Consider the following 57,671-nt stretch of genomic DNA (forward strand, 5'->3'; position numbering starts at 1 on the left):
CGCGACGCCAACCGGCGGCGTCGCGATAGGCAATATCGAGGCCGGTAACGTCGAGAATGGGCGGGGCGGCGGCAAAGGCCAAAGAGTTCATGATGTCCTCCGCAGCGATTGGCTGATGCGATTGGCGGCGAGCACGACGAGAATGACGGCGAGACCAGGGAAAGCGGTGAGCCACCAGGCCGAGGTCAGGTATTTGCGGCCTTCGGAAATGAGCAGGCCCCATTCTGGAATGGGCGGCGGCGCGCCATAGCCGAGGAAGCCAAGCGTGGAAATGGCGAGAATGGCGGTGCCGAATTGCAACGCTGCATAGGAGATGATGGTGCCCAGGGAATTGGGCAGGACATGGCGCCACAGCACTGCGGAGAAGCGCCCGCCGCTGCCGAAGGCGGCCTCGACATAATCGGCGCGGCGCACGCGGATGACTTCGGAACGCATCAGGCGGGCAAAGCTGGCGACGGTGGTGACTCCGACAGCGGCGGCGACATTGATGGTGCCGAAGCCCAGAAGGATGATGATCGAGAGTTGCAGCAATAGGCCGGGAATGGAGAGCATGACATCGACCAGGCGCATGATGATGTCATCGACCTTGCCGCCGATGGCGCCGGCGAAGAGGCCCAGCGCGGTGCCGCCGAACAGGCCGACCGCCACCGCAACAATGGCGCCGGAAAGGGAATTGACCGAGCCATAGATGATGCGCGCCAGCACATCGCGGCCGATCTCGTCTGTGCCGAGCCAATGGGCGGCGTCGGGCGCCTTCAGCTGGTTGCCGGCAATGCCGATCGTGCCGCTATGGGGGGTGAACAGGCCCGGCGCCACGGCCCAGGCCGCGACGATGGCGATGACCGCCCAGGCCAGAACCAGCGTCAGATCGATATGGCGGAGGCCGCGCAGACTGATGCGGCCCGGCCGGGCGACGAAGAGGTCGAGGCTGCTCATGCTGTCGCTCCGATCGAACGTTTGAGGCGCGGGTCGATCAAGGGGGCGGCGAGATCGACCAGGAGATTGATGACGACGAAGCCGAAGGCGGCCAGGATGACGATGGCCTGCAACACGGCGGTATCCTGATTGCTGACGGCCTGTTCGGTGACGCGGCCAATGCCATTGATGCCGAAGACGGTTTCGGTGACGACGGCGCCGGCCAGCAATTCGCCGAACAGCACGCCGGCAATGGTCAGCACCGGCAGCAATGCATTGCGCAGGACGTGGCGCCACAGCACCCAGAGGCGGCTGGCGCCCTTGGCGCGGGCGACGGCAACAAAGGGCTGGGTCTGCACTTCATCGAGGCTGCGAATGAGGATTTGGGCCAGCGGCGCGGCGATGGGGATGGCCAGCGTTGCCACGGGCAGGAGCAGCGCCTGGAACTCGGACGGGTTGATCACCGGGACCAGCCGGAAGCGGAACGAGAATATCTGGATGAGCATGATGCCCAGCCAGAAGACCGGCACGGAGACCAGCAAAGCCGGCAGCGAAACCAGCAGATTGCGCAGCCAGGCGAAGGGCGCGAGCGTGGCGGCAAAAGCAATGGTGCCGGCAAGCAGGACGGCGAAAACCAGCCCCAGGCTGGCGAGGCGCAAAGTGGGCGGCAGATTGGTGGCGAGCAGGGTATTGACCGGCACGCCGGCCTGAATGGAATAGCCGAAACTGCCCTGCAGGAAATTCCACAGCGTATTACCATATTGCGCCCAGATCGGCGCGTCGGCGCCATAGAGCACGCGAATTTCGGCGATCTGTTCGGCCGAGAGGCCCATTTCGGGGTTCTGGTATTTGATGAGGAGCGCGTCGCCCGGCAGCGCCTGCAACAGCAGGAAAGACGCCGTGAAGGCCAACAGTAAAACCACTGCGGCCTGTCCGATCCGGTTCAGCAGATTTCGCGTCATCAGCCTATCCCTTTGAGGTGAGATGCCGCCCCCGGCGGAGGAGAGCCCGGGGGCGGCGACGCTGGCTAGCGAGGAGCGAGCCAGGTGTTGTAGAAGCTGGGACGCGCCACGGCGTCAAAGCTGATGCCATGCACGTAAGGCGCGCCGGCAAAGACCTGTGGTTCTTCAAAGAACGGGATCACATAGGCCTGATCGAGCAGGTAGGTCTGCGCCTCGCCGGCCAATTCGAGCCGCTTGGCATTGTCGGGCTCGGAGGCGATGGCCAGCAGCAGCTTGTTGAGATCTTCATCGACAAATTGCGCGTTGGGATTGAGCCCACCCTTTTGCAGCAGGGCATCGCGATTGGTCGGGTAGAAATTGGACTTGATCACGTCCGGATCGGCGCGGCCGACCATCGCCGAACGCAGGGGCGTTTTCAGCGGATCGAGCTGGTCGGTGGTGGCGCTGCCGGCGTCGCCCGCCAACACGTTGAGCTTGACGCCGACCTGCGCCCATTGCTGGCTGACCAGTTGGAAGGTGGCGCGGTTCTGCGGCTGGGGCAGCGATTCATAGACGCTGAGCTCAAGCTTGACGCCATCCTTTTCGCGGATGCCATCGGCGCCCACCACCCAGCCAGCTTCGTCGAGCAGCGCCTTGGCCTTTTCGGGATCATAAGCGAGCTTGGCGGCGAGATCGACATAGCCCAAGGCGGTCGAGGCGATGACCGAAGTGGCCTTGGGATAGTGCGAGGAGAACAGCGTCGAGACGATTTCGTCGGTATTGGTGGCGGCGGTCAGCGCCTGGCGGACGCGGATATCGGCGACCAGCGGATTGTCGGGGCGGAACACGGCATTGTTGTTGACGCCGCGCGTTGGCGCCGAATGGATTACATAGCCCTGGGCTTCGACCTGAGGCTCGTCATAGGCCTGAATCTGGCGGATGAAATCGGCCTGGCCGGCGAGCAGCGCGCCGATGCGGACGCTGTCTTCGGGGGTGATGATATATTGGATGGCGTCGAGATAGGCGCGGCCCTGATGCTCGAAGCTCTTGGGGGCCCAGGCATAGTCTTCGCGGGCCTTGAGATTGAGGCTTTGGCCGAGGGTTTCGCTTTCGACCACGAAGGCGCCCGAGCCGACGATCTTGGTGGCGTCGCCCAATTCGTTGAAGGGCAGATCGAGCGTGGCGGGAGACACGAGGCCCGAGCCGATTACTGAGGTGCCCTGCAGGAACCCGGGAGCCGGCGCCTTGAAGACGAATTTTACCATCAGCGGGTCGATAACTTCGCTGTGGTCGTAATTGGTGATGACTTCGGAAACCGGGTAGCCCAGCTCCTTATTGCCCAGGCCGAACGTGTCGAAATTCTTGGCGACGGCGGCAGCGTCGAGCGGGGTGCCGTCGGAGAAGGTGACGCCGGGACGCAGCTTGAAGGTGTATTCGGTGGCGTCGGCATTGATCTCCCAGCTTTCGGCAAGCCAGGGTTCGTTCTTGAGGGTTTCGGGGTTCTGCCAGGTCAGCTTGTCGGTGATCTGGTTGAGAATGCCGCTATTGGGGTAAAAACCGCCCGCCGGCGGGTAAAGATTGGTGTGGGCCTGCTGCTCGAGATAGACCAGCGTGCCGCCCTGCACCGGGGTTTCCTGGGCATGCAGCGCCATGCTCGAGACGCCGACCAACAGCAGGGCCGAAAGAGCTGCGCCAGCAAAACGCCTCGCGCTCGGAAGAGAAATTCGTGACACAGCAGGTTCCTTTCAACCAGTGGAGGGCTCGCCTCCCGCTCTGTCCAAAATGCTATTCCGATCCGGCTCGAACTCAATAATGTCTATTAAATTGGTAGGCTATATTGAGAAGGAAGACGGCAAAGGCGATGCGCCGCTCGGGGCGCTGTTAGAAATTCTTCGTCGTGTGGAAAGAATGAGCCGTCCCCAGGGGTCGGCTTGGGCATGGGAGCCTCGGTCCGCCTCCCTCCCCCTTGAGGGGAGGGATTGAGGATGGGGGTGCTGAGGTTTCAAACCAATATCGAGCGTTGGGAGACCGCAGCACCCCCACCCCTAACCCCTCCCCTCAAGGGGGAGGGGGATAGCATTGGGGCCCTCCAGCCGCTGATCACTTCCAGCGAGGCTTGCCGTCCATCATGCCGCTGGTGGTCGCGGCTTCGATGGCCGCCAGCTCGTCGGGGGAGAAATCGAGCTGTTGCAGGGCTCCCAGATTGTCGTGCAGCTGGGCCAGTGTCCGCACGCCGATCAGGGCGGAGGTCATCTCCTTGCGGCGGAGGACCCAGGCGAGCGCGAGCTGCGGCAGGCTCTGGCCACGGGCCTTGGCGATGGCGGCGAGTTTGCCGACGGCATCGAGCGTTTCCGGGCGGATATTGGCCGCCTTGAGGAACGGATTGTTGCTGGTGCCGCGGGCGCCATCGGTGTCGCCGGTATTGTATTTGCCCGACAGAATGCCTTGTGCGAGGGGCGAAAAGGCGATCATGCCGATGCCCAGTTCACCGCAGGCATCGATGGTGTGGTCGTTCTCGATCCAGCGGTTGAGCATGGAATAGCTGGGCTGGTGCAGGATGCAGGGAACGCCCAGCGACTTGAGGATGGCGTGAGCCTGGCGCGTTTCCTCGACCGGATAGTTGGAAATGCCGACATAGAGCGCCTTGCCTTGGGCCACGATATGGGCGAGCGCGCCCATGGTTTCCTCGAGCGGGGTATTGGGATCGAAGCGGTGGGAATAGAAGATATCGAGGTAGTCGAGGCCCAGGCGTTTCAGGCTCTGGTCGCAGCTGGCGATCAGGTTTTTGCGGCTGCCCCATTCGCCATAGGGGCCTTCCCACATATTGTAGCCGGCCTTGGACGAGACGATGATTTCATCGCGATAGGGGCGGAAATCGCGGGCCATGACGAGGCCGAACAGCTCCTCGGCGGAGCCGGGAGGAGGGCCGTAATTGTTGGCGAGATCGAAATGGGTAATGCCGGCATCGAAGGCGGCGCCCAGGATTTCGAAGGCGGAGGGGTAGTCGCGGGTGCCACCGAAATTCTGCCACAGGCCCAGGCTGATGACAGGGAGCTTGAGCCCCGAGCGGCCGGCATGGCGATATTGCATGGTTTCGTAACGGCCGGAAGCGGCGCTGTAGGTCATGGAATGTCCAGTCAGAAGTGAAGTTCAGCTCAGCGGCGGGCGCCGGTGGCCATGTCGAAAACGTGGATGAGCGCGGGCGCCACCGACGCCGTGAAGTCCATGCCGGGGCTGACATCGATCCCGCCATCGACGATAACGGTCAAGTCCTGCCCGGCCATATCCACCACCAGATGCGTTTGCGCCCCGGTGCGCTCCACCAGGCGGATTTTGCCGTGCAGGGGATTGTTGGCGTCGCCGGGGACGAAGTTTTCCGGGCGCAGGCCGAGGGTTACGCGTTCGCCGGTGGTTACGGCGACGGTGGGATCGAGCTTGAGCACGTCGCCGGAGGGCAGTTTGGCCGCAGAACCATCGACGATGTCGGCGGTGACGAAGTTCATCGAGGGCGAGCCGATGAAGCCGGCGACGAAGAGATTGGCCGGGGTGCGGTAGAGGTCCATCGGTGCGCCGGCCTGTTCGATGCGACCCTTGTTGAGCACGACGACGGTGTCGGCCAGGGTCATGGCTTCGACCTGGTCGTGCGTCACATAGATCGAAGTGCGCTTGATCTTGGCGTGCAGGCCCTTGATCTCGGTACGCATCTGCACACGCAGCTTGGCATCGAGATTGGACAGCGGTTCGTCGAACAGGAACACCGCCGGGTCGCGCACCACGGCGCGGCCCATGGCGACGCGCTGGCGCTGGCCGCCGGAGAGGTGGGCGGGGCGGCGGTTGAGCAGGTCAGTGAGTTCGAGCAGGCGTGCGGCATCGGCGACGCGCCTGTCGCGTTCGGCGGCGGGGACGCCGGCGATCTTGAGGTTGAACGCCATGTTCTGGGCCACGGTCATATGCGGGTAGAGCGCGTAGGACTGGAACACCATGGCGATGTTGCGGTCGCGGGGGCTGAGGTGATCCACCGGCCGGTCGCCGAACAGGATTTCGCCGTCGGTCAACTCTTCAAGGCCGGCGATCATGCGGAGCAAAGTGGATTTGCCGCAACCGGACGGGCCGACCAGGGCGACGAAAGCGCCATCGGCAATGGTGAGGTCCAACCCATGGATAACCGGGACATTGCCGAAGCTCTTTTTGAGGCCGTTCAGCGTGACCGAAGCCATTATGCGGCCCTCGAAGACGGCGCGCCCATCGAGACGATGTCGATCGGCAGGTCGAGACTCCTAACGTAGTCGATCAGTGCCAGCAGCGGCAGTTGGTCGTGGCGGCCAAGGCTGTCATAGACGGAGCGGCAGGTGGTGGCGATGTCGACGCCGGCGTTCTGGCTGACGAAATATTTGGCCGAGGCGGGATATTTCGAATTGATCGAGTGCTCGGCAATGGCCAGCAATTGCTGGATCTTGAGGGCGGTGGCGCGATCCTTGTCGAAATTGATCGATACCCATTGCACCAGCTCGGGGTAGAGATTGGCGGCGTAGCTGGAAAAGCCGTGCCCGCCGGCCTCGAGCGTATCGATCAGCGTGCCCATCTGGGTGTTGAAGAATTTGAGGCCCGAGCCCTTGGTGGCGGCGAGCTTGAGCTTCATCAGATCGAGATTGTGGCAGGTGTCCTTGTGGAACAGCACGCGGCCGGTGCTGGCGGCCCAGCCCAGATCGTCGGGGGCAACACCGCGCTTATAGGGGCGCGGGCATTCGTAAAAGCCCAGTGGAATGTTGCCGGTTTGAGCCAGCACCTGTTCGACGCGGCCACGCCAGACGGCGTTGGTTTCGCCTTCATCGGCAATCAGACAGGGCAGCAGCACCACGGCGGTTACGCCAGTATCGGCAATGGCCTTGACGGCGTCGGCCTGTTCGGACGGCGCCGAGCCCGCCACGGCGGAAGCGATGACCGGCACGCGGCCATCGGCGCGCCTGACCACGCGGGTTGCCAGTTCGACCCGCTCCTCGGGGTTCATCTGGTAGATTTCGCTCGACAGGCAGACGGTGAAAATGCCGGCGACCTTGGCGGTCGCGTAATAGTCGACCAGTGCATCGACGCCCGCCCAATCGATGGAGCGATCGATATTGAAGGGGGTGAGCATGACCGGCCAGGCGCCGTTGGGGATGAGGTCTTTGGAATTGGACATGGCAGTTTTCCTTATGCGTCAGCCCTTGACGGAGCCGGAGATGAGATCGAGCCGCCAATAGCGCTGCAACAGCAGGAACAGGGCGACGAGTGGAAGAATGGAGAGGAAGGCGCCGGTGATGATGAAGGTGTACATCCCCGGCTGTTCGGTGCCGGCATTGAGCATGGTGTAGAGGCCCACGGTCAACGGGAAGAGGCGCTCATCGGACAGCATCAGGAAGGGCAACAGGAAGTTGTTCCAGATGCCGATGAACTGCAGCAGGAAGACGGTGATGAGGCCGGGGATCATCGGGGCGAGGCCAATGGAGAAGAAGATGCGGCCTTCGCTGGCGCCATCGACGCGCCCGGCTTCGAGCAATTCGTCATGCACGACGGCATTGGCGTAGATGCGGCAGAGATAGATGCCGAGCGGGGAGAGGATGGAGGGGATCAGCACGGCCCAATAGGTTCCGGCCAGCCCGATCCTGCTCATCAGCAGATATTGCGGCACGGCCAGCACGACGCCGGGGATCAGCACCGCGCCAAGCAGGAAGGCGAAGACCACATTCTTGCCGGCGAAATTGTATTTGGCGAGGCCATAGCCCGCCGCCGCCGAAACGATGGTGGAGAGCGAGGCGCCACCCACGGCAAAGAGCAGCGAATTGAAGGTCCACAGCCAATACCGCCCGCCGCGATAATTGGAGAGGCCAACGATGTTGTCGATGAAGCCCCCGCTAAAGCCCGGCATGAAGGAGGGCAGCGCGAAGAGCTCGCCGGGATATTTACTGGTGGCGGCCACCAGCCAATAGAGCGGCATGAGGCAATAGAGCGCCCCGATGAACAGGATAATGGTAGGCAGCCAGGCGATGCGGCGGTGATGGCTGCGCGCCCGCTGGCGGGCGGTGGTGATATCCATGGTCATGCCATGCCTCCGGCGCTGCGGCGGCGCGTTATCCAGAACAGGACGACGGACGACACGATGGTGATCAGGGCGATGAGCATGGCCGAGGCCGCCCCGCCATAGACGTTCTGCGCGACGAAGGTGTCGCGGTAGACCAGCATCATCGGCACCCAGGTGGAGGAGAGGGCATCGGTCAGCGGGGCCAGAGTGGTGGGCTCTGAGAAAGTCTGGATGGTGCCGATCAGCGAGAACAGGCCGGTCAGCACCAGTGCCGGCAGCAGCAGCGGCAATTTGATGTCGCGGGCAATCTGCCACTCATTGCAGCCATCGACACGAGCGGCGTCGTAAAGCTCGGAGCCAATGCCGCGCAGGGCGGTGTAGAGGATGACCATGTTGAAGCCGACACCACCCCAGATATTGATATTGGCGATGGACCAGAACACGCTGTCGCGGGTGAAGAAATTGGGTTGCGGCAGGCCCAGATTGGCCGCCAATTCGCGGAACGGGCTGACGCCGGGCAGATACATGAAGCCCCACATCAGCGAGGCGATAACGCCCGGCACGGCGAAGGGCAGGAAGATGGAAATGCGCGAAAACCGCGCCAGCCGCACGCGTGGCGTATCGAGCAGCAGGGCAAACAGCAGCGCCAGGCCCAGCGTGATGGGAATGGTGATGACGCCCAGCCAGAGCATGCGGCCGAAGCCGGCCCAGAGTTCGGGATTGAACGCGGCCGTCACGTAATTGGCGAAGCCGACAAAGGTTTCCTCGCGCCGCCCCAGCCCGCCGCCGGCCACCTTGATGCCCCGCAGACTCTGCAGGATGGAATAGACGAAGGGCGCGACGATCATGGTCAGCGACAGGATGATGGCCGGGCCGACAAACAGCCAGGGTGCCAGCGGATGGACGGCGCGATAGCGCCGCTTGGCATGGGTTTTCGGTGTCGTCATGAATTGAACTTCCGGCAAACCGCCCGGAGGAGCGGAGCGCCGAAGCGCCCCGCCCTTTCCGGGAGGAAAGGTTGGATCAGTGAGCCGCTTCGACCACGTTGTAGCCCTGGTTCTTCATGTCATCGAAGGTGACTTTCTGGACCACGTCGAGCACGTCAGCGAAGCTGGACTTGTTCTGCACGGCCTCGCCCATGGCGTTGACATAGGCGTCGAACGCAATGCCGCGATTGGGGCCCCAGGAAACGGTTGGGGTTGCCGCATCGATCTCGCCAGCCAATTGGTAGAAGTTCTTTTCATCGGGGATGAAGGCAGGCGCTTCCTGCAGCTGGGGCAGCTTGCGGGCTTCAAGATTGGCCGGCCAGATGTTCATCAGGCGAACATAGGCAGCCAGCGCCTCTTCATTATTGGTGATCCAGATGGCGAATTTCTTGGCCTCTTCGGGATGCTTGGTCAGCGCGGAGACGGCCGTGGCGCTGCCGCCGGTGACGCCGCCGGAATATTGGGCGCCGACGCCTTCGCTCCAGCGCGGCAGGGGAATGGCGGCCCAATCACCCAGCGTATCGGGCGCCAGGTTCTGGATCAGCGGCGGCGCCCAGACGGCGCTGATAATGCCGATAATGCTGCCATTGGCGATGGCGGCACCCCATTCGGGGCTGAAAGCCTGCATGCCGGATACGGCATCGCTAGTGACCAGATCCTGCCAGAAGGAGGCGACTTTCTTGGCTTCGGGGCCGTTGATATCCACGGTCCACTGATCGCCCTCGAGCGACCACCATTTAGCGCCGACCTGGTGGGTGAGAGCGGCCATGGTGCCGGCATCGCCGGTGGAGAACTGGGTGAGATACTTAGTCGGGTCGGCGGCGCGCACGGCCTTGGCTGCTGCGCCGAATTCTTCCCAGGTCTTGGGCGGCTCGATATTGAGCTCGGCCAGCAGGTCCTTGCGGTAGAAGAAATACATGGGCGAAGTGCCCTGCGGGGTGGCCCAGGTGGTGCCATCGAAGGTGACGAGATTCCAGGCGACCGGGGCGATCTGATCTTTCAGCGGCGCCATTTCGGGCGTGATGTCGGCCACCAGCCCATTGACGATCAGCGCCGGCAGATCGCCATAGGTGACATTGGTCACATCGGGCGGATTGCCCGCGGTGTGGGCGGCCGACAGCTTCTGGACGATTTCATTGGCGCCGGCGGCACGGCTGACCGTGACGTGAATGTCCGGGTTCTGCTCGTTCCAGATGGCGATGACTTCGTCGATATGGGGCGCCCAGTTCCAATAGGTCAGCTCGACCTTGTCCTGGGACAGGGCCGGAGTGGCGAGCAGCACAGCGCCAAAGCTGGCGGCAAGCAGGTTTCGCGCGGCGCGGACGCCGGTTGGAAGTGTCATGTATCTCTCCTCCGAAGCAGCCACCATGGAGCGGCTCTCGTATCGTATTCGGTGCAGACCGGAACGGCGCAGGCATCTGGCGCGGCGAGGTTATCCCCCTGCCCGGCTCAGCTTTTTGTTTGCGCTCGTTTCAGGCTGTCCCTAACCTAGAGCAGCAGAATGAAGCCGTCTCTTTGGATGGGAATAAGCAATTGTGGAATGGTAAGACGCAGCAGAAAAGGGCGTGGACGCAGCTCACTCATGAGCTGGAACGGGTGCCTACGAGCCTGGTTGCCGCCGCCAACACCTCCTGCGATATGCCGTTTCCGCATTGGCATGCACAGGTCGAAATCAACTTCATCTATTCGGGCGCGATGACCTATCGCATGGCCAGCCACACGGTGGATCTGGTGGGGGGCGATCTCTGCATTTTCTGGGGCGGGCAGCCGCATCAGGCCATCCATTTCGAGCCGGGGACCGAGCTTATCGCCATCCACCTGCCGCTGGTGCATTTCTTCCGCCTGCGGCTGGCGGCGGACCTGATGCATCGGCTGACGCGAGGCGCCACGGTGGTAACGCGGCAAGAGGGACATGCCGATGAGGAGACGTTCCGCCGGCTGACGCTCTACATGCGCGGCGACGATCCGATGCGGCGCGAGCATGCGATCGACGAATTGCTGATGCGGATCAACCGCATCAATTTCGAGCCCTATCGGGTGGTCGATGCGGAGGGTGGCGGGGCCAGCGCGGGGGAACCGCTCGATCCGCATTCCTTCCGCAATGTCATCGATATCTGCGCCTATATTACCGAGAATTTCCGCGACGATATCGGCTCGGCCGATGTGGCTTCGTTCGTCGAAATCCATCCCAAATACGCGATGAGCGTGTTCAAGAAATCCACCGGGATGACGCTGAACGAATATATCACCCTGCTGCGCCTGAGCTATGCGCAGTCGCTGCTGATGGAGGATGATCTCACCATCCTCGACGTGGCGATGGAGAGCGGATTTGGTTCGCTCAGCGCCTTCAGCCAATCGTTCCGCAAGGTCACCGGCCAATCCGCGTCGGACTTCCGGCGCGAGCGGACGCTGGGGAGTTCGCTGGTCGCCTAGCTGAAAAAGCCGAAGATCAGCGGGGCGAGGAAGGCTGTGGCCAGGCCGTTTAGGGCCATGGCGAGGCCGGCAAAGGTGCCGGCGACGGAATTGACCTGGAAAGCCCTTGCGGTGCCGATGCCGTGGGAGGTCAGGCCGGCGGCGAAGCCTCTTGCGGCGTAGTCTTTGATCTTTAGGGCGTTCATCAGCGGGGTGACGATTACGGCGCCCAATATGCCGGTGGCGATGACGAGGACGGCGGTGAGCGCTGGTTCGCCCCCGATCTGGCCGGCAATACCCACCGCAATGCCCGCAGTGACCGATTTGGGGACCAGCGCCAGGACAATGGCGGGGGCGGCGCCGAGCAGGATGGCGATGCCGGTGGCGGAGAGCATGGCGAAGGGGGCGCCGATGGCGAGGGAGGCGAGGATCGGCAGGGCTTTGGCTTTGACCAATTGGCGGCTGCGATAGAGTGGCACGGCCAGCGCAACGGTTGCGGGGCCCAGGATGAAGTGGATGAATTGGGCGCCGTCGAAATAGGTGTCGTAGGTGGTGCCGGTCAGGCGCAGGACCAGGACGACCACGACGATGGTGATCAGCACCGGATTGACCACGGGGTGGTAGCCGCTGCGCTTGGCGACCCATTGGGCGGCGAGGAAGGTGCCGATGGTGAGGGTGAGCCAGAGCAAGGGACTAGCGGCGAGATAGACCCAGAGGTCGAAGTTTGGATTGGTCATGGCTGGGTCTCCTTGGCCGGCAGCAGGCGGCTGACGAAGCGGAAGACGGCAACGGTGACGATCAGGGTCAGCACGGTCGAGACGACAAGTGCCGCGACGAGGGCCAGGCCATTGTCGAAGACCAATTGGTAATTCTGGGAAATGCCGACGCCGGCGGGGATGAAGACCAGGCCCAGATTGGCGAGGAGGCCATCGGCGGATTTGGCGACCGGGCCGGTTTCGGCGGATGCGGCGCCCTGGCGCCAGCCCTGGATGGCGAGCAGGGCGAGGAGCAGGACGATGCCGATGACTGGGCCCGGAATGGGCAGGCCCATGCCGCGCGCGATGATTTCGCCGGCGAGTTGGCAGGCCAGCAGGATGAATAGTCCGAAGAGCATGGGCGACTCCCTTTCAGGTGCCGAAAGCTAGCACGGAGGCCCGGGCTTGGAGAGCTACTGCAGCAGGTTCTTGGCGAAGGTGCCGCGGGACATGATGGCGGACATGTGGGCGCCGTCGCCTTGGAGCAGCCCGATATCGCTGAGGGGGTTGCCGTTGATGACCAGCAGATCGGCGGAGGCGCCGGGGGCGATGATGCCGGCTTCGCCTTCGAGGCGGCAGAGTTTTGCGCCGATAATGGTGGCGGAGCGGATGATTTCGGCCGGGGTGAGCACCTTGGCGAGGATTTCGAATTCCATGCCGTGATATTTTCGGAGCTGGCCCAACAGGTCGGAGCCGAAGGCCATGGGCAGGCCGGCGTCGCGCATGACTTCAAGCGAGCGCAGGCCGCCGCTGCGGACCACCTCGATCTTGGCGAATTCGGCGGCGCCGAGGCCCAGGGCTTCGCCTTCCAGCGCCAGCGCGTCATAGGCCACCAATGTGGGCACGGCGATGCAGCCTTTTTCGGCGGCGAGCTTGGCGGTTTCGGGTTCGATCAGGTTGCAATGTTCGAGCGAATGCACGCCCAGCTCAACGCAGCGGCGGATGGCCTTGTCGGTATAGACATGGGCCGAGACATAGAGCCCGGCATTGTCGGCTTCTTCCACCATGGCGAGGATTTCCTCGCGGGAATATTGGATGGAATGGATGGGGTCATTGGGGGAAGAGACGCCGCCATTGGCCATGACCTTGATGAAACTGGCCCCCTCCTTGATCATGGTGCGGCAGGCGGCGCGGACATTGTCGATGCCGTCGACGATGAGGCCCATCGAGCCCAGCCGGTCCGAGAAAATGCCGGGCCGGTCATCGGTGCGGGGGCGGAGATCGGCGTGGCCGCCAGTGATGGTCAGGCCCTTGCCGCAGATGACGAGGCGCGGTCCGGGGATCAGGCCCTCATTGACCGCGCGGACTAGGCCGTAATCGGCGCCGCCCAGATCGCGCAGGGTGGTGAAGCCGCGGCGCAGGGCTTCGTTCATCACGCGGGCCGCGCGGAGGGCGGCGAGCGAAGATGGGGCAGTCATATTGGCCCAAAGGTCGAGCGTTTCGGCCACGACATGGACGTGGCAATCGATCAGGCCAGGCATGATGGTGCGGCCGCCCAGGGGGATTTCCACGGTGTTGGCGGGGGTGGTGAGGCCCGTGCCGACGGCGGCGATGCGGTCGCCGGTCACCAGCACGTCGAGGCCGTCGCGCAGCACGCCCTGCTCCGCATCAAGGACGCGGCCGCCGGTGAAGAGATAGTTCTGGGTCATGGTCGGTCCTGTTAGCGGTGGTGGCAGGCGACGAAACGGCCTTCGTCGCGGGCAGTCAATTCGGGATCGACTGTCTTGCACACATCCGTCGCCAGCGGGCAGCGGGTGTGGAAGGCGCAGCCGGAGGGTTTGCGGGTGGCGCTAGGGATATCGTCATTGGTGGCGCTGAATTGGTGGCGCTTGCGCGGATCGTGCGAGGGCGCCGAGCGCATCAATAGCTCGGTATAGGGATGGGTCGGGTTGGCGAAGATTTTGGTTTTGGGTGCGATCTCGACAATGCGGCCCAGATACATGACCGCGACGCGGTGGGAGATGTATTCTACCACGCCCAGATCGTGCGAGACGGCCAGGTAGGACACGCCCAGATCGCGCTGCAAATCGCTCAAGAGGTTGAGGATTTGCGCCTGGACCGAGACGTCGAGCGCCGAGACGGGTTCGTCGCAGACGATGACATCGGGATTGAGCGCGAGGGCGCGAGCAATGCCGATGCGCTGGCGCTGGCCGCCGGAGAATTGGTGGGCGAAATTGTCGGCCTGATCGGGGCGCAGGCCGACGCGCTGCATCAGTTCGGCAACGCGGTCGGTGCGTTCGGCCTTGGTGCCGACATTGTGGATATCGAGCGGAGCACGGATGATGTCGCGGACGCGCTGGCGCGGATTGAGGGACGAGAACGGGTCCTGAAACACGATCTGCATGCGGCGGCGATAGGATTTGAGCGCGGCGCGATCGAAGCTGCGGATTTCCTGGCCGTCGAAATTGACCTGCCCGCCGGTCGGTTTGACGAGGCCCATCAGGGCAAGTCCGGTGGTGGATTTGCCGCAGCCGCTTTCGCCCACAAGGCTGAGCGTTTCGCCGCGCGCCAGGGTGAAGCTGACGCCATCGACGGCTTTGACCGCGCCGACCTGGCGCTGCAAGACGCCGGCCCTGATGGGGAAATGGACTTGCAGATTATCGACGCTGAGCAAGGGGGTTTGATCAGGCTGCATCGTCGTGCTCCCAGCAGGCGGCCCAGTGACCGGGGCGTTTTTCTTCGAATGGCGGGCGCTCGGTGAGGCAGCGCGCCGAGGCATTGGGGCAGCGCGGGGCAAAGGCGCAGCCCTTGGGCAGGTCCCAAAGGGGCGGCACCGTGCCGGAAATATCGGCCAGGCGGTCGCCGGCTTCGCTGGAGGCGCCGGCACGCGGCACGGCGCCCATCAACCCAATTGTGTAGGGGTGGAAGGGGCGGTCGAAGAGATCGTAGATGCTGGCTTCTTCGACCTTGCGGCCGGCATACATGACGATGACCCGGTCGGCGACTTCGGACACCACGCCCAGATCGTGGGTGATGAGGATTTGCGCGGTGCCGAGGCGCTTTTGCAGGTCCGAGATCAGACCCAGAATTTGCGCCTGAATGGTCACGTCGAGCGCGGTGGTCGGTTCGTCGGCAATGATGATCTTGGGGTCGCAGGACAGGGCCAAAGCGATCATGGCGCGCTGGCGCATGCCGCCGGACAGCTCATGCGGATATTGGCCCGCCCGGCGTTCGGGATCGGGCATCTGCACCAGTTGCAGGGCTTCGATGGCGCGGGCGCGGGCCTGTTTGTGGCTGCATTTGCGGTGCTGGCGCACCGCTTCGGCAATCTGCTCGCCGATCTTGAGCACGGGATTGAGCGCGGTCAGCGGCTCCTGGAAGATCATGGCGATCTGCTCGCCGCGGAAATCCTCGACCTGGCGCTGGGTCATGGCGAGGAAATCCTTGCCATCGATCAAAATCTTGCCGGAAGCGACCTGGGCCGCCTCCGGCAATAGCCGCAGCAGCGAGAGGGCAGTCATCGACTTGCCGCAGCCACTTTCCCCCACGATGCACAGGGTTTCCCCTGCCCGCACCGAAAGGTTCATGTCGGAAACGACAGCGAATGATCCATTGGCGCCACGGATCTCGATGTCGAGATCGGTGACTTGGAGGACCGGCGCCGGGGAAGCGTGTGGGAGGACACTCATCGTTGTCGTTTCCTTCTTGTGAGCATCGCAGAAGCACCGCGATGCCGAACTTTGATCAGTCGGTGGCGCCTTCGAGATTGCCCACCATGAAGCCGTAATCGCCACTCTGGACGAGGTTGCGCGTGAGGTGCTGCATGATCATCACGCCGTTGGCGAACGGGGTGGGGATCTCTTCGAGCACTTCGAAATTATAGGGGCTGACGACGCGGCCCAGCAGCTGGCCGGCCTTGATGACCTCGCCATTGGCGGGGCAAAGGGGCTCGAGCCAACCGCCCTGGCTGGGGCGGATGCCGGCCAGTTCGGTGACGACGATCTGCTTGGGATTTTCCCATGGCGTGCCGGGAATGACGCCCTTGGTACGCAGCATGTTGAGCACGCCATCGACGGTACGCTTGATATAGGGCGTCTGATCGAGAATACCGCCGCCCAGCTCGATGACCGAGACCGGGATATTGCGCTTGTCGAGGGTGACCGATTTGGTGGTGCCGCCGAAGACGGTGCCCTGCTTGTTCTCGACCGGGCGGTAGAGCAGCTTGGAGCCGAAGGCGCGGGAAAGCTGCTCGTCGTTCCAGATATAGACATAGTCGACGGTGGGGCGATCGGTGCCGCTATGCAGGTCGATATGCATGTCGATGACGTTGAAATAATGCTCGGTCAGGGCATGGGCGAGCTGCTGGCTATAGGTGCCCTTGGGGCTGCCGGGGAATTGGCGATTGAGATCGACCTTGTCGATGGTGGCAAAGCGCTCATTGACCGCGAAAGCCGACGGGTTGGCAACCGGCAGCAGCAGGATACGGCCCTTGAGGGGGGTGTCCTTGAGGATGCGGTAGAGTTCGAGAATTGCCTGTGAGCCGGTATTCTCATTGCCATGGATCGAGGCCGAGATGCCGATGGTGGGGCCATCTTCTTCGCCCACCAATTCGTGCACGAACAATACGGCATCGCTGCCATCGGCATTGGTGGTGAACTTGGGACGAAGCTGGTTGATGGACTTTACCATTCGATTATTCCTTTAGTTACTTAGACTTGCAGCTATTTGGCTTTGGCCCCGCCACGCGACAGCTGGCGAGGATCGAGAACGTCCCTGAGCCCATCGCCCAGGAGGTTGAAACCGAGCACGGTGACCATGATGGTCGCGCCCGAAATGATGGAGAGCCACGGCGCGTCACGCATGAATTTGGTGCCGTAGGAGAGCGTCCAGCCCCAGGTGGGGGTGGGCGGCGGCAGACCGAAGCCGAGAAAGCTCAGGGCGGATTCCGAGATGATGGCGGTGCCCAGGCCGAGCGAGGCGAGCACGATGATCGGGCCCAGCGCATTGGGCAGCACTTCCTTGAAGATGATGCGGATGGGGCTAGCCCCGAGCGCGCGGGCGGCCTGCACGTAGTTTTGTTCGCGCAGCACCAGTGTGGTCGAGCGGACAACGCGGGCATATTCGGTCCAAGCCACGACAATGATGGCAAAGGAAACGTTGAGCACGCCCGGCCCGAGCACCGCGACGATGGCCAGCGCCAGCACGATGGCGGGGAAGCCGAGGAAGATATCGGTGATGCGCATCAGGAGCTGATCGACCCAGCCGCCGAAATAACCGGCGACAAGGCCGACCACGGTGCCGATAGCGGCCGAGCAGACCACCGAGATGATGGCAATGGTCAGCGAAATGCGGGCGCCGAACACCATGCGCGACCACAGATCGCGGCCGAAATTATCGGTGCCGAGCAGGTGCTGCGCCGTGGGCAGGGCAAAGCGGTTGCGCATATCCATCTGTTCGACGCCATGGGTGGCCACATAGGGCGCGAAAATGGCGCAGAGGATAATGGCGAGGGAAATCGCGGCCCCGACCATGAGCGAGGTATTCTGGAAGGCTTTTGGCAAACGCATGGAGGTCACCCGAGGCGGATGCGCGGATCAACCGCGGCATAGAGGAGATCGACCACCAGATTGACCAGCGCGAAGACGATGGCGAAGGTCAGCACGATGCCCTGAATGAGCGGCAGGTCGCGCTGCGAAATGGCCGCGATGGTGAGCTGGCCCAAGCCCGGCCAGGCAAAGATGGATTCGGTCAGCACCGCGCCGCCAAGCAGCGCACCGAAGCGCAGGCCGATGACGCTGAGCACGGGCAGCAGGGCATTGCGCAGGGCGTGGCGGACGACCACCCTGCCCCGGCGCAGGCCCTTGGCATAGGCGGTGCGCACGAAATCCTCGCGCAGCACTTCGAGCATGGAGGCGCGCACCAGCCGGGAGATGATGGCGGCCGAATTGGCGGCCAGAGCCAGTGCCGGCAGGGCGATGTGGCTGATCGAGTCCCAGAGGACCTGCGGGCGGCCGGTGAGCGCGGCAAACAGGGCTTCATGCAGCGGCACGCCGCGGCCGATGGCAGGGAGCCAGCCCAGTTGCACAGCAAACAGCAGCATGAGCAGCAGGCCCAGCCAATAGACCGGCATGGAGACGCCGAGCTGGGCGAAGAGCATGGTGGCCGTATCGATGAACGAGCCCTGGCGGATGGCGGCCAGCACACCCAGCGTCAGCCCGATCAGCGTGGCGAGGACCAGCGACACGACGGCCAGTTCGATGGTGGCGCCGAGCCGGCCGGCGATGATCTCGGCCACGGGTTGGTTCTGGAAGATCGAGGTACCCATATCGCCGTGCAGGAGCGCAGCGAAATAGTCCCAGAGGCGGATATACCAGGGATCGTTGAGGCCTAGCGCATTGCGCAGATTGAGAATGGCTTCAGGCGTCGCGTCTTGTCCGAGGAGGACGGCCGCCGGGTCGCCTGGGATGAGCAGCAGCAGGCCGAATGTCACCACGACCAGGCCGATGGCCATGGGGATGAGCAGCAATAGCCGGCGGACGATATAGGCGATCATGAGGTCGAGCCGATCACGACGTCGTCGATCTTGCGGGGGTAATGGGTCATGCTATCGGGACCTTCGGCGGTGATCAGCACGGTGTCGGCAATGCGGTAGCCGGCAAAGCCGGGCACGAAGATTGCCGGCTCGCTCGAGGTGATCATGCCGGGCTCGAGAATGGTCTCGTCGCCCGCTTCCACCCATGGCGCTTCATGGAACATCACGCCCATGCCATGGCCGACGCGGTGCAGCAGATAATCGGACATGCCGCTGTCGCGGATGAAGGCGAGGGCGAGGTTATCGGCGGAGGCACAGGTGTACTACGAAGCCCAGCGCATGGCAACTGCCGCGCTGATCGCCGGCCACACCTGTGTTCTCCGCCGATACCCTCGCCTTCATCCGCGACAGCGGCATGTCCGATACCGTACCGCGTCGGGCCATGGCTGGCGATGTTCCACGAAGCGCCACAGGAGCGGCGACGAGAACTGGCTGAGCCCGGCATGATCACCGAGAGCCGGCAACGCCGTGCTCGGCTTTGCCGGCTATCGCATTGCCGACAATACTGCGCTGACGCTCGCCGAAGGTCTCGATAATAACGACCCATATCCCCGCAGGATCGACGACGTCGTGATCGGCTCGACATGATCGCCCAGGGCGCAACTGCCGGCGTTGCCGCTCATTTCATGGCCATCGGTGAAGATCTGGCCGCCTGCTCGCTCATCCCAGGCGACCCGGCGGCCGTTCTTCGGACAAGACGCGACGCCTGAAGTTGAGCCCACCTGGGCGGTCGCGCCAGGGTTCAACGATGGAGATAGTCTGCGCCCTTCTGGGACTATATCGCCGTGCAGGAGCGCAGCGAAATAGTCCCAGAGGCGGATATACCAGGGATCGTTGAGGCCTAGCGCATTGCGCAGATTGAGAATGGCTTCAGGCGTCGCGTCTTGTCCGAGGAGGACGGCCGCCGGGTCGCCTGGGATGAGCAGCAGCAGGCCGAATGTCACCACGACCAGGCCGATGGCCATGGGGATGAGCAGCAATAGCCGGCGGACGATATAGGCGATCATGAGGTCGAGCCGATCACGACGTCGTCGATCTTGCGGGGGTAATGGGTCATGCTATCGGGACCTTCGGCGGTGATCAGCACGGTGTCGGCAATGCGGTAGCCGGCAAAGCCGGGCACGAAGATTGCCGGCTCGCTCGAGGTGATCATGCCGGGCTCGAGAATGGTCTCGTCGCCCGCTTCCACCCATGGCGCTTCATGGAACATCACGCCCATGCCATGGCCGACGCGGTGCAGCAGATAATCGGACATGCCGCTGTCGCGGATGAAGGCGAGGGCGAGGTTATCGGCGGAGGCACAGGTGTGGCCGGCGATCAGCGCGGCAGTTGCCATGCGCTGGGCTTCGTAGGCCACGGCATAATGATCAAGCTGGATCTTGCTGGGTTCGCCGATGAACAGGGTGCGTTCGCTTTCGGCGGCACGGCCACCGACGCGGCAGCCGAGCGAGAGAATGATGCTTTCGCCCCGCTTGACCGGATTGCCGGTGGGCATGCCATGGGGAAAGGCCGAGCGGGCGCCGGAATAGACCAGGCCACTGGCCAGGCCCTGCACCAGCATCAGATCGGCATGCTCTTCATGCATGATCTTCATGGCGTGGCGCGAGACGAAGGATTCGATTTCGATCTCGCTGGGCAGCGTGCCGCCCGATGCCATGGCCTCGGCAATGAGACCGACACCGGCCACCACCATCTCATCAGAAATCCGCGCCGCCTCGCGGTGCAGCACGATTTCCTCGGGATATTTGATCAGCCGCATCTGCTGGACGATATTGGCCGGCACGACGCGGCTGGCATTGGGGAACGCCGCCTCGATCTGGCTGACGCGGGCGAGCGAAATGGCGTGGCTATAGGCGACGACGCCGGTCATGTCGGGGAAGGCGCGGCCGAGCACGTCGAAGGGCCGGTCAATGCCGGGGAATTCGAAATAGACGATGGGTTCGGCGGCGATATTCTGGTGCGCCGCGTGGCTCTCTTCGAGCTTGGGCAGCAGCAGCCAGGCGCCGTCATGGCTGATGGCGAAGACCACTGGGCGCTCGGTGGTGTAGTGCGAGAAGCCGGTGGTGTAGATCACGTCGTCGTTGGAATCGAGCAGCAGCAGGTCGATGCCCGCAGCGGCCATGCGCTTGCGGATATCGGCGTGAACCTTGGCATAATAGTCGTGTCCGAGGACCTGGTGGAACGCCATCTATCGTCTCATGAACTTTGGAAAAAAGCCGGCCGACATCGGGCAGATGCCGGCCGCAGTCGTCAGGAAATCAATCGGTGAAGCCGATAAGGCCGCGCAGATTGCCGCGCGGAGTGGCCTGCACGGTCACCGGAATGTCCTTGGAATAGAACATCTGGTAGCCCTGGGCCGAGACGATGTAATAGGGCAGATCCTGCGCCAGGATCGTGGCGGCGGCCTGGTAATCCTTGACGCGTTCGGCCTGATCAAGGGTCGAGCGGCCGTCCTGCAGGAGAGTATCGACTTCGGGATTGGAATAGCCGCCCCAATTGGTCGAGCCGCCCGTGGTGAGCTGGGCGAACATCAGGCGATCGGGATCGACGATGTTGAGCCAGCCCAGCAGCGCGATCTGGTGCAGGCTCTTCTGGACGTAATTGGTCGAGAAGGATGGCCAATCGGAAATCTGTGCGGTCGCCTTGACGCCGGCCGATTCAAAGATGGCCTGCATGTATTCCACGGTCTGCACGCGATTGGGGTCTTCGCTGTGGGTCGCCAGCGTCACGGCCAGATCCTTGCCGTCCTTGTCGAGAACGCCATCGCCATTGCTGTCGGTCCAGCCCAGTTCGTTGAACAGGGCAACGGCGCCTTCAACATTGAAAGTGGGCTGGGAAATGGTATCGGAATAGGCCCAGGACGAGGGCAGGATGATCGAGTGCGCGACCTGATCGACGCCCTGGTAGATGTCGTTGACGATGGTTTCCTGATCCACCAGCATCGCGAATGCCTGGCGCATCTTGGGGTCGGCCAGCAGCGGGTCCTTGGTGTTGAAGTTGAGGTAGTTCACGCCAAGGCCGGCGGTGATGACATTGCCGAAGCGGTCGTCGGCCTTGAGGCGCTCGATATCCTGCGGGGAGAGCGGGGACTGGATCACGTCGAGATCGCCGGCTTCAAAAGCCTGGGCGCGGGCGGAGTTGTCGCCGATGATCTTGATGGTCACGTTTTCGATTTCGGGCGCGCCGCGCCAGTAATTGGCATTGGCCTCGAGTGTGATTTCGCTGCCGCGGTTCCACGACACGAGCTTCATCGGGCCGGCGCCAACCGGATTGAGCGCCAGATCGGCGCCGCCTTCGACCAGCGCCTTGGGCACGATGCCGACGTCGAGATAGCTCAGTAGCGGGGCATAGGGGGCGCTGAGGGTGAACTTGACGGTGAGCGGATCGACGGCCTCGACGGTAGTGATCGGAGTGTAGAGTGCGCGGGCGGGGGCGTTGAAATCGGGATCGATCAGGGTGGTGTAGGTGAAGACCACGTCATCGGCGGTCAGCGGGCTGCCGTCGGAGAATTTCAGGTCCGGGCGGAGCTTGAAGATGAAGGTCTGCGGATCGGGATTTTCCCAGCTTTCGGCCAGGTCCGGCACCGGTTCCAGCGCCGGGGTGATGTGGACGAGGCCCGCATAGATCAGGTCGGCCGTGCGCGAGGCGGTGGTGTCGCGGGTGAGGCGCGGATCGAGCGTGCCGGCATCGACATCGGTGCCGACGACGACGGTCTGGGCATCCTGTGCCATGGCCATATGGGCCGGCATGAAGCTGAGCGCCACGATGGCGCTGGTGGTCAAAAGAAAGCGTTTCATTCCCTGTTTTCCCTTTGCATGAAGTCTTTTGAAGGCGGTGTCAGGCTGGTGTCATTCCCTCGACGACAGCAGCCTCATGCCCCACTTCCCTGGCGATCCGCCGCTGCCGGAGTTCGGCAAGATGCGGCGCGAGCGTGTTTTCCAGCGCCCCCGGATCGGGCGCGTGGCGATATTCGAAACAGCGCACATTGGGCCGCACCAGATCGGCCACATGGTCGGCGCCCGAGGCGTAAATCACCGCGTCGCAGCCGGCGATGACCTCCTTGAGATCAGGCGAGGACGACCAGGTGACGCGGATGTCGGAGACGTGCGGGGCAAATTCGCGCACGCTGGGCCGCATGATGGCGATGTATTCCTGGAAGTGGGTCACGGCGGCGACCCGCGTGCGCGGATCGAGCCCGGCCAGGTTTTGCCGCGTGTGCTGGGACGGGATGAAGCGCAGGGCCAGCACATGCTCGATGCCGGCGAGGCTGCGCACTTCGGCCTCGCGATGGGGGAAGGTGATCACCAGATCGGCGCGGTGGCAGGCGTCGCGCTCGGCGCCGGGCTGGCGCAGGCTTTCGAGCGTCACCAGCTGCATGCTGTCATTGGCGCTGAGTGCGGGGCGGATCTGCTCGACATAGTCGCGGCCCGGCCCTTCGAAAATGCAGACGAACACCATGGAGAGCCCAACCGAAGGGCGGCGCAGCTGGGCCTGGGCATTGATCATGGAGACCAGTTCCAGGGTGGAGACGCCAAGCGCCTCGGCCCGGCCGACAATGGCCTCGATATCACCGCGCAGGGCATTGATGGGCTGGGTGTCATCCACCGCCAGACGCGGATCGCGCACGGTGAAGGCGCCCAGACCCTGGCGCATCTCGATGAGGCCCGCATCGCGCAGCTGTTGATAGACCTGGCTGACCGTCATGGGCGCAATACCCAGCTCGGCGGCGAGCTGGCGCACCGATGGTAGCTTGGTGCCATAGGCCATGTCGCCAAAGGCCAGCGTGTAGCTCAGCAGGCCATGCAGCTGCGTGCCCACGGGAACGGGCAGCGACTTATCAATGCTGGATGCGTCTATGGGGAACATGTGTGCTACCAATTCAGTACACGCTCACCGTAACATCGGATTTTCAGAGCGCAATAGGTTCTGGGAGTTTTTTGTACACAGTTTGCATTCGCCGCAAATCTGTGCAGAAATATTCCTTGCAAGCGCTTCACTATCCGCGAATAGGCTGATGCGGCTGACAAATCACGCGAAAACGCGGCCGGCGAGTGAATGATCGGCCTTGGGAAGGTGTACTAATGGACTATATCAACCTCGGTCGGACCGGCCTTAAAATCTCGCGACTGGCTCTGGGTTGCATGACGTTCGGATCGTCCAATTGGGCGCCGTGGGTGCTCGACGAGGAGGCTTCGCGCCCGATCATCGAGCAGGCCGTGGCGCTGGGGATCAACTTTTTCGACCTGGCGGATATGTATTCGCAGGGCGCGAGCGAGGAGGTGGTGGGCCGGGTGCTCGCCGCTATTCCGCGCCATAAGCTGGTGCTGGCGACCAAGCTCTATAACCCGATGAGCCAAGACCCCAATGATCGCGGGCTATCGCGCAAGCATATTTTCGAAGCGGTGGATGGCAGCCTCAAGCGGCTTGGAACCGACTATATCGATCTCTACCAGCTGCACCGCTTCGATTATGACACGCCGCTGGAAGAGACGCTGGATGCGCTGAACGACGTGGTGCGGGCCGGCAAGGTGCGCTATCTGGGCGCATCCTCGATGCATGCCTGGCAGTTCATGAAGGCGCTGGGAATGCAGCGCGCCAATGGCTGGGCGCCGTTCGTGTCGATGCAGCCGCATTACAATCTGATTTACCGGGAAGAAGAGCGCGAAATGCTGCCGCTGTGCCGGTCCGAGGGGATTGGCGTGATCCCCTGGAGCCCCCTGGCGCGTGGGCGTTTGGCGGGCCGGAGCGGGGACGCTTCGACGCGGGCGCAGACCGACAAGACGGCTGGTGCGCTCTATGATCGGTCCAAGGAACAGGACGATGCGGTGGTTGCTGCCGTGCGGCAGGTGGCCGAGCGGCATGGCCGGCCGCCGGCGCAGATTGCTTATGCCTGGGTGGCTACTCGGCCGGGGATTTCGGCGCCGATCGTGGGGATTTCCAAGCTCCACCAGTTTGATGATGCAGTGGCGGCGCTTGAGGTCAAGCTCAGCGACGAGGATGTCGCCTTGATGGAAGCCCCCTATCAGCCCAAGCCCGTTGCCGGGCATCAGTGAGGATCAGATCATGAAACTTGGCAAAGATTTAGCCGAACTCATCGCTGGCATTGATCAACTCTATCGCAGCAACGCCGCGCAGCGACGGATTTCTGGATCGGGAGGGACTGATCCCGGTTGCGGTGGCGGAGGTCGAGCCGCGTGTGCTGCGGGATTATGATGAGGCGACGGCGGAACTGCTGGCCTTGCGCGGGCGGTTGGGAGCTGAGGCGGAGTCGGCGCTACGGCGGGATTATCTCGAGGAGATGATCGACTCGCTGCTGGCGCTGGTGACGACGTTTGCGGAGCAGGAGATTTCCTTCGCCGATCGCGTGCGGCGGCAAATCCGGGTCGATACACAATTGGTTGGCGATGATGTGCTGGATGGCTATCGCGCTATCATTCGGGCAAAACTGGATGAAATGGGCTTTGCTGGCGGCGCGCTGGCGGACGATCTGGCGCGATGGGAAGAGCAGGTTCGGGTACCGGTGGATGCGGTGCTGGAGACCATGCGGGCGCTGACCCTGGAAGCCCGCGAGCGCGTTACCGCGACGATGTATCCGATGGCGGATCAGTGGATGGAGCCGGTCGGCGTGAGCGCCGTGCCGTTCTCGGCCTATTGCGATTATCCGGCCCGCAAGGTGCTGATGAATCTCGATTTCCCCTATACCCGATTTGCCCTCAAGCACTTGGCGACGCATGAAGTGTTCCCGGGCCATCTGGTGCATCTGGCGCTGCGGGAGCGCTATGTGGCGGAAGGCCTTATGCCGCTCGATGCGGCTCAAGTGGTGACCTCCTCGGCCAGTAGCGCGCTGTTCGAGGGCATTGCCGATAATGGCATGTTCTTCCTCGACTGGATCGAGGGCCCGGAGGATGAGCTGGGCGTGGCGCTACAGCGTTTGCGCGGCGCCTTGCGCTGCAATGCGGCCTGGATGATGCATAGCCAAGGCAAGACACTGGACGAGATCGTTCCGGTGATTGCTGAGGGCGGGTTCCAGGACCCGGTGACGGCGCGATCGCGGCTGGCGTTTCTCGGACATAATTTGCGGGCGCCGTTCGTCTACGCCTATTGGTGTGGCGATGTGGCCGTGCATGAGGTCTGGAAGACAGTACCGAAGGAGCGGCGGGCGGAATTCTGGGACTATCTCTACGGCAATATGCACACGCCCAAGACGCTCGCCGCGCATTGGAAATAGCTACAGCGTCGCCAGCGCCCGGTTGGTCAGGGCCGGGCCATAGGCGTCGCGAATGGCAAGCTTGGCTTCGAGCGCGACGATGACGCTGTCGCAGAAATTGGTGTCGTACATGTCGGAGAGGTTGTTGAGACCGCCCGGCGAGAAGACATTGATCTCCAAAATCTTGTCGCCGACGATATCGAGGCCGACCAGGAACATGCCGTCCGCGACCAGCTTGGGGCGGACGGTTTCGGCAATGGCGAGCATGGTATCGGTCATGGCGACGGGCTCGGGGCCGCCCCCGACATGCACATTGGAGCGGATTTCGCCCTTGGCGGGCACCCGGCGGAAGGCGGCATATTTGCCGTCGCGGACCAGCGGGCGGCCGTTCATCAGGAAGAAGCGGACATCGCCTTCGGCGGCCTCGGGGATGAAATCCTGGGCGATCAGATAGCCCTCCCCGCTGACGGCTTCGAAAATCTGGTTGAGATTGGCATCCTTGGGCGAAGCGATCTTGAACACGTTCTTGCCACCCGAGCCCTGCAGCGGCTTGACGATGGCGCCCTGTTTCTGCCCGTCGATGAAGGCGCGAATTTCCTCGATGCTTTTGGAAATCAGGGTGGCGGGGCGCACCGAGGCCGGGAAATCCTGGAAATAGAGCTTGTTCTGCGCCATGCCCAGGCCATCGGGATCGTTGAGGACGATCACTCCGCGCGCCGCTGCCATGCGGCCGAAAATGGTGCCGACATTGGCGGCCCAGGGCCGGTCGGCGGCATCTTGGGAGGGGTCGTTGCGCAGCATCAGGATATCGATGTCGCTGACATCAATGGTCTCGATGACAGTCTTGTCGCCCTGCAGGTCCTTGTGCAGGGTTTCGGCTTTTTTGTAGCTGGCCGAAGGCAGGGTGAGCGCGCGGACCATCAGTCGATCGTCGGGTCGCAATACGAAATCGCCGGGGGTGACATAGCAGATGTCATGGCCGCGATTGAGCGCGACGAGCGCCAGCACGGTCGTGGTGTAATTGGCGGATTCGCCGGCGATGGAATTGACGAAAAAAGCGATACGCATGCGCGCTCCTAGCTGGCGATCAGATCGATGGGGGCGAGCCCGGACCGGGCTTTGGCAAGACGTTCCTCGGCGCCCTTGATGGACAGGAATTCGGGAATGAGAAGCGGCGCCTTGAGCAGGCCGCGGGCGTTGAGTTCCTGCATGACGGCGAAGTGGGGGGCGGCGATCTTGCCCATCCAGAACGGATCGAGCGCACCGCCGCTTTCGAGATGCTTGAGAATTTCGAGCAGGCCGCGCAGATAGATGGCGTCCTTGGCGAGCCCGCCGCCGCGATGGACGCGCAGGGCGAGGTTGAATGCCGCCTGCGGGGCAAAGCCGAGCTCCTTGGTGAGGAGGCGGAAATTGTCCTGGAACGATGCGCCATCGAGCATGGCCGCGCAGGCCACGACCCGTGCCGCGATCAGCCGCAGGCGCGCGGTGGTCATGCCGCCTGCCAGATATTCGGCCAGCACGGCCAGCCCCTCCTGCGCGCCCTCGTAACCGGCAAGACCGGAGCGAAACAGCCGCAGGCCCTGGGCGGAGCCATTGTAATAGGTCAGCAGATGTACGCCGACCTCGTGGCTCAGCAATGCCTCGACCCGCTGGCGCGCCATGCTGGTGCTGCGCGAAATCAGCAGGCGCCCATTGGTGACCATGAGCCCGGCGGGCAGGTCGTCGCGTAGCTCGATGGTGGCGGTGAAGGCGTCGGATTGGCCGGCATAGGCGGCAATCATGGCCTGCGCCTTGCGCTCGACAAAGGCGTGGTCGGCCGTGTCCGGCTCGTTCTGCTTGCGGCCGGTCTTGCTTGTGGCCGCGAGAATGTCCTCGGCCGCAGCCAGTAATTGCGGCTCGACCGAGCCATAGAGCGCGCGGCCGAATTCGATGAAACGCTGGCTCTCGCGCGCAGCCAGCATGGAGAGTTGCAGGTCCAGCTCTTGCTGCTTTTCGCGGTAGAGGCCGGTGAGTACCGGGTCTTCGAAATGGTCGAGCGAAATGGAGAACAGCGCCTTTTTCTGCACATCGGTGGCGATGGTCAGCGGCCGATAGAGGAAGTTCGGCGCCCGGTGGTAGCTGCCGTCCTTGAATTGCTGCCAGGCGGCATCGGCATTGATGGGGGTGACGGCGAGCAGGAAATCGAAGGATTGCGCCACCTCGTCCATGGCCCGATCGGCGCGGCTGACGGCATCGATGAACACCCGGCGGCCCAAAGCGCGATGGCTGGGCAGCGCCAGTCTGGTGGTCGCAGCAGCGAAATTGGCGGCCGCCTGCAGGCCCGCGTCGAACAGGTTGGCAACGACGCGCTCCCGCAGCGCCGGATAGAAAGTGCGCGAGCCCGGCACGCGATAGATGGGCGCGAAACGCACCGTCAGCACCGGAAACATCGGCAGGCGGCGGGCGAGGCTGGCGTGAATGTCCTGGGCGAGGTTGTGCTTGACCACGCGGGGCACGCGGAACTTGTTGGTCACCGCCTCGACCGAGCCGGCAAAGGCGGAGAGCGCCGCCTGTGCCACGGCATCGTCCGGGGCGGACAGGCCCAGCTCGAACGGCGGCAGATAGGGGGAATCCTTGGCGAGCTGATCCTGCGCCAATTCCCCGATATCGAGCAGCAGGAAGGCGCCAAAACGCGCCTGCATATATGCGCCCACCGGACGCAGCACCGCCACCGCTTCGGCAAGATTGCGCGCGACGAGGTATGCGGCATTGGCCATGGCCACGTCGCGGGCCGCCGGTTGACTGCGCCGCGCCAGATGCACGCAGAGAAACGGCATGGGCCGGTCGATATGCAGCCGGCTGCCATTGCCCAGATCCATGCGAATGGGCGTGCCGGCGTCCAGCGCCTGGCTGATCCTGTCCGGCAGGCTCGCGGGTTTGGGGCTCATCGTTCCGCCCGCAAGGCGGTTTCGAGTATGGGCACGGCCGAGGCAATGACGGCACGCATGGCGTCGAGCGCTTCCAGATCCGGCTCGCCGGTCCATTCGTCCATGAAGAATTTCTTGAATTCCACGGCAATGGCGCAGCCGGTCTGCGGGAAATGCTCGTGCACGAAGCGGGTCTGCTCGCCGCGGCCCTCGAACGCCACATTCTCGCGCACATCCATGAAGCGGCCGCGGAAGCGCAGGCTGCCCACAGTGGCGATAAACGGGTCGAGAATATGCGCCCAGCGCTCGCGATCCATGGAGAACGTGCCGATATTGATATCGGGCGCCTGTTCCGGATCGGTCGGCGGCTCGTTGGGACCAGCGCGGCGATGATTGTAGCTATGAATATCGAGCAGCACGAATTGGCCATGCTCGGCCTCGATACCGGCCAGGGTCTGCGCCAGCACGGCATAATAGGCGTCATGGATGCGCAGCGACCGCGCGATGATGGCAGGCGATGGCGGCTCCTGCCACACCTGCAGGTCCCAGGATTGCTCGGGCTTGAGATAGACCGAAGCGTCGCGGGCGCGGTTGAGGTCGATTTCAAAGCGGGAGCGGTGGACGACGATGCGGTTGGGCACGTCGAGAATGGCATAGGCGGTGAATGGGTCCTCCTCGCGCAGGCGACCGGCATCATCGAGCGCCATGCGATCGAGCGCTTCGGCGCGGATATGGTGGCCATTGTGAATGGCTGTGCCGACAATGGGCGAGATGCCGCGCTCCAGCGACCACAGGGCAGTGGGGGGCGGGGAGAGTTGGATCTGCTCGAGATTGACTGCTGACTCAGTCATGGTTTCCATCCAGCCGGATGGGATTTTTATTGCAGCGGCCCCGACCCGGCCGTGTTTTGCTTGCGCTGTTCACGCAGAGACAACGTGGCCGGGGTGGCAGAGTTCCAGACCCCCACGGTGTCATTCCCGCGAAAGCGGGAACCTCCGTTTACCGGCCTCTACAAGCAAACAGAGGTTCCCGCTTTCGCGGGAATGACATTGTGGTTGTTTCGCCACCTCGGGGTGGTGACGTTGCGGGCGCAAAAATGACGGTTGCGCTGCTAGCGAAACCTCAAGCGTTGCGGGCGGTCCAGACCAGTATCTGGCTCATGACATCGGCCAGGGCGCCATCGAGCGCGGCAATAGCGGCGACGGCGGGGGTGACCACGCCGGGACGGGTGGCGGTGAAGACCTGGCTGGCGAAAATGGCGCCACGCTGCTCGTCGACCAGCTTGGCGTTGATGGTGACGGTGGCCAGCCCTCCCTTGCCGACATCGATCTCGAAGGCGCGCAATTCGGTGGCGAGGGTCACGTCGACGCGCAGTTGATCGTCGGGGCGGCCGATATTGGGGAAGTTGCTGGCTTCGAAGGTCTGCAGCAGGCGGGTCTGCACCAGCCGGGGCAACGTGTCGGAGAGCTGCGCATCGGGCACGTAGCTGAGCACATTGCCAGCATCGCGCACCACAATGCGCTGGGAATCATAGGTCTGCACCGTCTTGGGCAGGGTGATGACCACGACGCGCGAGCTGCGGCGGCGGGTGTTCAGCCCGTCGACACTGCCCAGATCATAGGTGATCGGGGCGCGAACGCCAAAGCAGCCGGCCAGGCCCAGGGCCAGTATGGAGGCCCCACCGGCCATGAATGAACGACGCGCCAGGCTCATCGGGGGACCTTATTGCTTGGTATAGTCACGAACTGTTTCTCCCCCAAAGATGAGTCCCTGCGGATTGTTTTCAAGGTTCCGCACGACCCGGTCAAGCCGCTGCAGCGTGCCGCGGGCATCCACGGCAAGCGCTGTATACTCGGACAACCCGCGCGAGGTGAAATCGTTCAATCCCGAGGCGATGCGCGTTGTGCTGGCATTGAGCTGGTCGGCCAGGGCACGCACGGATTGAGCGGCCTGGGCCAGATCGTTGAACAGGCCCTGCCCTTCCACGCTCGAGACCGAGGAATCGACCTGGGCGAGGATGGAATCGACCTTTTCGACCGAGCGCGTCAACTGGTCGGTCACCGAAGTCACATTGGCCACGATGGTGTCGACATTGTCCGTATTCTTGCCGAGCGTGGCAGCGAACTTGTCCACATTGTCCATGACGCGGCCGACAATGGTGGGGTCGATTTCGGCGGCAACCTGATCGATCACCGCGACGGCGCTATGCAGGCCCTCGGTCAGTTCGGTCAGATTGTCCGACAGCACCGACGTAGTGGCGAAGAATTTGTCGATCTGGTCGGAATTGCGCGCCAGGCTATCGGAGAAGACGGTGACATCGGCCACCACCTTGGCGACATCCTCGGGCGGCACGGCATCGACCAGGGCGCTGACCTTGGTGGACAGCGCGCCGATCTGCTCGGCCATGGGGCCGATCTGCCGGCCGGCTTCGGAAATGCTGGCCAGGGCCTGCTCGACGCCCTCGGAATTGGCCGCGAGGGCCGAGCTGAAGCTCTCGATATTGGCGAGGGTCGTATTGATCTTGTCGTCATTGGCATCGAGCAGGGAATTGATGCGGCTGACGGCGGTGGAGGCGCCATTGACCGTCGAGGACAGGCCATCGATGATCGACTGGAAATCGGACACCTGGGCGTAAAGCGTGGGTACGGTGCGGCCCGGCCCCACTGGCGGATCGCCGGCCGCCGCCGTGCCGCCGCTCAACTGGACGGAGCCGCCACCGGTCAGGCCCTGAAAGCCGGTCATGACCTTGGTATCGGCGCGCACGGGCACTGTGGCGTCCACATCGATACGGGCAACGACGCGGTTGGAATCCTCGGGATCGAGCTGGACCGTGTTGACCTGGCCGATGCGGATACCGTTGAAGGTGACGTCGGTGCCGCGGGCGATGCCGCTGACGGTGCCGGTGAAGACAATGTCATAGGGCTTGAGCGCCACATTGGCGGTGGGGGCTGCGAACCAGTAGACGAAGGCAAAGAGCGCGGCGAAAACCGCCGCTGCCAATACCCCGACCAATGCATAATTTGCGTTGTTTTCCATAGGGCTAACCTTCAAGGCCGTGGGCGCGCGGCCCGTGGAAATAATCGCGAAGCCAGGGATCCGTGCTCGCCCGCATTTCTGCCATGGTCCCCGCCAGCAGCAGTTTGCCATTGGCCAATGCCACGATACGGTCACAGGCGGTGGCCAGGCTGTCCAGATCGTGGGTTACCATAAGCACTGTCAAATCAAGCGTATCACGCAGTGTGACAATAAGTTCATCGAACTTGCCCGCCCCAATAGGGTCGAGCCCGGCAGTGGGTTCATCGAGAAACAGAATTTGCGGATCGAGCGCCAGGGCCCGCGCCAGCGCAGCGCGCTTGATCATGCCGCCGGACAATTCGGAGGGATAAAGCTGGGCCGCCTTGGCGGGCAGTCCGACCAGGTCGAGCTTGAGCCGGGCGATGTCGCTGCGCAGAGCCGGGGACAAATGCAGGTGCTCGCGCATCGGAAATTCGATGTTTTCCAGCACACTCAACGAGGAAAACAGCGCGCCCTGCTGGAACAGGATGCCCCATTTTTTCTGGGTGGCGACGCGTTCCTCGCGGTCGAGCTCGGCATAATTGCGGCCCAGGATCCGGATATCGCCCGTGCTGGGCAGCAGCCGTACTATGGCGCGCATGGTGACGGATTTGCCCGAGCCGGATGGCCCGATCAGCCCCAGGATTTCCCCGCGCTGCGCCTCGAAATTCATGCCATTGATGATCTGGCGGCCATCGATCTCGACCTTGAGATCATGCACGCTGAGCACGGGTGGGTTTTCGGTGTTCTCGGCCATCCGCTACACCCCGATCGCCGCGAAGAACACGGCAAACAGGCCATCGGCGACGATGACGATGAAGATCGACTTGACCACCGACGAGGTGGTGCGGCGGCCCAGGGATTCCGAAGACCCTTCAACCTTGAGGCCTTCGATCGAGGCGATCAGGCCCACCAGGAACGCCATGACTGGCGCCTTGATCATGCCCACGACCACGCTCTTGATACTCATGGCGTCCTGCAGGCGGCCGATAAAGGTATCGAACGGGATATCGCCATAGACCCTGGCGACGATGGCCGCCCCGACCAGGCCCGACATGGCGCCGACAAAGGCCAGCAAAGGCAGGCCGACGACGAGCGCGACGATGCGCGGCAGCAGGAGCGCCTGATAGGGATCGACGCCCATGACCTGGAGGGCATCGAATTCCTCGCGCATGCGCATGGCGCCGACTTCAGCCGTGATGGCCGATCCCGAACGACCGGCCACCATGATGGCGGCGAGCAGCACGCCAATTTCGCGGAACATCAGGATGGCAGCCAGATCGACCACCAGGATCACCGCGCCGAAATTGCGCAATTGCAGGATGGTCTGCTGGGTGATGATGGCGCCGACAACCAGCGAGATCAGCGCCACGATGGGAATGGCGCGCAGCACGATCTGCTCGAACTGATTGACGAAGCTGGGAAACCGCAGCGGCGCCTGCAAGCTCATGGTGCGGGCAAAGGCAGTGATGATGCGGCCCTGCACGACATTGGCGTTGAAGATATCCTGCCCGGCCCCGATGATGGCCCGGCCGAGCTGGTCGAACGGCATCACCAGGAAATTGGGATGCCTGGGCGGCTCGACCTGCTCCAGCGGGGTATCGGCAATGCGATCGAGCAGGCGGCGATGCTGTTCGGTGCCGCCGGCGAATTCGACCCGGGCATCGCCCAGGCGGTGACGGAAATTGGTCAACAGCCAGGCGCCGACCGTATCGAGCCGGCTGATGCCGTCGAGATCGACGCGAATGCCCGCCGCCTCGGAACCGGGCAGCGCCAGATCGGCCAGTTCACGTTCCAATGATTGAGCGGTGGCTGAGGTCCAGTCCCCGGAACAGCGGATCAGTGATCCACTCGCAGCGCTGGTTTCAATACTGGTCTGCCGTTCCATTATGCCTTTACCGACGCACCAGAAACGGCTGCCTTGCTAATTATATGTCGCAAAACCGTTATTTCGCTAGTCTTGAAGGGGAAAGCGCAACGCCTTTTGCCTCAAGTGACGCAGAACTGCCACGTTTAGCTTGCGCCAAGATGACAGGAAATATTTACGCGCGGCCGGCGTGGCGAGTGGCCAAGGCCGGCGCTCGAAAATTCAGCAATATCTGGATCATAGACGGGCAAAAGACCCGATTATCCTTGGCGGCGCGCGGTCCTGTCGCTAACATGTTAGCGTAGTTTTATGCGGGAGGAATGCGTGCTGCAGTCTTGGCGGTGGTTTGGACCCAATGATCCGGTGACGCTCGATCAGGTGCGGCAGGCGGGGGCGAGTGGCATCGTCACGGCGCTGCATCACATTTACGATGGCCGCGCCTGGACCCCTGCCGATATTGCCGAACGCAAGGGCGTGATCGAAGCGGCAGGCCTGGTCTGGTCGGTTTGCGAATCGATCCCGGTGCATACCTCGATCAAGCTGCGCCGTGGCCCCTATCGCGACTTCATCGACAATTGGAAGGTGAGCCTGGCCAATCTGGGCCGCGCCGGGGTGCCGGTGGTCTGCTACAATTTCATGCCGGTGGTGGACTGGACCCGCACCGATCTGCGTTATGCCATGCCGACGACGGGGCTGGCGCTGCGGTTCGATATGGTGGAATTCGTCGCCTATGACGCCTTTGTGCTCAAGCGCGCCGGTGCAGAGGGCGATTATGCGCCTGAACTGCTCGCCGCAGCGCGGAGCAAGCTGGCCGGCATGAGCGAAAGCGCCATTGCGACGCTCGAAACCAATATCATTGCCGGCCTGCCGGGCGGCGAGGACAGCTATGACCGCGAGGGCATTCGCCGGCGGATTGCCGAATTCGACGATGTCAGCGCCAATGACATGCGCGCAAACCTGGTGGAATTCCTGCGCGAAGTCGTGCCGGTGGCGGAAGAAGAAGGCGTGCGTCTGGGCATTCATCCCGACGATCCGCCATTCTCGCTGTTCGGGCTGCCGCGGGTGGTGTCGACGGCTGAGGATATGCGCTCAGTTTTGGGCGCGGTGGATAGCGTTGCCAATGGCCTGTCATTCTGCGCCGGGTCGCTGGGCTCTCGCGCGGATAATAACGTGGTGGGCATGGCGCGCGAATTCGCCCACCGGATCAATTTCGTGCATCTGCGCAATGTCAGCGTTGAGCCGGATCGCTCGTTCAACGAGGCCGAGCATCTGGGCGGCGACGTCAATATGGTCGACATGATCGCCATTCTGCGCGCCGAAGAACGGCGGCGGGCGGCAAGCGGGCGGACCGACAGCGTCATTCCGATGCGGCCCGACCACGGGCACTTGCTGGCCGACGACATCCACAAGAAAACCAATCCCGGCTATTCGCTGATCGGCCGGCTCAAGGGACTGGCGGAACTGCGGGGGATTATTACGGCGGTGGATCAGTTGCAGGGGTGAGGGGCAATTGCGCCCCTATCTGTTCCCTCCCCTGAGGGGCAGTGTTCACTCCGGACGCATTCAAGAATGCGGTGTCATCCCGGCGCAGGCCGGGATCCATGCTGAAGGCCATCCGGACACCCAATGCGCGGCGAGAACACAGCATGGATTCCGGCCTGCGCCGGAATGACACCGTGGTTGGTATGAGTCCCGGGCAAACACTCCCCCTTGAGGGGAGAAGGCGGATCGGGGCTCCTCGTCCGAAGACTACACCCCCTCCACCAATGCCCGTCTCTGCCGGATCGCGGCTGCTGCCGCCTTGGGATCGGGCGGTAGCACGGCGTTTTTGAGGGCTATGGAATAGGGATGGGTGGGATTGTCCAGCACCGCCCTCGCGCCGCCGCTTTCGATGACCACGCCTTTTTGCATGATGATGACGCGGTCGGAGATGTAATAGGCGGTCGCCAGATCGTGCGTGATGTAGATGATCGAGACCTTGAGCTCGTCGCGCAGGCTGCGGAAGAGGTTGACGATGGACATGCGCAGGCTCGCGTCGACCATCGAGACCGGCTCGTCGGCGACGATCAGCTTGGGGGACGGTATCAGCGCGCGGGCGACGGCGACGCGCTGGAGTTGGCCGCCGGAGAGTTCGTGGGAGAAACGGCCTTTGAGTTCGGCGAGGGACAGGCCGACGCGTTGCAGGGCTTCGTCGGCTTTGATCTCTTGTTGGGCTCGCGTGTCGGCGCCGGTGAAACGGCGGGCGGTGGCGTAGAGATAGGTATCGACATGGGTGAGCGGGTTGAACGCCTCGAAGGGGTTCTGGAAGACCGGCTGCACCCGCGTCATGAAGGCCTCGCGCTGGGCGCGGGTGCGGATGGTGCCGATATCAGTGCCGTCGAAAACGAGGCGCCCGCCATCGGGCACTTCATTGCCCAGGATCATCTTGGCCATGGTGGATTTGCCGCTGCCGGATTCCCCCACAATGGCAAAGATTTCCGGCGTGTCGCTGGCCAACGAGAAGCTGACGTCGTTGACGGCGGTGATGGACTGGCGGGAGAACAGGCCGCCCACGCCATAGCGCTTGGTGACGTGATCGAGTTCGAGCAGGTTCTGGCTCATTGCACCGATATCTCCCCGGCCCGGAAACAGGCGACACGGCCGCCAGTGGCGCTGGGCAGCATTTGCGGCACCTCTTTTGAGCAGCGCTCGATGGCGATGGGGCAGCGCGGATGGAAGCGGCAGCCCGATGGTGGATTGGCAAGGCTTGGCGGCTTGCCGGCAAGGCTCTTGCGGGTCGAGACATCGCCGATGCGCGGCAGACTGGCGATCAGGTGCGCCGTGTAGGGGTGTTGCGGCTTGTCGAACAGGGCCTGGGTGGGGCCCTCCTCCGCGAGCCGGCCCGCATACATGATGGCGAGGCGATCGGTGATGGCGGCGTGGACCGACATGTCGTGGGTGACAAAGACCACCGATGATCCGAGCCGCCCCTGCACTTCCTTGATCAGGCCGAGCACGTCTTGCTGCACCAGCACGTCGAGCGCGGTGGTGGGTTCGTCGGCGATGATGAATTCGGGTTCGCAGACGGTGGCGAGGGCAATGGTGACGCGCTGGCGCATGCCGCCGGAGAGCTGGTGGGGGAAGGCTTCGAGCACGCTGGCGTCGAGCCCCAGCCGATCGAGGTGGCTTTCGACGCGGTGGCGGAAGGCGCTGGGGTCGAGCCCCATATGGCGATAGGCGAAATTGTTGAAGGCGTGCTTGATGCGGCGGACCGGGTTCAGCACGCTCATCGAGCCCTGCATGATGTAACTCAGATGCTGCCAGCGCGCGGCCTGCATCTTGGCCGGCTCACCATAGACATCGATATGCTTGCCGCCGAAATCGAATTTGACTGATCCTTCGACCACGCGCATGGGCGGGCGGATGGCGCCGGCCAGGGTCTTGATCAGCGATGTCTTGCCGGAGGAGGATTCCCCGGCAATGCCATAAACCTCGTTGCGGCGCACGGTGAGATCGATGCCATCGACGGCGCGGACCTCGCGGCGCACGCCGAAATGTTCGTTGATGTAATAGGCCTTGAGGTCCTTGATGGTGAGGACGTCGACGGGAGTGGTTGTGGCGGGGCGGTCAGCAAGGAGGGTTTCGGTCATCATGGCTCAGGCTCCCATGCGCGCGAGGCGGCTGCGGGGGTCGATATATTCGTTGACGGACATGGCGAGCAGGAACAGGCCGAGGAACAGGATGACCACGAAGATCATCGGCACGGCGATCCACCACCAGATGCCGGCGACCATGGCCGAGTGAGCATTGGCCCAATAGATCATGCCGCCAATAGTGGGGCGGTTGATGTCGGAAAAGCCCAGGATGGACAGCGTGACCTCGAGGCCGATGGCCCAGATGAGGTTGTTCATGGTGGTGAAGAAGACGATGGGCATGACATAGGGCAGATGTTCGCGGAACAGGATCTGGCCGGTGCGCATGCCGGAAAACGCAGCGTGGCGGGTGAATTCGCGGGTGCGCAGGGAGAGCGCGACCGAGCGGATCAGGCGGCTGTCATGGGTCCAGCCCAGCAGCGCGGCCGTCAGCGCCAAGACCGGCCAGGTCATCTGGTCGCGCAGCACGAAGACCAGTAGCAGCAGGATGGGGATATTGGGCAGCGCGCCCAACGTGTCGTTGAAGGCCATGATGATCTGGTCGGTCTTGCCGCCGATGTAACCGGAGACCAGGCCCACCACGATGGCGATGACGCGGCTGATGGCCGCGACGACGATGCCGAACATCAGCGTGTTGCGCATCGAGATGGAGAGCTGCCAGAAAATCTCCTGTCCGCGCGAATTGGTGCCCAGCCAATACTCGGCCGAGGGGGGCATGTCGGGGATCACCACATAGATGTCGTTTTCGCCATAGGGGGCAAAGAACGAGCAGGCGATCAACGCGAGGATGATCAGGATCAGCAGGGTTCCCAAGAGGAACTCGCGATTGTAGCGCAGCAGGTCGAACAGGACTTTGAACATGAGCGCTATCCCAGTTTCACGCGGGGGTCGATCAGGGGGTAGAGAATGTCGATGAGAAACACGGCGGCGGCCACGGCGATGATGGAAATGGTGGTCACCCCCAGCACCAGGCTGTAGTCGCCGGCATAGATGCCCGCGACCATCAGCTTGCCGATGCCGGGATAGTTGAAGATGAATTCGACGATGACGGCGCCGCCGAACACATTGCCCAGGCTGAGCGCCAGGCCCGTGATCTGAGGCAGCATGGCGTTGCGGGCGACATATTGGGAAAAGATGGTGCGCGAAGGCACGCCGCCCAATTCGGCATAGACCACATAATCATCGGTCACGATGTTGGAGACCAGCGAGCGCATGGCGATGAACCAGCCGCCCATGCCGACCAATACCAGCGTCAGCGCCGGCAAGGTGCCATGGGTGATGACGGACTGCACATAGGTCCAGGTCATGGCCGGATCGAGATTGAGCTGGGCGCCGCCGCTGATGGGCAGGATAGGCCAGAGAAAGCCGAAGACGATAACCAGGGTCAGGCCGGTAATGTAAGTGGGGATGGGCTGCATGGCCATGACCAGCACGCCGACCACTTTCATGGCACGGTTATTGCGGAAATAGCCGGCAATGGCGCCAAGCGTGTTGCCGACGACCCAGGAGATGATGGTGGCCAGCGTCAGCAGGCCTACCGTCCAGGGCAGAGCGCGGCCGATAATGGTCATTACCGGGGTGGGAAAGGCCGAGAGCGAGGGCCCGAAATCGCCGCGGATCACCCGGCCCCAGAAGGTCAGGTATTGATCGAGCAGCGAGCCATCGGTGCCGTACAGCTCGCGCAGCGATTGGCGCAGGATTTCCACGGTGCGCGGATCGGTCGAGCCGAAATTGGTCAGCAGCGACACGGTCTGCTCGATCGGATCGACCGGGGAGAAATGGGCGATCAGAAAGGCCAGGGTGACGCCGGTAAAGACGACGAAGATGAACTGTCCGAAACGCTTGGCGACGTAAGTGAGATAGCCGTTCATATGTGTCCCATCCGGCATGTTGGGTCGGTGTGATGCTTAGAGGGAGAGCATGCGGCGCTTCTGCACCCCTCACCCTGGCCCTCTCCCCTGAGGGGCGAGGGAATGGTTTTGTGGCTTGCCGTCATCTCTTCGAGAGCCCGATCTGCCTCCCTCCCCCTTGAGGGGAGGGATTGAGGGTGGGGGTTCTGAAGTCTGAACCGGCATAGAGTTCTTGGAGGGCGCAGAACCCCCACCCTAGCCCTCCCCTCAAGGGGGAGGGGATTGGATTGGGGCTCTCTAGGTACGGTTCCTCCCCTGCCCTTACTTGGGCGCGTTCGGGTTGGCCTTGAGGCTGACGATCATGTAGCGCAGGTTCGACCAGTTGGGGCCCGAGGCCGCGTAGGGATTGGCGGCGGAGGGGTAATTGGTCCAATAGGTCGTGTCGAACGGAGCGAACTTGTTGTAGGCCATCAGCGGGATCATCGGCATTTCCTCGACGGCGAGCTTGAGGAAATCGAGCCCGATATCGACGATTTCCGGGGAGTCGAAGGCGATCGAGCGGTTCCTGTCGATAAGGGCATCAAGACGTGGATCTTCCCAGCGCTGGGTATTGCGCGGCGGCTGGGGTTCGCCCAGGGGCCGGATGAAATCCGAGCGGTAACTATCGAGGAAGAAGCTGAGATCGGGGTGACCGCCCCAGGTTTCCACCGTCCAGTTGATGGCGGTTTCAAAGTCACCGGTACCCAGGCGCTGGCCATTGGTGGGGCCGGCGACATCGACAGTGGCCTTGATGCCGGCCTGACTCCATTGCTGGGCGATAGCCGTGCCGGCACGAGCCAGGGTCGGGATGGCGTCGCCTTCGACCTGCACGCGCACTTCAAACGGGGTGCCATCGGGCTTGAGCCATTGATTGCCGTTCTTGGTGAAGCCGGCTTTCTGCAGCAATTCGGTTGCCGCCTGCACGTCCTGCTTCCACCAGCCAAAGCCGAACATGCGCTGCAACTGGGCTTCGTCGGTCGGAATATCGGGCCATTGGCCACGCACCATATTGGCGAGCTGACCGGCAAGGCTGGGGTCATAGGGCTTGATGGAGCGGGTGCCGGTGTTCAGCTCGAAATTGGTGAGCCAATCCTGCATGGGCACGAAATAATCGTCGGGCGCCGAACCGGTCGGCGGCACAGCGAGTGCGGACAGGTTTGCCGCACCGCGATAGGAGCCGAGCGCCACGGCGCGGATATCGATCAGCAGTGCCAGCGCCCAGCGGACGTCCTTGTTGTCGAACGGGGCCTTCTTGAGATTGAAGATCACCGAAGGCAGCGTCGGATCAGGATGGGCATAGGGGAAGCCGGGCAGCCAGGCGGCGGCGCTGGGATTGTCCTTCATGATCGAGAACATGCCTTCGGGGGCGATGTCGTTGATCACATCCAGGTTGTGATTGCGCTGGGCGATGACGCGGGCTTCGGGATTGCCTGAGGCGGCATAGACCACATATTTGACCTCGGGCTGGCCCCAATCCATGCCGATGGAGGTGCGCTGCCAATCGTCGCGCAGCTTCCAGATCGCCCAATTGCCGGCCTTGTCATAATTGTGCAGCACATAGGCGCTGAGCGAAATCGGCGGATTATTGTTGAAGGCCAGCGGGTCCTCGACCTTTTCGAACACATGCTTGGGCATGATCCAGGCCGCATTCCAGCGCACGGTGAACAGCGCGTGGAAGCGTGAATTGGGCTCCTTGAGCTTGAAGATCACCGTATTGCGGTCCGGCTGCTCCATGCTGGCGACATTGATGGAGAATGGCGCGCTCCAGCCCATGCCGGGATGATCGATCTGGGTCTGGACGGTATAGACCAGGTCATCGGCGGTGAATTCGACGCCGTCGCTCCAGAAAATGCCTTCGCGCAGCTTCACCGTCATTTCGGTGAAGTCCTCATTATAGCTGGGGGGCTCAGAGGCCAGCGCATTCTGCCAGGCATCCGGCCCGCCTTCGGGATTGATGAACCACAGCGTGTCGGTGGTCAGCTGCTGCAGGCCGTTGACGTTGGAGCCGCCGCCGGGCGCCCAGATATTGAACCAATCGGCATTCTGCGCGGTCGGTCCCTGCACGATCAGCGCCTCGTTGCGGGGAATGCCGGCGATGAAATCCTGCGCCAATGCCGGCAGCGCCAGCATGGACGCGACCGCCGCAATGGCGATTTTCTTGAACAAGCTCATAGGTATCCTCCCTAAGCGCGTTTGACGCGATGAATTCCCGTGATCGTCGAGGCCCAGCCTCATCGCTCCGTCCGTCCGCGCCGCATCCCGAAAGACGCTGAACCTCTCCTCGCGGATTTCGTCGTTGCGGCATCTTTATCGACAATTTTTGCACGCACCACAACCGCTAGTTTCAATAATTCGATATTTTGCGCGGATTTTTGCATGGCGGCATATGGATTGGCGATAATCCGCACATCTTATTATTGACAAAGCGGCTGACTGACTTAGGTTGCCTGATATCACCACCTGCCCCAGCGCAGCCCTGCGCGCCCGCCTCCTGAGGAAGACAGATGAGCCAGAATATCGATGTGAAGACGAGCGTTCGCGCCGACCGCCCGACGGGGGCATACAAGCCGCTATGGGCCTGGTTCGGCTATGACGAGCCCAATTACACCTATAGCGAGCATGGCAAGAAGCTGCTGGCCGAGCTGACGGAACTGAGCCCGGTTTCGCCGCATATCCGCACGCATAATCTACTGACCTCGGGCGATGGCGTAGCGGCGCTCAAATGGGGCTCGACCAATGCCTATACCGAAGATGCCAATGGCAATCCGGTTTATGACTGGACCATCATGGACCAGATTTTCGACGCCTATGCCGAGGCGGGCAATACACCGCTGGTGCAGATCGGGTTCACCCCCGAGGCGCTGTCGGACGATACGGGCCCCTATCAGCACAGTTGGGAGCCGGCGAACAAATACGCCACCATCCTGACCGGTTGGGCCGCGCCGCCGAATGATCTGAAGAAGTGGGGTGCGCTGATCGAAGCCTGGGCGCAGCACCTGGCGGATCGCTATGGCAAGGAAAAGGTCAGCACCTGGCCCTGGGAAGTGTGGAACGAGCCGGACGGGCATTACTGGACCGGCACCATCCCCGAATTTTGCGCCATGTATGATGTGAGTGCGCGGGCGGTGAAGAAGGTGCTGCCCGATGCACGGGTCGGCGGGCCGCACACTTGCGGGGCATTTTCCAATCCCAAGGCGCAGACCTTCCTGCGCGCCTTCCTCAAGCATGTGGTGGACAATAATTCCCCCATCGACTTCATCGCCTTCCACGCCAAGGGCAATCCGGTGATCTGGCAGGATCATGTGCGCATGGGGCTGCATAAGCATTTGCGCGATATCGAGGCCAATCTGGCCATCATCAATGAGTTTCCGTCGCTGACGCATTTGCCGGTGATCATTGGCGAGTCCGATCCTGAGGGCTGCGCCGCCTGTTCAGCCCGGGTGCATCCGCAGAACGGCTATCGCAATGGTCCGCTCTATGGCGTCTATGTGGTCGAAAGCATGCTGCGCACCTATGAGCTCAGCCGGCGCGCCAATATCGAGATCGAAGGCGCGGTGACCTGGGCGTTCATGTTCGATGACCAGCCCTGGTTCGATGGCTTCCGGGATCTGGCCACCAATGGTGTCGACAAGGCGGTGCTGAATGGCTTCCGCATGCTGGGCATGCTGGGCGGGGAATGGCTGGAAACCGCCAGCACCCATCGGCGCGACATTGCCGAAATCATGCAGCATGGCGTGCGCGACGAGCCGGACGTCAATATCGTCGCCACCCGCGACGACAAGGGCGTGAGCGTGCTGGTCTGGCATTATCATGATGATGACACGGCCGGGCCGGATGCCGAAGTGTCGATTGCCATTGAGGGTTGGGGCCAAAAACCGGCGAGCCTCAAGCATTATCGGATGGATGAGAGCCATTCCAATGCGTTTGGCGTTTGGAAGGCGATGGGCAAGCCGGAGAACCCGCAAGGGGCCGATTACGCCAAGCTCGAGGCGGCCGGGAAGCTGGCCCAGATCGAGGACAAGGCTAGTCTTGCTGTCGTGGATGGCAAGATTGAACTCCGCACTACTCTGCCGCGGCAAGGCGTCTCCCTGCTTCGCCTCGACTGGTAATGCGGCAAGAGCGCGCCCTTCCTCCCGGGCGCGCTCGCTTTTGTTTGGGGGGTGAGGATATGCCGGAGAGCCGCGATCCACCTCCCTCCCCCTTGAGGGGAGGGATTGAGGGTGGGGGTGCTGTGCTATCAGCGGGCAAAGAGTTTGGTGGGGCCGCAGCACCCCCACCCTAGCCCTCCCCTCAAGGGGGAGGGGATTGGATCGCGGCCCTCGGTCTGCGGGGCAGTATCCCCTACCCCACCCGATCCAGATACCGCGCCTTGCTCGGCTGCAGGTGATCCACGCACAATTGCGCCAGCACCCAATTATCCGTCCCCTTGAGCATGTCGATCATCAACCGATGATGCTCATGCGACACGCGCAGCGACGCGGTATTGGCCATGGAATTGGCCCGTACCGGCAGGCTGAGGCGCATATAGAGTTCGATGGATTGGACCAGATGCGCATTGCCGCAGGCGCCGAACAGCGTCAGGTGGAAACGGTCATTGGTTTCGTGCACGCCGCGCAGGAAGCCGGCCTCGATATGGCGGCCGTGTTCTTCGTGGATGGCGTTGAGCTCGGCGATGAGGCTATCGGGCGCTGGCAGCGGAATCCACAGCGCGGCCTGGCGCTGCAGCAATTCGCGGACGGCGTAGATTTCCTTGACCTGTTGGGCGGTCAGCGAGCGCACGGTGGCGCCGCGATTGCGCTCGCGCACCACGATGCCCATGGATTCGAGCTGCACCAGCGCCTGGCGGGCGAAATGGCGGGTGACGGCGAAGCGCGCCAGCAGCATGTCCTCGGTGAGCCGCGTGCCCGGCGCGAGGCGGCCGAAGATGATGTCCTCCTCCAGCGCCCGGGCGATGGAGAGATCGTCATGCTCGTCGGTGGCGACGTGTTCGGTCAAGCTATCCAAAGGCTGCTCCTGGATTACCGCGCTACTCTATCGCGGTTCTTGCGTCGGGTCGAATTGTGCAAGCGCATAGATGGCTTCGACGAGGCGCAGGGTTTCCATATTGTCGGCCGGCGCGGTTTCGAAGGGCTTTCCGCTATCGAGGCAATCGAGGAAATGGGCGATCGCGGCGTCATAGGAGCCTTGATAGACTAGGTCGGCGTCGAATTGCTCGGCCTGTGGCCGCTCGCCAAAAGCGGTGAGCTGGTTGCCGTCGAGTTCAATCGTGCCACGTGCGCCGAAAATGCGCAGATGATCGCGCGGTGCAGGCGGCGCGCCGTGGACGGCAAGATTCCCCATTACCTGAACCAGTACGCCATCGCTACGGCGGCGCAGGGTGATTGCCGCGACATCCTCGGCCACGATATCGGCATTGCTGCGCTCGAGCCGGGCGGCAACGACATCCATCTCGCCGAGCAGGAAACGCAGCGTGTCGAGGTGATGGATCAACACCTCCATGACGAGGAGGCGCTGCTGATTGCGGAAGAAGGGCTGGCGCACCAAAGCGGGCCGCTGGCCATCGGGGCCGGCGATCATGCCGCTGGAGAGGAATTCAAGGCTGACCTGGCGGATATCGCCCACCACGCCGGCGTCGAGCCATTCCCGCAAGCGGCGATACCACGCACGGAAGCGCCAGTTCTCGTGCACCATGAGCGTAGTATTGGCGACATCAGCCACCAAGGCCTTGGCCGCGGCGAAATCAGTCGCCAGCGGCTTCTGGCAGATGATCGCCACCCCAGCCCGCGCGGCGAGCCGGACCAGTTCGGCATGGGCCTCGCGGGGCGCGCAGATATCGACAATGTCGAGATGTTCACGCGCCAGCATGGTGGCCACGTCAGCATAGATGGCGGGGATGTCAAAGGCCCTTGCCCGCGCCTGGGCGGCCGCCTCGGAAGGGTCGGCTATAGCGACGATTTCAGCCTGGGCGCTGCGTTTCTGCCAAGCCGGCAGGTGATAGGCGCTGACCCATCCGGCACCGATTACCCCCACTCTCCGCTTCTGCATATAGCCGTGTCCCTGTGCTGATTTATCAATAATAGTGAAAGGCACAAGCAGAAGGAAGCGAGAAATTTCGGCTTTCTGGCGCGATTATCGATTTAGCGCGGCGCTTCTTTATTGACAATCACTGCGGAGCCACTAGCTTACAGGCCATGCGGCGAACCAGTAGCCGGAACGGGAGTATCGCGTGTCAAACGGCCTTCGTCGGAAATTGACCAGCTATGGCGACCAGGGCTTTTCCCTGTTTTTGCGCAAGGCGTTCATCAAGGCCATGGGCTATTCCGATGACGCGCTGGACCGCCCCATCGTGGGCATTGCCAATACCTATTCCGACTACAATCCGTGCCACGGCAATGTGCCGCAATTGATCGAGGCGGCCAAGCGTGGGGTGATGCTGGGCGGCGCGCTGCCCATGGTGTTTCCGACCATTTCGATCCACGAAAGCTTTGCCTCGCCGACCTCGATGTATCTGCGCAATCTGATGGCGATGGAAACCGAGGAGATGATCCGCGCCCAGCCGATGGACAGCGTCATCCTGATCGGGGGCTGCGACAAGACGCTGCCGGCGCAGATCATGGCTGCCGCCAGCAGCGAAATTCCCGCCGTCTTCCTGCCGACCGGGCCGATGGCGACCGGGCACCATAAGGGTGAGCGGCTGGGCGCCTGCACCGATTGCCGCCGCTTCTGGGGGCGGTTCCGGGCCGGGGAGATCGACGAGGCCGAAATCAGCGAAGTCAATAATCGCCTGGTGAGTTCGGTGGGGACCTGCACGGTGATGGGCACGGCCAGCACCATGGCCAACCTGACCGAGGTGATGGGGCTGTGCCTGCCGCGCGCCGGATCGGCACCGGCGACCGAAGCAGAGCGGGTGCGCCTGTCGGAGGCCACCGGGAGCCTTGCAGCAAAGCTCGCCACCGAAGGCGGGCCGACGGTCAAGGAGCTGTTGACGCCGGCGGCGATCCGCAATGGGCTGGTGGCCCTGCAGGCCATGGGTGGTTCGACCAATGCGGTGGTGCATCTGGCCGCCATTTGCGGGCGGCTGGGCATTCCGCTGGATATGGCGCTGCTGGACGAGTTGGGGCAGCGGGTACCGCTGCTGGTCGATCTGCAGCCGTCGGGGCAGCATTATATGGAGCAGTTCCATAAAGCTGGCGGCGTGCCCGCATTGCTCAAGGAAATCCGGGGCGAGCTCGATCTGAGCGCGCCGACAATCCATGGCGCCAGCATTGGCGACGTGATCGATGCCGTGGTGGACGAACCGGGGCAGACCATTATCCGCACTATGGCCGCGCCACTGAAGCCGATCGGCACGCTGGCCGTGCTCAAGGGCAACCTGGCGCCGCGCGGGGCGATCATCAAGCAATCAGCTGCCTCGAAGACGTTGATGCAGCACACGGGCCGCGCCGTGGTGTTCGAGAGTGTCGAGGACCTGTCCAACCGGATCGACAGCGACGAGCTGGACGTGGCGGCCGATGACGTGCTGGTGCTGCGCAATGCCGGGCCCAAGGGCGCGCCGGGCATGCCGGAGGCGGGGTATTTGCCTATTCCGCGCAAGCTCGCGCGGCAGGGCGTGAAGGACATGGTGCGGATTTCCGACGCCCGAATGAGCGGCACGGCCTTCGGCACGGTGATCCTGCATATTTCGCCAGAAGCCGCCGCTGGTGGGCCGCTGGCCATCGTGCAGACGGGAGACAGCATCACGCTGGACGTGCCCGGACGCTCGCTCAATCTCGATATCCCGGCCGCCGAATTCGAGCGGCGCATGGCGGCACTGCCGCCCCCGGCGGAGACAGCACGGCGCGGCTATGACCGGCTCTATCATGAGCATGTCATGCAGGCCGATGAGGGCGCCGATTTTGATTTCCTGCAGGCCAATTCGTGAGCCAGAGTGAAGCGCCGCTCTGCCTGCCGCCCAAGCCATTGGGTGCCCTGCCCCGCCTGCCCGATGGCGCCTGCGACAGCCATTTCCATGTCTTCGAGGCCGGCGCGCCGCTGGCCTCGCCACGCAGCTATACGCCGCAAATCCTGACCATTGCCGATTGGCAGCTTTATGCCGAGGCGGCAGGGATTGCCCGCGGCGTGCTGGTGCAGCCCAGTGTCTACGGCCTCGACAATAGCGTCATGCTGCGCGCGATTGCCAGCGACCCGCAGCGCCTGCGCGGCATTGCTGTGGTGGCGCCGGATATTTCCGCCGAGGCGTTGCGCGAACTGGACGCAGCCGGCGTGCGCGGCATTCGCATCAATACCCGCAACAAGGCCGGGGTGGCGCTGGACGCGGTGGGCGAATTGCTCGGCAAGGTCGCCGCGTTGGGCTGGTCGGTGCAATTTCAGGTGCGGGCGGAGCAATTGGCTGATGTAGCAGCACTGGAGCATGGCGAAACGCCACTGGTACTTGATCATCTGGGCTTCATCCGCTTTGGCGAGGCCGATACCGGCACGCGGCTGGATGCGCTGCGGCATCTGCTCGACCGGCCCAACATCTACACCAAGATTTCGGCCCCCTACCGGCTGACGGCCAGCGCAGACTATACCGATGTGGGCGCTGCCATTACCGCGCTAGCGGCATCGCATCCCCATCGCCTGCTCTGGGGCAGCGATTGGCCGCATACCGAATTGTGGGACAAGATGCCTGAGGACGGGGATTTGCTTTCCGCCTACGAAACATGGCTTCCTGATGCGCAAGTGCGGCGGCAGATTTTCGTCGATACGCCCACTTCGCTGTTTTTCGGTCGCTGACCGCAAGGAGATTTGACGCATGAAGCTCGGACTGGAAGGCAAACGCGCACTAGTATTGGGCGCCAGCAAGGGGCTGGGCGCGGCGATTGCGCTGGGCCTCGTCAATGAAGGCGCGCAGGTGATCGGCGCGGCGCGCAGCGTGGAGCTGGTCAGCGCGCTGGACGGTCAGGTCGACAAGAGCCTCAATGGTTCGATCACCGGCCGCAAGCTCGATCTGGCGGATGGGCAATCCGTTTCTGAGCTAAGCGAAGCGCTGATCGCTGAGGGTGGCGTCGATATCATCATCAACAATTCGGGCGGGCCGGCGCCGGGCGAGGCCGCCAGCGTGCCGCTTTCGGCCTGGAATGCCGGCTTCCAATCCATGGTGGCCAATATCATCACGCTCAATCAGGCGCTGCTGCCGGCCATGACCGCGCGCGGCTGGGGGCGCATCGTGACCCTCACATCGTCGGGCGTCGAAGCGCCCATCGCCCGGCTGGCGATTTCCAACGCGCTGCGGCAGGCGCTGGTGGGGTGGTCCAAGACGCTGGCGAGCGAAGTCGCTCCGTCCGGGATCACCGTCAATGTGGTGGTGCAGGGCCGCATCCATACCGACCGCGTCGATGAACTCGACGCGGTTGCGGCAAAACGGCAAAATATGGAGATCGACGCGGTGCGCCGGGCTTCCATCGCGACCATTCCAGCGGGCCGTTATGGGCGCCCGGAGGAACTGGCCGATGCGGTGGTGTTTCTGGTCAGTGAGCGGGCCAGTTATATCACCGGCTCACGCATCAGGATCGATGGCGGGATGATCCGCTCGATCTAGCAGAGGGCTCGGGGGCAGATGGCGAAACCGCCGGGCCGCCCCCAGTGCCTCAAGGCTTAGCTGCTGCTCGACAGCGTTTCGGGGGTGCCGAATTCACCGCGACCATAGGATTCGCCGGTGCCGGTACCGGTGTTCAGCGACTGGCCGTTCGGGCGAACTGGCTGGAAAGTGTCCTTGTCGAAGAACTGCGTCGTCGTGGTGCCATCAGCGGCAGTGACGGTGGCGCGGATCGCCTGGCCCCAGGCTTCAAGACCGGTGGCTTCGATGCCGCGTTCGGCAAGGGTGCGCTCGATGTTGAACTTGGAATGACCGAACAGATCATCATTGGTGGTGAGGCTGGCGGCATTGGCCATGCCCGGCAGGGCGAAGGCAGCAGCGGCGGTAGCAAGAATAGCAAAAGCAAAGGTTTTCATTTGAGGTCTTCCTTTCGAAGGTGACGTCAAACTAGGACTGCAAGATTGCCCCAAGCTTGCGGCCCGCAGAAAAGTGAAATTTTTTTACCGAAACCAAGCCATTGATTATAAAATGCTATTTCTGACATGAACGCGTTGTAATGAATGCGCCCCGCAAGGCTTTGCACATTGCTGCCATAATCGAATCCGGCAGGCGGGCCGAAGCGGGCCTGCCGGAAATGGCGATCAGGCGGTGGCCGGTTTTTCGGCTTCCGCCTCACCATGATGGGCCGGCTTGCCGGGCATCAGGCGCTTGACGAAGCGTGACAGGCTTTCGGTATAGGTCAGGATCACCGGCACCACGACCAGGGTCAACAGCGTCGAGCTGATCAGCCCGCCGATCACCGCATGGGCCATGGGCGCGTTCTGCCCGCTGCCTTCATGCAGGCTGAGCGCCAGCGGCAGCATGCCGAACACCATGGCCAACGTGGTCATGATGATGGGCCGGAAGCGGGTGACGCCGGCCTCCACCAGGGCATCGTAGAGATTGAGCCCGTCCTTGACCTTGTGGTTGGCATTGTCGACCAAGAGGATGGCGTTTTTTACCACCAGGCCCATCAGCATGATGAAGCCGATCATGCTCATCATATTGAGCGTCGAGCCGCCGATCAGCAGGCCGAGGATAACGCCGACCAGCGAGAGGGGCAGCGACATCATGATGGCGATCGGCTGCAGGAAGCTGCCGAACTGGCTGGCCAGTACCAGATAGATGAAGACCACCGCGAGCAGCAGCGCGGCGCCGGCCGAAGCTGCCGTATCGCCCAATTGCTCGGCATCGCCGCCCATGGAGATGCGATAGCCGGGCGGCAATTCCATCTCGTCCATGGCCTGCTGGATGGCCGGCATGACATCGCCAATGGTGACGCCGGAAATATTCGCGTCCACGGTGATCTGGCGGGTCAGGTCCCGGCGCTGGATTTCGCCCGGTCCGGTCGACATTGCGACATCGGCGACATCACCCAGCCGCACCACTGACGTATCGGTGCGCGCGATGGGCAGGCTATACAGCGCCTCGACCTGGTCACGTTCCTGCGGCGGCAGGCGGACGATGAGCTTATAAGTCTCCTCCTCCGGCGAGGTCCATTCGCTGACCTCTTCGCCGCTCAGCATGGGCTGCAGGATGGCGCCAATCTGCTGCATGGAGACGCCGACTTCGCTGGCGAGGTCCTGGTTGACGCGAATGCCGACCACCGGCTGCGCCGCCTCAAGCGAGCTTTCGATATCGGCAAGGCCGTTGATATTGGCCAGCTTGGCCGTGAACTCATCCGCCAGGCGGCCCAAGGTGGCAAAGCTGTCGCCGTAGAGCGTAACCTGCACCGGCTTGGTCACCCCGCCGCCCAAGCCGCTGGCAACGCCGACCACGGTGGTGATGCCGGGCACCTGGGCCAGCACGTCGCGAGCCGGGCCGGTCATTTCATGGGGCATGCGGTCGCGTTGGCCGGGCGGTACCATGGAAACCAGGATGCTGGCCGAGTTTTCGCCCGACGCGCTCTGGCCGGCATTGATGGTGGCGTAGGTGCGTTCCACCTCGGGCATTTGTCGCAATAGCGCCTCGATCTGGCGCACCTTGTCGCCTGTATAGGCCAGCGAGGAGCCCTGCGGAGTTTCCACTTCAACGGTGAATTCACTGTTGTCGCTGGGCGGCACGAATTCCACACCAACCATGGGCAGCAGCAGGAAGCTCGAGAAGAACAGCGCCACCGCCGTGCCCAGCGTCGCGATGCGATGGCGCAGGCTCCAGCGCAACACGCTGCGATAGCGTTCGCTGAGCCAGCCGAAAAACTCATCGAACTTGGCGACCAGCCGGCCGATCGGACCGCGCTTGGCATTGGGCTCGGAGGCCGGATCATACCAGACGCTGCTCATCATCGGGTCGAGCGTGAAGGCGACGAATAGCGAAATCAGCACGGCCACCGAAACGGTGACGCCGAATTGCAGGAAGAAGCGGCCGATCATGCCTTCCATGAAGGCCACGGGCAGGAATACCGCGACGATGGACAGCGTCGAGGCCAGCACCGCCAGCCCGATCTCATTGGTGCCATCGACCGCAGCCTGGAAGTGGCCCTTGCCCATATGCAGGTGGCGCATGATATTTTCACGCACCACGATGGCATCGTCGATCAGGATACCCACCGAAAGCGACAGCGCCATCAGCGTCATCATATTGAGCGTGAAGCCCAGCATATAGAGCACGATCATGGTGCCGATGATCGAAATGGGCAGGGTCAGTCCCGTGATGACGGTCGAGCGCCACGAATTGAGGAACAGGAAGACGATCAGGACGGCCAGCACCGCGCCTTCGATGATCATGTTCTGCACGGTGTGGAAGGATTGCTCCACCTCGACGGAATTGTCGCGCACCACATCGATGTGAACGCCGGCCGGCAGCTCGCTCTGTTCGAGCCGTTCCAGCGTCTGGTGGATGGCGTGGGCCACGCCCACCGTATTGGCGCCCTGCACCTTGAGAATATCGATGGACAGTGCCCGCTCGCCATTGATGAAGGCCAGGCTTTCATCGTCGCTGGGGCCGGAGCTGATGGTGGCGACCTCGCCCAGCCGCACGGGCTGGCCGCCGGTGCGCGCCACGATGATGTCAGCGAAATCGTCGATGTTCTGGATTTTACCCTCGATCTGGATCGAGCGGGCCACCGAGCCTTCGGTGATGCTGCCGGCCGGCAGATCGCGATTGTTCTGGGCGATGGCGGTCATGACATCGCTCATGGAGACGCCGAAAGCATCGAGCCGGTCGGGATCGACCTGCACGTCGATTTGCGTCGGCACGCCACCGACCAGTGTCACGCTGCCCACGCCCTGCACATTGCGCAGGCGATCCACCACGACATCGTTGGCCAGATCGGTCAGTTCGCTGGGCGAAAGCGTGTCGGAGCGAATGGCCAGCGAGACGATCGGCATGGCGGCCGGATCGAAGCGCAGGATTTGCGGCTTGTCGGCATTTTGCGGCAGGTCGGCCTCGATGGACGACATCTTGTCGCGCACTTCCTGCAGCGCTTCGACCGAGTTCACCTCCATGTCGAACATGATGACGACCAGCGCCTGGTTCTGCCGCGCCGTCGAGGTCAGCGAGTCGATGCCGCTGATCGTGTTCACCGAATCCTCGATGGGCTTGATGATGTCGTTTTCGACCGATTCAGCCGACGCGCCCGGATAGGAAACGACCACCGCGACGACCGGCAGGTCGACATCGGGCAATTGCTCGATGGGCAGGCGCTGATAGGAATAGAGGCCGAACACCATCAGCGCCACCATGACCATGGTGGCAAAGACGGGGTGATTGACGCTGATACGGGTGAGGAACATCGATCAGTTCTCCACCACGCGAACCTGCATGCCGGCCCGCAGGTCATCCAGCCGCCCGGACACTAAAGTGTCGCCGACGTCGAGGCCCGAGGTCAGCTCGGTGACGCGGGCGGCGCGCCAGTTGCGCGACGCCTCGACCGGTTGGCGCACCAGGTCGCCATCGACGATTTTGAGCACGAATGCCCCCGCATCATCCTCGCGGATGGCCGCTGGCGGCACGGCGAGGGTGTTTTCGGCTTCGGCGGTAACGATCTGGCCGGTGGCGAACATGCCGCCGCGCAATTCACCGCCGGGATTGTCGACGGTGACCAGCACGGGAACCGTGCGCGTACCGGCAGTGGCGACCGGGCTGATGCCGGCGACGTTGCCGCTGAACTGACGCCCGGGCAAGCCTTCGACGGTCAGCGTGACATGCTGGCCGGGCTGCAAGGTCGGGCTGGCGCTGACCGGCACATAGGCGGTCATTTCCATCACCGACAGATCAACGATCTGCATGAGATTGGCGCCGGGCGAAGTCACCTGCCCCGGCTCGACCGCCCGCGAGGCCACCACACCATCGAAGGGCGCGACGATCGTGGCATTGCGCAGGGCGATTTCGGCGGCAGCAACCTGGGCTTCCAGCGCCCGCAAATTGGAGCGCAGTGCATCGACATTGGCGCGCTCGCTGTCGAGATTGGCTGAGGCGACCAGACCGCGATCGTTGAGACGTTCGCTGCGGGTCACCTGCGCTTCGGCCTGGGCGAGCTGGGCGCGGGTGGCTTCGGCGGTGCTGCGCTGCTGTTGCAACTGAATGCCCAGCGTTTCGATATCGACCTGCACCAGCACGTCGCCCGCCTGCACCCGGTCGCCGACGCGGAAGTGCACGTCATCGACGGTGCCGCTGACCTGGGAGGAGAGGTTTATGGTACGGCGCGGGGCGAGCGAGCCGGTGGCCTTGAGCGTTTCGGTGATCGTTTGCGGCTGCAATGTCGTGACATCGCGGCTGAGGATGAGCTTGACCGGATCGGGTGTTTCGACGGCGGCCACCGGGGTCGCCGCTTCGGGCGCGGTCAATTGCGGCACCAGAATAAACGCGCCGCCGGCAGCAACGATCAACACGCCAAGCCCCCAGAACCAGGGGAATTTGCGCGGCGCGAGGCCAGCATCGAGCAGCGCCTGGCGCTTGCGCTCGCGTCGGGTCAGCGCCCATTCGGGTTTGATAGCGTCGGGGCGTTCCACATGCTTGTCCACGGCATAGCTCCGGCCTAGAGGAAAGGGAATAGGGTGTTGCCGGCCCGCCCACGCAGAACATGTTCGGCACAAAACCGATGGCAAGGCACAGCAACGTGCCGGTTGTGTGCTGGCAAGCTTGCGTCAACATTGCGCGCGTGAAATGCATGTGCGGACGGCAAAATGTGCGGCCTGGCGCTGTAAGGTTGCGGCAAGGCTTATCGCGGACAATCCAGAGTATTAATGCCCGAGGAGGCAGGTCTGCATGCGACTATTGCTGGTAGAAGATGAGCCCGATATGGCGGCTCTACTGCGCAGCGCGCTGGAAAAACATGATTTCGTAACCGATATCGCGCCCTCGATCGAAGTCGCCATTGAGGCGATCGAAACCATCAGCCATGACCTGGTGGTGCTGGATCGCCAATTGGGCGATGGCGACGGCGCCTCGCTGATCGCCTATCTGCGCAAGCGCCGCCCCAATGTGCCCATCGTCATTCTCTCCGCCCGCGGCTCAGCCAATGACCGGGTGGAAGGGCTCAATCTGGGCGCCGACGATTATCTGCCCAAGCCTTTCGTGGTCAGCGAATTGGTGGCGCGGTTGCGCGCCGTGCTGCGCCGGCCCAGCCAGGTGACCTCCAAGCCGCTGAGCATGGGCAATCTGGCATTTGACCTGAACCAGGGCGAGGTGTTTGTTGCTGGTGAACGGCTCGACCTGCCGCGGCGCGAATATCTGGTGCTCGAAAGCCTGATGCGCCGGGCGGGCCGCACGGTTCGGCGCAACCTGCTCGAAGAAGAAGTCTATGGCTCGGACGATGAAATCCAGTCCAATTCCCTCGAGGCCCACATCTCGCGGCTGCGTCGCAAGCTGGCGGATGCCGGTGCCTCGGTCATCATCCACCCCGTGCGCGGGGTGGGCTATTTGTTGAAACTGACGTGAAACGACTTAGCCGCAATTCCCTCGCCCACAAGCTGACCCGCCAGATGATCCGCGTGCAGTTGCTGACGCTCGTGCTGTTTTTTGGCCTCGGGGTTTTTCCCACGGTCGTTGCCCCGGTCATCGACTATCTGGGCGATGCCCAACCGCTCGACCCCCGGGCGACGGCGGCATTTGCGCATAGCCTGGTGGATGTGGAGGGCGAGCAGATCAATTACGTGGCTTCGCCCGATCTCGACGCCCTGCGCAGGGACTATCCCAATCTGTGGTTTTACGTGCGCAATCAGTCCGGCGCCTGGGCCGCTCTCGGCGACGTGCCCAAAATGTACCAGGAGCTGGAAGACAATCTCTGGCTGTTGGAAGCGGTCGAGGTGCGCACCACCGATCCCAGCTATGGCTCGCTCCTCGTGCGCACCGAGCAATCGCCGGTCGGCACCGTTCGCGTGATGACCGGCGGCGGACCCACCGTTGGTGTGGCTGCCATCATCAAGAAGGTTTCGGGCCTTTTGGCGCTCGCCATGGTTGCGCTATTGGGCCTTGCCAGCGCCATCACCATTCCCATTATCGTGCGCCGCGAGATGCGCAGTCTCAAGGGCGCGGCCGACGAGGCCGAACTGATCGACATCGATGCCCGCGGCACCAGGCTGTCCACCGAAAGCCTGCCCGACGAGGTGCAGCCGCTGGTCAAAGCGGTCAATGACGGGCTGGCGCGGCTCGACGATTCCTACGCCAAGCGCGAACGGTTCCTCGCCGATTCCGCCCATGAATTGCGCACCCCCATCGCCATCCTGCAGACCCGCATCGAAATGGCCGAGCCCTTCCCCGAAAAGGGTCAATTGCTGGTCGATGCGGCACGGCTGGCCAGCATGGCCGGGCAATTGCTCGATCTGCAGCGCATGGATCTGGGCAGCACCAATTTCGAACCCACCGAGCTGGGCGACATGGCCAGCAATGTGGTGGGCGATCTGGCCCCGCTGGCCATTGCTGCGGGCTACGAACTCTCGCTCAATGCACCGGACGATCCGGTCATGGTGCAGGGCGACAGCAGCAGCCTGAGCCGGGCGCTGACCAATATCATCCAGAACGCCATTGCCTATGGCGGCAAGCATGGCGAGATCATCGTCGAAGTGGGCCGCGACGGCACGATTGCGGTCAGCGACGAGGGCCCCGGTATTCCCGCCAGCGAGCGCGACCGGGTGTTCGAGCCCTTCTATCGCGTCAAGCCATCCTCGCACGGCGCGGGGCTGGGCCTCAACCTGGTGGAAGCCATTGTGCGGCGCCACCACGGCTATATCACCATTGCCGACGCGCCCTCGGGCGGGGCCAGCGTCATCGTCACACTGCCACTGTTGCGGGCCGCTGCAACAAAAAAGGAATTGGAGCCGGCACTGTAAGGCCCACGCAATCTTGGGGGATCAATCTGGCGTCAGTACAGCGGACAAGCGCCTCATGCCGAGGCGGACCAAACCGCCCGCTGCGCAGCGATTTCTCAGGAGTATAACCCAAGTGTCCCTTCGCACCCTTACCCTCGCCGCCCTGCTGAGCGGCACTGCCGTCGTCGCATCGGTTTCCGCCACCCAGGCTGCCGATCTTTATACCCCGGCGCCCGCCCAGATCGCCTATCCCGACGCGGGCCTGGCCGTCGCCAGCGACACCTGGGCCGGCTTTTACGCTGGTGCCCATGCCGGCGTGGTCAGCGCCGACGATTTCGACAACAGCAACTTCTCGGGCGGCGTCCAGGCCGGCTATCTGCAGCAGTTCGACCAGTTCGTGGTCGGCGGCGAAGTCTCGGGCACGCTCAGCGACGAGCTGCGCTACGAACTCACCCCCGATGCCGGCCTGACGCAGAACTGGTCGCTGGCCGCCAAGGGCCGCGCCGGCGTGGCGCTGGGCAGCACCCTGATCTACGGCACAGCCGGCGTTTCGCTGGCTGAGCTGGAGCCCTTGGGCACCACCACTTCGGGCAAGGACACCTACGCCGGCGCCGTGTTCGGCGCAGGCGTCGAGCAGGATCTGGGCAACAATATCAGCGTGCGCGCCGAATATCTGCAGACCCGCTATTTCGACGTGGACAGCGCCGTTGCCGGCGTGGGCCGCACCGACGATCTGACCAATCATGCCGTCACTCTCGGCGTGAACTACCGCTTCTAAAATAACGGCCGCGCTGCATTGCGGCCGCTCCTCGTGCATTGACCTCCATCGGCACGACACGGAAAATCGGGGCTTCGGCTCCGATTTTTTCGTTTTTCACACCCCAATCGCCCGAACTGGATTACAAGAGCCGCCTTTGGGGCAAACCGCCCGGGCGGCAGGAGACTATTATGAGCGCGATGGACGGCGCGGCGAGCATGGAGCAAGCCCCCATTCGTTCCGAACTCTGGCGCGGCATCAAGGGCTGCATTCCGGTTCTGCTCGGCATCATCCCCTATGCGCTGGTGCTGGGCGCGCAGGCCGCGCAAAAGGGCCTGAGCGTCATCGAAGTGCCGCTGATGACCGGGCTGAACTTTGCCGGCGGCTCGGAATTTGCCGCCATCCAGCTCTGGACCTCGCCGCCCCATATCGTGCTGATCGTGGCCATCACCTTCCTGGTCAATAGCCGGCATTTGCTGATGGGCGCGGCCATCGCGCCCTTCCTGCGTCACCTGCCCAAGCGCAAGGTCCTGCCGGCTTTATTCGCCATGACCGACGAAAGCTGGGCACTCGGCCTGGCCGATGCCAAGGAGCGGGCCGAACGCGGCCTGCAGCCGGCATTCAGCCTGCCCTATTACCTGGGCACGGCACTGGTTTTCTATGTCGCCTGGGTGGCGTTCACCACCTTGGGCGCCGCACTCGGCCCAGTGCTGGGCGACGTGGAAGCCTATGGCTTCGACATGGCGTTTCCGGCCGTGTTCCTGGTGCTGATGGCCGGCATGTGGAAGGGCTTTGCCGCAGCCCGGCCCTGGCTGGTGAGTCTGGTCGTCGCCGCGGTGACGTATCTCGTCGTGCCCGGTGCCTGGTATGTGGCCGCCGGCGCCGTGTCCGGCC

Annotated in this window: 52 protein-coding genes (2 of these 52 only partly in view); 12 read left to right on the forward strand and 40 right to left on the reverse strand. The window is 63.1% G+C overall.

The features are described 5' to 3' along the window. The 10 genes from N8A98_RS03085 to N8A98_RS03130 all read right to left on the reverse strand — a co-directional run. On the reverse strand, positions 1-91 hold the start of the coding sequence (locus tag N8A98_RS03085) for a dipeptide ABC transporter ATP-binding protein (RefSeq protein ID WP_262169068.1). 1,559 nt of this gene lie to the left of the window's left edge; the window shows 91 of its 1,650 coding nt (coding positions 1-91); it begins with the start codon at positions 89-91; the stop codon falls past the left edge of the window. Further along, positions 88-936 carry an ABC transporter permease gene (locus N8A98_RS03090; protein ID WP_262169070.1) on the reverse strand — a complete coding sequence of 283 codons (849 nt, stop codon included), beginning with the start codon at positions 934-936 and terminating at the stop codon, positions 88-90. The genes N8A98_RS03085 and N8A98_RS03090 overlap by 4 nt, the downstream gene beginning before the upstream one ends. Next, entirely contained in the window at positions 933-1,877 is a 945-nt protein-coding gene (locus N8A98_RS03095; protein ID WP_113124124.1) for an ABC transporter permease, read from the reverse strand. The genes N8A98_RS03090 and N8A98_RS03095 overlap by 4 nt, the downstream gene beginning before the upstream one ends. A gap of 65 nt (positions 1,878-1,942) precedes the next feature. Beyond that, on the reverse strand, positions 1,943-3,508 hold the full coding sequence (locus N8A98_RS03100) for a TIGR04028 family ABC transporter substrate-binding protein (protein ID WP_262169072.1): 1,566 nt from the start codon (positions 3,506-3,508) through the stop codon (positions 1,943-1,945). A 448-nt stretch (positions 3,509-3,956) separates the two neighbouring features. Next, entirely contained in the window at positions 3,957-4,982 is a 1,026-nt protein-coding gene (locus tag N8A98_RS03105; protein ID WP_262169074.1) for an aldo/keto reductase, read from the reverse strand. A 29-nt stretch (positions 4,983-5,011) separates the two neighbouring features. Then, a complete protein-coding gene (locus N8A98_RS03110; RefSeq protein WP_262169077.1) occupies positions 5,012-6,073 on the reverse strand; it encodes an ABC transporter ATP-binding protein in 1,062 nt (353 codons plus the stop codon). Continuing rightward, positions 6,073-7,035 carry a dihydrodipicolinate synthase family protein gene (locus N8A98_RS03115; protein ID WP_262169080.1) on the reverse strand — a complete coding sequence of 321 codons (963 nt, stop codon included), beginning with the start codon at positions 7,033-7,035 and terminating at the stop codon, positions 6,073-6,075. The genes N8A98_RS03110 and N8A98_RS03115 overlap by 1 nt, the downstream gene beginning before the upstream one ends. An 18-nt stretch (positions 7,036-7,053) precedes the next feature. After that, positions 7,054-7,935, reverse strand: coding sequence for a carbohydrate ABC transporter permease (locus tag N8A98_RS03120; protein WP_262169082.1), 882 nt, complete (start codon positions 7,933-7,935; stop codon positions 7,054-7,056). Next, positions 7,932-8,861, reverse strand: coding sequence for a carbohydrate ABC transporter permease (locus N8A98_RS03125; RefSeq protein ID WP_262169085.1), 930 nt, complete (start codon positions 8,859-8,861; stop codon positions 7,932-7,934). Before N8A98_RS03125 ends, N8A98_RS03120 begins: the two co-directional genes overlap by 4 nt. Before the next feature lie 76 nt (positions 8,862-8,937). Then, entirely contained in the window at positions 8,938-10,242 is a 1,305-nt protein-coding gene (locus N8A98_RS03130) for an ABC transporter substrate-binding protein (RefSeq protein WP_262169087.1), read from the reverse strand. A 254-nt stretch (positions 10,243-10,496) separates the two neighbouring features. Between N8A98_RS03130 and N8A98_RS03135 the strand changes: the two genes are divergently transcribed. Next, positions 10,497-11,333 carry a helix-turn-helix domain-containing protein gene (locus N8A98_RS03135; RefSeq protein ID WP_262169089.1) on the forward strand — a complete coding sequence of 279 codons (837 nt, stop codon included), beginning with the start codon at positions 10,497-10,499 and terminating at the stop codon, positions 11,331-11,333. On the opposite strand, the gene N8A98_RS03140 is transcribed toward N8A98_RS03135, so the two are convergent. The 13 genes from N8A98_RS03140 to N8A98_RS03200 all read right to left on the reverse strand — a co-directional run bounded on the left by N8A98_RS03140 (position 11,330) and on the right by N8A98_RS03200 (position 23,465). Then, complete coding sequence (locus N8A98_RS03140; RefSeq protein WP_262169091.1) at positions 11,330-12,049, reverse strand: LrgB family protein; 720 nt, start codon at positions 12,047-12,049, stop codon at positions 11,330-11,332. The two genes, N8A98_RS03135 and N8A98_RS03140, sit on opposite strands and share 4 nt — an antisense overlap. Beyond that, positions 12,046-12,426 carry a CidA/LrgA family protein gene (locus N8A98_RS03145; RefSeq protein WP_262169093.1) on the reverse strand — a complete coding sequence of 127 codons (381 nt, stop codon included), beginning with the start codon at positions 12,424-12,426 and terminating at the stop codon, positions 12,046-12,048. Before N8A98_RS03145 ends, N8A98_RS03140 begins: the two co-directional genes overlap by 4 nt. Before the next feature lie 54 nt (positions 12,427-12,480). Then, positions 12,481-13,716 carry a metal-dependent hydrolase family protein gene (locus N8A98_RS03150; RefSeq protein WP_262169096.1) on the reverse strand — a complete coding sequence of 412 codons (1,236 nt, stop codon included), beginning with the start codon at positions 13,714-13,716 and terminating at the stop codon, positions 12,481-12,483. Between the two features lie 11 nt (positions 13,717-13,727). After that, positions 13,728-14,702, reverse strand: a complete 975-nt coding sequence (locus N8A98_RS03155) for an ABC transporter ATP-binding protein (protein WP_262169098.1) — start codon at positions 14,700-14,702, stop codon at positions 13,728-13,730. Further along, positions 14,692-15,696, reverse strand: a complete 1,005-nt coding sequence (locus N8A98_RS03160; RefSeq protein ID WP_262169100.1) for an ABC transporter ATP-binding protein — start codon at positions 15,694-15,696, stop codon at positions 14,692-14,694. The genes N8A98_RS03155 and N8A98_RS03160 overlap by 11 nt, the downstream gene beginning before the upstream one ends. Positions 15,697-15,751: 55 nt before the next feature. Then, positions 15,752-16,696 carry a succinylglutamate desuccinylase/aspartoacylase family protein gene (locus tag N8A98_RS03165; RefSeq protein WP_262169102.1) on the reverse strand — a complete coding sequence of 315 codons (945 nt, stop codon included), beginning with the start codon at positions 16,694-16,696 and terminating at the stop codon, positions 15,752-15,754. Positions 16,697-16,728: 32 nt separating this feature from the next. Further along, positions 16,729-17,574, reverse strand: coding sequence for an ABC transporter permease (locus tag N8A98_RS03170; protein ID WP_113121768.1), 846 nt, complete (start codon positions 17,572-17,574; stop codon positions 16,729-16,731). 5 nt (positions 17,575-17,579) lie between these two features. Continuing rightward, on the reverse strand, positions 17,580-18,560 hold the full coding sequence (locus N8A98_RS03175) for an ABC transporter permease (RefSeq protein ID WP_262169104.1): 981 nt from the start codon (positions 18,558-18,560) through the stop codon (positions 17,580-17,582). Next, positions 18,557-18,808 carry a M24 family metallopeptidase gene (locus N8A98_RS03180; RefSeq protein WP_262169107.1) on the reverse strand — a complete coding sequence of 84 codons (252 nt, stop codon included), beginning with the start codon at positions 18,806-18,808 and terminating at the stop codon, positions 18,557-18,559. The genes N8A98_RS03175 and N8A98_RS03180 overlap by 4 nt, the downstream gene beginning before the upstream one ends. 276 nt (positions 18,809-19,084) lie before the next feature. Beyond that, the gene (locus tag N8A98_RS03185; protein WP_262169109.1) at positions 19,085-19,606 is read right to left on the reverse strand and encodes an ABC transporter permease family protein; all 522 of its coding nucleotides are present in this window, start codon (positions 19,604-19,606) and stop codon (positions 19,085-19,087) included. Beyond that, positions 19,603-20,787, reverse strand: a complete 1,185-nt coding sequence (locus N8A98_RS03190) for a M24 family metallopeptidase (RefSeq protein WP_262169111.1) — start codon at positions 20,785-20,787, stop codon at positions 19,603-19,605. The genes N8A98_RS03185 and N8A98_RS03190 overlap by 4 nt, the downstream gene beginning before the upstream one ends. A gap of 70 nt (positions 20,788-20,857) precedes the next feature. Next, complete coding sequence (locus N8A98_RS03195; protein ID WP_262169112.1) at positions 20,858-22,396, reverse strand: ABC transporter substrate-binding protein; 1,539 nt, start codon at positions 22,394-22,396, stop codon at positions 20,858-20,860. Between the two features lie 40 nt (positions 22,397-22,436). Then, positions 22,437-23,465, reverse strand: a complete 1,029-nt coding sequence (locus tag N8A98_RS03200) for a GntR family transcriptional regulator (protein WP_262169113.1) — start codon at positions 23,463-23,465, stop codon at positions 22,437-22,439. A gap of 215 nt (positions 23,466-23,680) precedes the next feature. Here N8A98_RS03200 and N8A98_RS03205 point away from each other — a divergent pair, with 215 nt between their 5' ends. After that, positions 23,681-24,652: an aldo/keto reductase gene (locus N8A98_RS03205; RefSeq protein WP_262169115.1), complete on the forward strand. Its 972-nt coding sequence runs from the start codon at positions 23,681-23,683 to the stop codon at positions 24,650-24,652. Positions 24,653-24,702: 50 nt separating this feature from the next. Next, positions 24,703-25,827 (forward strand): hypothetical protein, encoded by a 1,125-nt coding sequence (locus N8A98_RS03210; RefSeq protein ID WP_262169117.1) that lies wholly within the window; start codon positions 24,703-24,705, stop codon positions 25,825-25,827. On the opposite strand, the gene N8A98_RS03215 is transcribed toward N8A98_RS03210, so the two are convergent. The 7 genes from N8A98_RS03215 to N8A98_RS03245 all read right to left on the reverse strand — a co-directional run bounded on the left by N8A98_RS03215 (position 25,828) and on the right by N8A98_RS03245 (position 33,654). After that, positions 25,828-26,874: a glutathione synthetase gene (locus N8A98_RS03215; protein ID WP_262169119.1), complete on the reverse strand. Its 1,047-nt coding sequence runs from the start codon at positions 26,872-26,874 to the stop codon at positions 25,828-25,830. A gap of 8 nt (positions 26,875-26,882) precedes the next feature. Next, positions 26,883-28,733 (reverse strand): flavohemoglobin expression-modulating QEGLA motif protein, encoded by a 1,851-nt coding sequence (locus N8A98_RS03220; RefSeq protein ID WP_262169120.1) that lies wholly within the window; start codon positions 28,731-28,733, stop codon positions 26,883-26,885. Then, entirely contained in the window at positions 28,730-29,563 is an 834-nt protein-coding gene (locus N8A98_RS03225) for an N-formylglutamate amidohydrolase (RefSeq protein WP_262169122.1), read from the reverse strand. The genes N8A98_RS03220 and N8A98_RS03225 overlap by 4 nt, the downstream gene beginning before the upstream one ends. A gap of 271 nt (positions 29,564-29,834) precedes the next feature. After that, positions 29,835-30,425 (reverse strand): ABC-type transport auxiliary lipoprotein family protein, encoded by a 591-nt coding sequence (locus N8A98_RS03230; RefSeq protein ID WP_113121738.1) that lies wholly within the window; start codon positions 30,423-30,425, stop codon positions 29,835-29,837. A gap of 9 nt (positions 30,426-30,434) precedes the next feature. Continuing rightward, positions 30,435-31,748: an MlaD family protein gene (locus tag N8A98_RS03235; protein WP_262169123.1), complete on the reverse strand. Its 1,314-nt coding sequence runs from the start codon at positions 31,746-31,748 to the stop codon at positions 30,435-30,437. A gap of 4 nt (positions 31,749-31,752) precedes the next feature. Continuing rightward, entirely contained in the window at positions 31,753-32,523 is a 771-nt protein-coding gene (locus N8A98_RS03240) for an ABC transporter ATP-binding protein (protein WP_262169124.1), read from the reverse strand. Between the two features lie 3 nt (positions 32,524-32,526). Beyond that, the gene (locus N8A98_RS03245; RefSeq protein ID WP_113121735.1) at positions 32,527-33,654 is read right to left on the reverse strand and encodes an ABC transporter permease; all 1,128 of its coding nucleotides are present in this window, start codon (positions 33,652-33,654) and stop codon (positions 32,527-32,529) included. A gap of 303 nt (positions 33,655-33,957) precedes the next feature. On the opposite strand from N8A98_RS03245, the gene uxuA reads away from it, so the two are divergent. Next, complete coding sequence (gene uxuA, locus N8A98_RS03250) at positions 33,958-35,136, forward strand: mannonate dehydratase (protein WP_262169125.1); 1,179 nt, start codon at positions 33,958-33,960, stop codon at positions 35,134-35,136. Positions 35,137-35,382: 246 nt separating this feature from the next. On the opposite strand, the gene N8A98_RS03255 is transcribed toward uxuA, so the two are convergent. From N8A98_RS03255 to N8A98_RS03275, 5 genes are all read right to left on the reverse strand, one after another. Next, positions 35,383-36,234 (reverse strand): ABC transporter ATP-binding protein, encoded by an 852-nt coding sequence (locus N8A98_RS03255; RefSeq protein WP_262169126.1) that lies wholly within the window; start codon positions 36,232-36,234, stop codon positions 35,383-35,385. After that, positions 36,231-37,265 (reverse strand): ABC transporter ATP-binding protein, encoded by a 1,035-nt coding sequence (locus tag N8A98_RS03260; RefSeq protein ID WP_262169128.1) that lies wholly within the window; start codon positions 37,263-37,265, stop codon positions 36,231-36,233. The genes N8A98_RS03255 and N8A98_RS03260 overlap by 4 nt, the downstream gene beginning before the upstream one ends. A 3-nt stretch (positions 37,266-37,268) precedes the next feature. Next, positions 37,269-38,126 (reverse strand): ABC transporter permease, encoded by an 858-nt coding sequence (locus tag N8A98_RS03265; RefSeq protein ID WP_262169129.1) that lies wholly within the window; start codon positions 38,124-38,126, stop codon positions 37,269-37,271. A gap of 5 nt (positions 38,127-38,131) precedes the next feature. Next, positions 38,132-39,136, reverse strand: a complete 1,005-nt coding sequence (locus N8A98_RS03270; RefSeq protein ID WP_262169130.1) for an ABC transporter permease — start codon at positions 39,134-39,136, stop codon at positions 38,132-38,134. A 300-nt stretch (positions 39,137-39,436) separates the two neighbouring features. Beyond that, complete coding sequence (locus N8A98_RS03275; protein ID WP_262169131.1) at positions 39,437-41,326, reverse strand: ABC transporter substrate-binding protein; 1,890 nt, start codon at positions 41,324-41,326, stop codon at positions 39,437-39,439. A gap of 332 nt (positions 41,327-41,658) precedes the next feature. Here N8A98_RS03275 and N8A98_RS03280 point away from each other — a divergent pair, with 332 nt between their 5' ends. After that, the gene (locus tag N8A98_RS03280) at positions 41,659-43,263 is read left to right on the forward strand and encodes a GH39 family glycosyl hydrolase (RefSeq protein WP_262169132.1); all 1,605 of its coding nucleotides are present in this window, start codon (positions 41,659-41,661) and stop codon (positions 43,261-43,263) included. Positions 43,264-43,495: 232 nt separating this feature from the next. Here the strand turns inward: N8A98_RS03280 and N8A98_RS03285 are convergent, their stop codons facing one another. Continuing rightward, a complete protein-coding gene (locus tag N8A98_RS03285; protein ID WP_262169133.1) occupies positions 43,496-44,158 on the reverse strand; it encodes a GntR family transcriptional regulator in 663 nt (220 codons plus the stop codon). 27 nt (positions 44,159-44,185) lie between these two features. Beyond that, entirely contained in the window at positions 44,186-45,199 is a 1,014-nt protein-coding gene (locus N8A98_RS03290; RefSeq protein ID WP_262169134.1) for a Gfo/Idh/MocA family protein, read from the reverse strand. Between the two features lie 181 nt (positions 45,200-45,380). Between N8A98_RS03290 and N8A98_RS03295 the strand changes: the two genes are divergently transcribed. The 3 genes from N8A98_RS03295 to N8A98_RS03305 are packed head-to-tail and all read left to right on the forward strand — an operon-like array spanning position 45,381 to position 48,734. Continuing rightward, on the forward strand, positions 45,381-47,075 hold the full coding sequence (locus N8A98_RS03295; protein WP_262169135.1) for an IlvD/Edd family dehydratase: 1,695 nt from the start codon (positions 45,381-45,383) through the stop codon (positions 47,073-47,075). After that, positions 47,072-47,929, forward strand: coding sequence for an amidohydrolase family protein (locus tag N8A98_RS03300; protein WP_262169136.1), 858 nt, complete (start codon positions 47,072-47,074; stop codon positions 47,927-47,929). Before N8A98_RS03295 ends, N8A98_RS03300 begins: the two co-directional genes overlap by 4 nt. A 19-nt stretch (positions 47,930-47,948) precedes the next feature. Beyond that, the gene (locus N8A98_RS03305; protein ID WP_262169137.1) at positions 47,949-48,734 is read left to right on the forward strand and encodes an SDR family oxidoreductase; all 786 of its coding nucleotides are present in this window, start codon (positions 47,949-47,951) and stop codon (positions 48,732-48,734) included. A gap of 56 nt (positions 48,735-48,790) precedes the next feature. On the opposite strand, the gene N8A98_RS03310 is transcribed toward N8A98_RS03305, so the two are convergent. The 3 genes from N8A98_RS03310 to N8A98_RS03320 form a co-directional block, all read right to left on the reverse strand. After that, entirely contained in the window at positions 48,791-49,147 is a 357-nt protein-coding gene (locus N8A98_RS03310; protein WP_113121723.1) for a hypothetical protein, read from the reverse strand. 225 nt (positions 49,148-49,372) lie between these two features. Further along, positions 49,373-52,504 carry an efflux RND transporter permease subunit gene (locus N8A98_RS03315; protein WP_262169139.1) on the reverse strand — a complete coding sequence of 1,044 codons (3,132 nt, stop codon included), beginning with the start codon at positions 52,502-52,504 and terminating at the stop codon, positions 49,373-49,375. Between the two features lie 3 nt (positions 52,505-52,507). Beyond that, on the reverse strand, positions 52,508-53,734 hold the full coding sequence (locus N8A98_RS03320; RefSeq protein WP_262169141.1) for an efflux RND transporter periplasmic adaptor subunit: 1,227 nt from the start codon (positions 53,732-53,734) through the stop codon (positions 52,508-52,510). A gap of 244 nt (positions 53,735-53,978) precedes the next feature. On the opposite strand from N8A98_RS03320, the gene N8A98_RS03325 reads away from it, so the two are divergent. From N8A98_RS03325 to N8A98_RS03340, 4 genes are all read left to right on the forward strand, one after another. After that, a complete protein-coding gene (locus N8A98_RS03325; protein ID WP_113121721.1) occupies positions 53,979-54,650 on the forward strand; it encodes a response regulator transcription factor in 672 nt (223 codons plus the stop codon). After that, on the forward strand, positions 54,647-56,041 hold the full coding sequence (locus N8A98_RS03330; protein WP_113121720.1) for a sensor histidine kinase: 1,395 nt from the start codon (positions 54,647-54,649) through the stop codon (positions 56,039-56,041). Before N8A98_RS03325 ends, N8A98_RS03330 begins: the two co-directional genes overlap by 4 nt. A 112-nt stretch (positions 56,042-56,153) precedes the next feature. Then, positions 56,154-56,798: an outer membrane protein gene (locus tag N8A98_RS03335; protein WP_262169144.1), complete on the forward strand. Its 645-nt coding sequence runs from the start codon at positions 56,154-56,156 to the stop codon at positions 56,796-56,798. A 179-nt stretch (positions 56,799-56,977) separates the two neighbouring features. After that, a protein-coding gene (locus N8A98_RS03340; RefSeq protein WP_390888851.1) for an AzlC family ABC transporter permease crosses the window boundary here: on the forward strand, positions 56,978-57,671 show its 5' portion. 38 nt of this gene lie beyond the right edge of the window; the window shows 694 of its 732 coding nt (coding positions 1-694); its start codon is at positions 56,978-56,980; the stop codon falls past the right edge of the window.

Origin of the sequence: Devosia neptuniae, from assembly GCF_025452235.1 — a bacterium.
GTDB lineage: Bacteria > Pseudomonadota > Alphaproteobacteria > Rhizobiales > Devosiaceae > Devosia.

Coding starts and splice junctions, on each gene's coding strand:
- N8A98_RS03235 (WP_262169123.1), bottom strand. CDS start 31,748: ATGGAAAACAACGCAAATTATGCATTGGTCGGGGTATTGGCAGCGGCG.
- N8A98_RS03150 (WP_262169096.1), bottom strand. CDS start 13,716: ATGACCCAGAACTATCTCTTCACCGGCGGCCGCGTCCTTGATGCGGAG.
- N8A98_RS03185 (WP_262169109.1), bottom strand. CDS start 19,606: ATGATCGCCTATATCGTCCGCCGGCTATTGCTGCTCATCCCCATGGCC.
- N8A98_RS03315 (WP_262169139.1), bottom strand. CDS start 52,504: ATGTTCCTCACCCGTATCAGCGTCAATCACCCCGTCTTTGCCACCATG.
- N8A98_RS03225 (WP_262169122.1), bottom strand. CDS start 29,563: ATGACTGAGTCAGCAGTCAATCTCGAGCAGATCCAACTCTCCCCGCCC.
- N8A98_RS03140 (WP_262169091.1), bottom strand. CDS start 12,049: ATGACCAATCCAAACTTCGACCTCTGGGTCTATCTCGCCGCTAGTCCC.
- N8A98_RS03145 (WP_262169093.1), bottom strand. CDS start 12,426: ATGCTCTTCGGACTATTCATCCTGCTGGCCTGCCAACTCGCCGGCGAA.
- N8A98_RS03115 (WP_262169080.1), bottom strand. CDS start 7,035: ATGTCCAATTCCAAAGACCTCATCCCCAACGGCGCCTGGCCGGTCATG.
- N8A98_RS03100 (WP_262169072.1), bottom strand. CDS start 3,508: ATGGCGCTGCATGCCCAGGAAACCCCGGTGCAGGGCGGCACGCTGGTC.
- N8A98_RS03190 (WP_262169111.1), bottom strand. CDS start 20,787: ATGGCGTTCCACCAGGTCCTCGGACACGACTATTATGCCAAGGTTCAC.
- N8A98_RS03290 (WP_262169134.1), bottom strand. CDS start 45,199: ATGCAGAAGCGGAGAGTGGGGGTAATCGGTGCCGGATGGGTCAGCGCC.
- N8A98_RS03120 (WP_262169082.1), bottom strand. CDS start 7,935: ATGACCATGGATATCACCACCGCCCGCCAGCGGGCGCGCAGCCATCAC.
- N8A98_RS03280 (WP_262169132.1), top strand. CDS start 41,659: ATGAGCCAGAATATCGATGTGAAGACGAGCGTTCGCGCCGACCGCCCG.
- N8A98_RS03125 (WP_262169085.1), bottom strand. CDS start 8,861: ATGACGACACCGAAAACCCATGCCAAGCGGCGCTATCGCGCCGTCCAT.
- N8A98_RS03275 (WP_262169131.1), bottom strand. CDS start 41,326: ATGAGCTTGTTCAAGAAAATCGCCATTGCGGCGGTCGCGTCCATGCTG.
- N8A98_RS03325 (WP_113121721.1), top strand. CDS start 53,979: ATGCGACTATTGCTGGTAGAAGATGAGCCCGATATGGCGGCTCTACTG.
- N8A98_RS03270 (WP_262169130.1), bottom strand. CDS start 39,136: ATGAACGGCTATCTCACTTACGTCGCCAAGCGTTTCGGACAGTTCATC.
- N8A98_RS03110 (WP_262169077.1), bottom strand. CDS start 6,073: ATGGCTTCGGTCACGCTGAACGGCCTCAAAAAGAGCTTCGGCAATGTC.
- N8A98_RS03255 (WP_262169126.1), bottom strand. CDS start 36,234: ATGAGCCAGAACCTGCTCGAACTCGATCACGTCACCAAGCGCTATGGC.
- N8A98_RS03200 (WP_262169113.1), bottom strand. CDS start 23,465: ATGTTCCCCATAGACGCATCCAGCATTGATAAGTCGCTGCCCGTTCCC.
- N8A98_RS03170 (WP_113121768.1), bottom strand. CDS start 17,574: ATGCGTTTGCCAAAAGCCTTCCAGAATACCTCGCTCATGGTCGGGGCC.
- N8A98_RS03160 (WP_262169100.1), bottom strand. CDS start 15,696: ATGAGTGTCCTCCCACACGCTTCCCCGGCGCCGGTCCTCCAAGTCACC.
- N8A98_RS03260 (WP_262169128.1), bottom strand. CDS start 37,265: ATGATGACCGAAACCCTCCTTGCTGACCGCCCCGCCACAACCACTCCC.
- N8A98_RS03180 (WP_262169107.1), bottom strand. CDS start 18,808: ATGTCCGATTATCTGCTGCACCGCGTCGGCCATGGCATGGGCGTGATG.
- N8A98_RS03155 (WP_262169098.1), bottom strand. CDS start 14,702: ATGCAGCCTGATCAAACCCCCTTGCTCAGCGTCGATAATCTGCAAGTC.
- N8A98_RS03165 (WP_262169102.1), bottom strand. CDS start 16,696: ATGGTAAAGTCCATCAACCAGCTTCGTCCCAAGTTCACCACCAATGCC.
- N8A98_RS03245 (WP_113121735.1), bottom strand. CDS start 33,654: ATGGAACGGCAGACCAGTATTGAAACCAGCGCTGCGAGTGGATCACTG.
- N8A98_RS03195 (WP_262169112.1), bottom strand. CDS start 22,396: ATGAAACGCTTTCTTTTGACCACCAGCGCCATCGTGGCGCTCAGCTTC.
- N8A98_RS03095 (WP_113124124.1), bottom strand. CDS start 1,877: ATGACGCGAAATCTGCTGAACCGGATCGGACAGGCCGCAGTGGTTTTA.
- N8A98_RS03265 (WP_262169129.1), bottom strand. CDS start 38,126: ATGTTCAAAGTCCTGTTCGACCTGCTGCGCTACAATCGCGAGTTCCTC.
- N8A98_RS03220 (WP_262169120.1), bottom strand. CDS start 28,733: ATGAGCCCCAAACCCGCGAGCCTGCCGGACAGGATCAGCCAGGCGCTG.
- N8A98_RS03175 (WP_262169104.1), bottom strand. CDS start 18,560: ATGATCGCCTATATCGTCCGCCGGCTATTGCTGCTCATCCCCATGGCC.
- N8A98_RS03310 (WP_113121723.1), bottom strand. CDS start 49,147: ATGAAAACCTTTGCTTTTGCTATTCTTGCTACCGCCGCTGCTGCCTTC.
- N8A98_RS03130 (WP_262169087.1), bottom strand. CDS start 10,242: ATGACACTTCCAACCGGCGTCCGCGCCGCGCGAAACCTGCTTGCCGCC.
- N8A98_RS03305 (WP_262169137.1), top strand. CDS start 47,949: ATGAAGCTCGGACTGGAAGGCAAACGCGCACTAGTATTGGGCGCCAGC.
- N8A98_RS03215 (WP_262169119.1), bottom strand. CDS start 26,874: ATGCGTATCGCTTTTTTCGTCAATTCCATCGCCGGCGAATCCGCCAAT.
- N8A98_RS03240 (WP_262169124.1), bottom strand. CDS start 32,523: ATGGCCGAGAACACCGAAAACCCACCCGTGCTCAGCGTGCATGATCTC.
- N8A98_RS03230 (WP_113121738.1), bottom strand. CDS start 30,425: ATGAGCCTGGCGCGTCGTTCATTCATGGCCGGTGGGGCCTCCATACTG.
- N8A98_RS03205 (WP_262169115.1), top strand. CDS start 23,681: ATGGACTATATCAACCTCGGTCGGACCGGCCTTAAAATCTCGCGACTG.
- N8A98_RS03090 (WP_262169070.1), bottom strand. CDS start 936: ATGAGCAGCCTCGACCTCTTCGTCGCCCGGCCGGGCCGCATCAGTCTG.
- N8A98_RS03105 (WP_262169074.1), bottom strand. CDS start 4,982: ATGACCTACAGCGCCGCTTCCGGCCGTTACGAAACCATGCAATATCGC.